We start from the raw sequence: 55913 nt of genomic DNA, 5'->3' as shown, positions 1-55913 counted from the left end.
TACTATGACGACGTCTCCGACAGTTACCTGCTCCAGTCCTGGAAGGTGGTCGACGCAGCCAGGCTGGCGTCCATCACAGTCCCCGACCACGAGACCGTCGTCGAGTTCCCCAAGAGGCTCCTGCCACTCTTCCCCAAGCCGGGGACGGAGTCGCACGTCCACGCAATCCCAAGAGCCGACATACAGTCATAAACTGTTGCATATGGTGCGTTTGGTGCTGCGCGGGCTGTTCCACGGCTTCGTGCTCAGGACTGCACACTGGGCCGCATGCCTACCTCATCCAGCATCACCGAAGCCCGTCTAGCGCTTGGTCAGCGTCTACGCCGACTGCGCGAGGACAACGGGCTCACGGCAGCGGAGTTAGCACGCAGGTGTGGGTGGGACCGGGCGAAGTGCAGCCGGATTGAGAACGGCCGGGCTCCAGCGTCGCCCGAGACGATCCGGGCCTGGGCGCAGGCATGCAGAGCCGAGTCCGAGGCAGAGGACCTCATTGAAGCGGCCCGCAGCATCGAGGTCATGTACGTCGAGTGGCGGTCGATGGAAGGCAGAGGGCTGCGGCCGGCACAAGATCTGGTACGGCCGTTGTGGGCAAGGACGAAAGACTTCAAGTCCTACTCGCAGAACTTGATTCCCGGTCCGCTGCAGACCGAGGAATACACCCGGACCGTCCTCACAGCCATCCGTGAACGCCGTCGACTCACCGACGACGTCGAGGAGGCCGTGGCCTCTCGGGTGGAAAAGCAGAAGGTGCTGAACGACCCGGCCAAGAAGTTCGCCTTCGTCCTGGAGGAGACCGTCCTCTACAGACGGGTCGGGCAGCCGGGCGTGATGGCCGAGCAACTCGGCCATCTCGTCAAGGCCGCAGTCCTGCCCAACGTGCTCATCGGCATCATCCCGCGCACCACCGACCGCACTCTCATGCCGCCCGTCGAAGACTTCTGGATCTTCGATGAGCGGCAGGTCAACGTGGAACTCGTCTCCGCGTACCTGACGGTAAAGCAGAAGCATGAGGTCAATCTCTACCTCGATGACTTCAGACGCCTGACCGAACTGGCCGTGCACGGCGGCCCCGTCTTCAACCTCATCGCCGACGCTCTGCGCTTCTGAACGCCGAATCGGTGGGGCCCGACCGTGCCGGGCCCCGCCGGCTCCCGGCAGAAGGCAGAAGCCCCATGGAATCACAGCACCACCGCCCGAGGCCCACCATGCCAAGAGCCGAGGACGACACCCTTCATCCCTACGCCCGACGACGCACCGCCAACGTGCTCGCCGTCGTGGTAGCGGGCTTGGCCTCCATCGTCCTGGTGGCGTCTGGATCCCTCACCACAACCACACCACGGGTTCCCCGAGAAGACCCGGCGGCAGGCGCCTACCGACAGTTTCTGGACGACGTTCCCAACTCCCGCCCCAGCGGCGAAGTAGTGGTGGACTCCGGAACCTCGAAAGCAGGTCTCCCCGTTTCCTTACAGGTGCCACCTGGAACGGCCCCCCGGACCCGCCGCATCATCTACCGCTGCCACGCTCAGGGCTCGGCCGCCCCCACCGGATACACCGCCGAGGGAACCCGGCACCGCTTTCCTCATACCCCGTGCGGCCCCACCATCGCCTCCCTCGATCCCGCCGGGTACACGACCGTCATTCTCAGCATCAGCGACGACCAGGCCATCGTGCTATGGGCGATCGCAACGACCCAGGACAAGTCGTGAGCCTCCCTCAAGGTTGTCCGGCATCAGCTTGACTCTGACGGAGACTGCCCGGAGAACGGTGGACCTGGCGGACAGAGACAGCCATACGCTGCCGCTGACCAGCGGAGATCACTGTTCGGAGAGATTACTTCCACCGTTTTCCGGGCACTCTCGGCACTGTGACCGCCGCAGGTGCGCCGATGGCTGCGCTCGGCGAGCTCCTGGACGAGGTCGCCTCCCACGGCCACCAGGACCTGGATGCCGCAGTCGGGCGAGCTTGCCAGCCTGCCGGTGTCCGCCGAGGGCTTGGCCGCCCAGCTCCTTCATCCCGCTCCAGGACCGCGATCGTACGCCGTGTACCGGCCAGCGCGGCCAGGGTCACCACCACGGAGTCGGGGGTGGCGTCGAACGCGTCGTTCACGACCCTCAGGCCGTCGGGCCGGGCCGGCACCCGCATGCGGCACTTCGAGCCAGAAAGACAACACGTACAGAACTCCCTCTGGTGCAGCGTCCCCGGCAGCACGACTCAGCGCCACCGGCCAGGTCTCCTCAGAGCGGGGGATCCCCAGCGTGTCCCGCGCCGACCATGCCGAGGTCCTGCCTCCAGGGCTTCATCCGGCCGCACATTCGGCACGCCGCCCTCGTTGCCGGGACCAGCGCCAGACGCCGACGACCACATCGGCGGCGAACAGGACGATCGCGATGATCAGCAGGTAGCCCAGCCCGGCGACCGTGGCATCGATGATCCCCAGGACGAACGCGGCGATGATCAGAAGCAGGAAGACAACCATGCCGCGAACCTCCCATCGGGCCGAACCCTGGACTGCCGACGACGCGCGGCGCCGCTCCTCACCGGGCCTGCCAAACAGACCGGTGCTGTTGCGCACACCTTTGATTCTGCTTCGCAAGGCGCGGGTACGCCCCTGGGAGCCGCCAGGGCTCTCCCGACAGTTCGGGGCCTGCCCTCCTGCAACGGAGCCCGCAGCCCTCGGACGAGGAACAGCTCGGTCCGTCCGGCAGGATTCGGTAGCTGCCCGGCTACGGTGAGCGCCGCTCCATACCCGGGGCCGCTTTCACCCGTAGCGTGGTGGGCATGGTGCTGCGACTGGTTCTGGGAACGCTCTACGCGGCGATGGCGGCCGGGCAGCTCGCCTCTTTCGACGCCATGCCCGGCATTCTCGGCGCGTACGGGCTGGTGGACGGGCCTGCCGCGACCGCGCTCACCGTGCTACTGATCGCGGGAGAGCTGGCGTGTGCAGCGTGGTTCCTGGCCCGGCCGCGCTCGACGGCCATCGCCCCGGTGTGGGTGTTCACCAGCGTGTCCGTGATCTGGAGCGCGCTGGCGGTACAGGCGTTCGCCCGGGGCCTCACGGTCGTCAACTGCGGCTGCTTCGGCGTCTACCTGTCCCAGCGGCTCTCCTGGTTCGTACTGGCACAGGACGCCCTCCTCCTGCTGTACGCGGCCCTGCTGCTGCGCGGTGTCCGCCGCGCCCGGCCGGCACCAGCGATCACCGCTCACCACAGTGGCGACGCAGCACACCACGCAGGGAAGGGACACACCCGATGACGGCGGACGAGGGCACGCAGCCCGTGCAGGAAGAAGCGGTCCCGCAGGCGGGGCTCCGGGTCAAGCAGGACCGGGACGAGGTGTTCGTGGAGTTCACCAAGTCGATCTGCCCACTGTGCAAGACCCCGGTCGACGCACAGGTCAACATCCGCGACGACAAGGTGTACCTGCGTAAACGCTGCCGCGAGCACGGGGAGTTCGAGGCCCTCGTCTACGGGGACGCGGAGGAGTACCTGTCCTCGGCCCGGTTCAACAAGCCCGGCACGATCCCGCTGGTCTTCCAGACAGAGGTGAAGGACGGCTGCCCGTCGGACTGCGGGCTGTGCCCGGAGCACAAGCAGCACGCCTGCCTGGGAATCATCGAGGTCAACACCGGCTGCAACCTGGACTGCCCGATCTGCTTCGCCGACTCCGGACACCAGAGCGACGGCTACTCCATCACGCATGAGCAGTGCGAGCGGATGCTGGATGCCTTCGTCGCCTCGGAGGGGGAGGCGGAGGTGGTGATGTTCTCCGGCGGAGAGCCGACCATCCACAAGCACATCCTCGACTTCATCGACCTCGCCCAGGCCCGCCCCATCCGGAACGTCAACCTCAACACCAACGGCATCCGCCTCGCCACCGACAAGAAGTTCGTCGCCGAACTCGGCAAGCGCAACCAGACCCCGGGCAGGTCGGTGAACGTCTACCTCCAGTTCGACGGCTTCGACGAGCGCACGCACCTGGAGATCCGGGGCCGGGACCTGCGCACGTTCAAACAGAAGGCGCTGGACAACTGCGCCGAGGCCGGGCTGACCGTCACCCTGGTCGCCGCCGTCGAGCGCGGCCTGAACGAGCACGAGCTCGGCGACATCGTCGAGTACGGCATCGATCACCCGGCCGTTCGGTCGGTGGCCTTCCAGCCCGTCACCCACTCCGGCCGGCACGTGGCCTTCGACCCTCTGAACCGGCTCACCAACCCCGACGTCATCAAGCTCATCAACGCCCAACGCCCGCAGTGGTTCGCCAAGGGCGACTTCTTCCCCGTCCCCTGCTGCTTCCCCACCTGCCGCTCCATTACCTACCTCCTCGTGGACGGCGAACCGGGCAACCGCACGATCGTGCCGATCCCAAGGCTGCTGAACGTCGAGGACTACCTCGATTACGTCACCAACCGCGTCATGCCCGACGCCGGGATCCGCGAGGCCCTGGAGAAGCTGTGGTCCGCGTCCGCGTTCATGGGCACCGCCACAACGGAGGAGAAGCTGCGGGCCACCGCCGAGGCGCTGGACTGCGCGGACGCCTGCGGCATCGACCTGCCCGAGACCGTGAAGCAGCTGAACGACAAGGCGTTCATGATCGTCGTGCAGGACTTCCAGGACCCCTACACCCTCAACGTCAAACAGCTGATGAAGTGCTGTGTCGAGGAGATCACCCCCGACGGACGCCTCATCCCCTTCTGCGCCTACAACTCCGTCGGCTACCGCGAACAGGTCCGCGCCCAGATGTCCGGCGTCCCCGTCGCCCAGGTAGCCCCCAATGCCCTGCCCCTCGCCGACCGGCTCACCACCACCCCCTACGGCTCAAAGACGACCTGCACCGAGGACTGAGGAGGCCCGGCCGTGAACCGTGAGGAGATCAAAGCGTGCTGCGCGGACGCCTACGCGATGGACATCGTCGCGATGCTGCTCGGCGACTCCTACCATCCCGGCGGCACCGCACTGACCCGCCGCCTCGCCGACCGCCTCGCCCTCGCCCCCGGCGGGCGGGTCCTCGACGTGGCCTCAGGCCGCGGCACCACTGCGCTCCTGCTCGCCGACGCCTACCAGGTGCGAGCCGACGGTGTCGACTACGCGCCCGCCAACACCGCCCTCGCCCAGGGAGCCGCCGAAGCCGCAGGGCTCACCGACCGGGCCGCCTTCACCACCGGCGACGCAGAGCACCTGCCCTACGACGACGGCATCTTCGACGCGGTGGTGAGCGAGTGCGCCCTGTGCACCTTCCCCGACAAAGCCCGGGCCGCCGCCGAGTTCGCCCGCAACCTGCGGCCCGGAGGCCGGGTCGGCATCACCGACGTCACCGCCACACCCGGCCGCCTGCCGCCTGAGCTGTCCACGCTCGGCGCGCGCATCGCCTGCATCGCCGACGCCCGCCCTATTCAGGCGTACGCCGAGATCCTGGCCGCCGCCGGTCTGCGCATCCTGGTCACCGAGCGGCATGACGAGGCGATGCTCCGCATGATCGACCAGATCCAGGCCCGCCTCAGCCTGCTGCGCATCACCGCCCCCGACCACCTGGCCGACGCCGGCGTGGACCTGGACGCCGCCCCGGCCGTGCTGGAGGCGGCCCGCACAGCCGTCACCGACGGCGTCCTCGGCTACGCCCTGCTGACCGCCGTGAAACCATCCGGCGGTCTACCCACGGGTACGTAACCGCGCTCACATACCCGCGCTGTCCACGGCTTCTAGCATCAGCGACAAGTAGGACGTGTTGCCGATCGAGGAGGACGATCATCATGGCCACCACCATGCAGGCATCGTCGAGGATGGCCGCGATCCCCGTACACGCGATGTGGGGTGCCGCGGCCGGGCTGGTAGGCGGCGTCGGGATGGGCATCTGGATGTCGGTGTCCCGGCCGACGATGGACACCGCGATGATCACCATGGTCGCGGGTCTCCTCGGCTCCACGAACGCCTTCGCCGGCTGGCTGATCCACCTCTCGATCGCCACCTTCGCGGGCATCACCTTCGGCGTGGTGCTGGGCCAGTTCGCCCAGCGCCTGGCCCCCGCCGTCGTCCTGGGCCTGCTCTACGGCGCCGCGTGGTGGGTGCTGGGCGCGCTGTGGATCATGCCCGCCAACATGGGCATGCCGGTATTCCAGTGGAACGACGTCACCGCCTCCAGCCTCGGCGCCCACCTCGTCTTCGGCCTGCTCGCCGGAGCGACGTTCGCGGGCATCGCCCAGGCCATGGGCAAGCGCACCGGCCCGGCCCGATGAACCCCAAGGCTCCCACGCCGGCCTCCCCCGCCGCCGCCCCTGCGCCGGGCGCGGCGCCGCGCCGCATGCCCGGCGACAGTCGTGCGGTGCCCTACTGTCTGCTCAGCAGCGCCGAGGCGCTGGCCAGCCCGGTGTGGGGTGCCGCACCTCCGCCGTGGGCGCCGGGACGACGCGAGGAGACACGCCACATGGACCACACCGCGACCGGCGACGAGGGAGCGGAGCGGACCTGGTGCCTGGCCGAGGTCGACATCTTCTGCGACCTGTCCGAGTCGGATATGGAAGCCATCGCCGCCGCGGCACCGATGAAGACCTACCAGGCCGGCGAGATCCTGTACTCGCCCACCCAGCCGTCCGAGGTGTTGTTCATCCTCAAGAAGGGCCAGGTCCGCGTCTTCCGTCTCTCCGCCGACGGCCGCGCTCTGACGACCGCGATCATCTCCCCGGGCACCATCTTCGGCGAGATGGTCCTGCTCGGACAGCACATGTACGACAACTACGCCGAAGCCCTCGACGACACCATCGTGTGCGTGATGAGCCACGCGGACGTGCACCGGCTGCTGCTGACCGACGCCCGCATCGCCGCCCGCATCACCGCGATTCTCGGCCGGCGCCTCGCCGAACTGGAGCAACGGCTGTCCGACAGCGTGTTCAAGACCGTCGCCCAGCGCATCGCCACCACCCTGACCACCCTGACCAGTGCCCAGCCTCCCACCGGACCGCTGCGGCCGGTCGGACGCCACCCGCAGATCGCCCTCACCCACGAACAGCTCGCCGCCCTCGCCGGCACGTCCCGCGAAACCTGCACCAAGGTCCTGCGTGATTACGCCGACCGCGGCCTGCTGCGCCTCGCCCGCGGTCGCATCACCGTCCTCGACCTCAACCAGCTCAAGGACGCCGCGGGCTGACGTCACCGAACCGTAAGACCACCACCCCCCACAAGGCAGGCACGCTGGATCTACAGTCACACTCATCCCGAGCACACAGGAGCCCTCCATGCGCGCCCGCACCGTCCTCCCAGCAGCCCTCGCCGCCGCCCTCATCACCCTGACGGGATGCGGATCCGGCAGCGGCTCCGACGACGCGGCAGCAGGCACCTCCCCCTCGAACGCTTCGTCCCCGGCACAGCCGCCCGCCTCACCCGATGCGGGCGACAGCACAACCACCAAGCCCGCGGTGCCGCAGGCGCTGCAGTTCACCGCGACCACGGTGGATGGCAAGCCCTTCGACGCCGCAACGCTGGCGGGCAAGCCGACCGTGCTTTGGTTCTGGGCGCCCTGGTGCCCCAAGTGCAAGGCGCAGGCCGCCGAGACCGCGAAGGTGGCCGCCGACTACGAGGGCCGGGTCAACGTCGTCGGCGTCGCGGGGCTGGACAAGAACGCCGCCATGAAGGACTTCGTCGCCGACACCACGACCGGCGGATTCCCGCAGCTGTCGGACGAGAAGGGCGAGGCCTGGAAGCGGTTCGAGGTCACCGAGCAGAGCCGCTACGTCATCCTCGACAAGGACGGCAAGACCGTCTACGAGGGAGTCTTGCCCGGGGGCAAGGGGCTGGCCGAGAAGGTCGCCGGACTGACCGGCTGAACCACGATGTCCGACCTCCCCCTCGCGCTCGCGCTCACCGCGGGCATCCTCGCCGCCGTCAACCCGTGCGGCTTCGCCCTGCTTCCCGCTTATCTCTCCCTGCTCGTCCTCGGCGACGACAGCCCCACCCGCGCCGTCGCCGTCGGCCGGGCCCTGACCGCGACCGCCTCGATCACCGTCGGCTTCGCCACCCTGTTCGGGATATTCGGCCTGGCGATCCAGCCCATCGCCGGACAGGTCCAGGAACACCTGCCCTGGTTCACCATCACCTTCGGCATCTTCATCGCCCTGGCCGGAGCCTGGCTGCTGGCCGGACGCCAGCTGCCCGCCCTGATGCCGAAAGTCCGACGGGCACCCAAGGTGACCCGCACCGTCCCCTCGATGGCCCTGTTCGGCATGGCCTACGCCACCGCCTCACTCGGCTGCACCATCGCCCCGTTCCTCGCCATCGTCGTCTCCGCCTTCCGCAGCGGCTCCACGGGCGAGGGAATCATCCTGTTCGCCGCGTACGCGGCCGGCATGGGACTGATCGTCGGCGTCGCCTCCGTGACCGTCGCCCTCACCCGCAGCACCGCCGTCGGCCACCTGCGCCGCGCCGGCGCACTCGCGCCCAGGATCGGCGGCGGACTCCTCCTCCTCGTCGGCGCGTACGTCGCCTACTACGGCTGGTACGAAATCCGCGTCCAGCGCGGCCCCGCCACCACCGGCCCCGTCATCGACGGAGCCGGCGCCGTCCAGCGCGTCCTCGCCGACACCCTCGATTCCGCCGGACCCGCCGTCATCGCCGGACTCCTTGCCGCCCTGCTCCTGACGGCCTGGGCGATCCGCCGCAGGCGGACACGCCGGCCCTCCCGCCCCGAGCAGGGCTGATTCATTGCGCGGTCCTGGCCGGCGCCGCACCTACCGGGGCAGCGGGCCCGCCCCGCACACCGCACGCCGCAGGCGGCTGCCGTCAGGGATGCCGGTACCACGGGAGATGTCCGTGTAGGACAGTTCACGGCCCGCGTTGGGCCCGAGCCACAGCAGGACGTCGATGGCGTCCTGCTCCAGCTGGGAGGGAGTGTCTCTGTCGCGTTTGGGGCTCACCGGAGCTTCTTCTCGCTCTCGTCCAGGAACGCTTGCAGAGCGTCGTCGTTCAGCGCCGTGTAGGGGCCGGCGGCCAGGTCGCGGATGAAGGCGAGGGCAGCCTCCGACGCGGTGCACAGGTCAGTGATGGCCCGACTGCGGTCGCCGGTGAACTCCACCTGGTGACGCTGCAACAGCGACAAAGCCCGCAGCGTCGCGAGGCGGACCTCGGTCATCTCGGTGAAGACCTGGAGAGCCACGTCGGGTTCGGACTGTTCCCGCGACGTGATGCGGACCGCCCGCTCGGCTTCCTCGGCTTCCGCCTCCCGCACCTGATGACCTGGGGCCGCTTCTTCCACATCCTCCGCGCGGTCGCCTGCCTCGGTCGCCTGTCGGGCTGCTGCACGGTCTTCGAAGTCCGCCCGTGCTTCGCGCCGTTCGAACTCCGCCAACGCTTCCTGGGCGACGGCACGGGTATCCGCGTCGGCCAGGATCGCCGTCTTCAGAGCCTTCGGCCGCTGAGCCACATAGACAGGGGAGCCCGGCTTGATCCCGGCCCGCTCGGCTTCCTGCTCGATCGCCTGCCGTCGCTCGCCGTTCATGCGGGTCTCGTAGCTGCGGTAGTAGCCGTGCTCGCCGAAGAACGGGGCCTCCTCCTCGTCCGGCAGGTCGACATGGACGCCGGGCGTGAGGTCGCTCACCGGCGGGACGATGCCGTCTGCGGCCGCCCGCTTCCAGGCTTCGTGAAAGGCCATGACCCGTTTGTGGCTCGTGTGCGACCGGCGGGCGAACTCCCGCGCGCTGACGCGCCGGATAACGGTTCGGTCGAACCGTTTCGTGGACGCCTGATCGAATCCGACACCGTGACCTTCGTCGGGCTCGACGCGGCGGGCGATCAGGAGTGCCCGGGCCCAGCCGCCTTTGCGGTCGTGGGTGGCGAACTCCTCGATATCGGCGTTGAGGCGATCCTCGCCATCGTCTGCTGCGGACGGCTCCATCACACACCCACCAGATCGCGGGTCTCGGTCCGGTTGTCAGCGGCAGCCGACTGGTCGTCGAGGACCCTGACCCTGATCCACGTGGCGAGGACATCCAGGGTCCCCAGCGCTTCCTTGCAGGCGGCCCTCTGCTCGTTGGTGAAGGCCAGCGAGGCGGAAGGCGGGTAGCGGCTCATGAACGCGGCCCCCTGGTCACTGAGCCGCACCAGGTCCCGGGCCACGACCGCGGCCCTGTCGGGCTTCCCGCCACCGCACTCGGGACCGCGGGTCTCGCGGTCCCGGCGACGCTTTTGGTCCATGACCCGCTTCAGAGCGTTGTGCACCTCCGTCTTCTTCTCCACCAGGTCCCGGAGAGCCTGATCACGCTCCTGGGGTGCGAGGGAGGCGAGATAGTCCGCCAAGGATGTGTTGCTGGAGGGGTCCAACAAGTCCTGCAAGGCAGGACCGATGCCCAGCGCTCGGCGGTACCGGGGAGCGCTGATGCGGCCGGTCCCGGCCTCGCTCGTTTCGCGCAGCAGCCTGCGCAGGGTGCTGTAGTCCTCGTCGTACGGCTTGCCGGAGGGCGCCAGACGGGCCCCTTCGCGAAGCGCGCTGTAGCTGACATGGACGCCGCTGTCGGCCACGAGCCGCCGCACGGGCGGGGTGCACATGCGGGCGGTGTGCCGGTACTGCCGGGCCGTCTTGGGGCTCAGGCCGATCTCGTCGCAGTACCGGTCGAAAGCGCTGTCCTGGCCGCCCGGGGCCGTGACGGCCAGCAGCTTGTCGCCGATGACGAGGCGGTTCTCGCAGCCCTCGTTCATCAGCCGGCGGCCCTCGCGCACGTCCTGGTCTGTGTAGCTCATACGGATCTCATTGAACCGACAGAATGAGCGCACAGAGTAATCGGGTGAATGCGTACCGTTTGATCTTCCAAGATGCCTTGCGCTGTGCCGTGTTGACGCTCACCGGCTCTGATCAGCGTGATTGGAACGTCAAGTCGGGCCGGGCTGCACCGGCGTCAGCGACGGTGAGGAGGCCACGGGGATCAATGTCGAGGTCGACACCGAACCCGCAAGACCCGGCCCCGGGTACCGACTGCTGAGGGCGCGGTGTCCGCAGCGCACGTAAGCCGGTCTGCGGGCTCCGGCAGTGGACCACTTCCTCACTGGCCACCCCTGCTGGCCCGGCAAGGGAGGCGGCACCGGGCCGTGAGCAGACGAGCGCAGGCGAAATGCCCTTCCCGGCCTGCCAGTTGAGTCCGAAATGGTATTTGCCTTTTGTGGAGTTTGGGGCTGATGATGTCGTTATGTCACGAACTTTCGAGGAACTTGCAGACGAGGCAGGCGCTGTCTCGGTGGATGGCTGGGATTTCTCCTGGCTGGTGGGGCGGGCTACCGAGGAGCGCCCGTCGTGGGGCTATCAGCGGCTGATGAGTGGGCGGCTGGCGTCCGCATCATCAGCTCTCGACATCCAGACCGGTGGTGGGGAGGTGCTGGCAGGGGCGGCGAAGTTCCCGCCGGCCATGGCCGCCACGGAGTCCTGGCCACCGAACGTGGCCAAGGCCACAGAGCTGCTGCACCCGCGCGGCGTGGTGGTCGTCGCGGACCCGGACGAGCCGCCGCTGCCCTTCGCGGATGCGGCGTTCGACCTGGTCACCAGCCGCCACCCGGCGACGGTGTGGTGGGCGGAGATCGCCCGGGTGCTCAAGCCCGGTGGCACGTATTTCGCGCAGCATGTCGGACCGGAGACCGTCTTCGAGCTGACCGAGGTCTTCCTCGGCCCGCTCGGTGAGGAGGTGCGCCGCAAGCGCCACCCAGATGAGGAGACGGCGCAGGCGCGGGCGGCAGGGCTGGAGATCGCGGACCTTCGTACGGAGCGGCTGCGGATGGAGTTCTTCGACATCGGGGCGGTCATCTACTTTCTGCGCAAGGTGATCTGGACGGTCCCCGGGTTCACCGTCGAGGGGCACCGCGACCGGCTGCGTGAACTCCACGAAAAGATCGAGGCCGAGGGTCCGTTCGTCGCCCACTCCTGCCGCACGCTCATCGAGGCACGCAAGCCCCGGCACACCTGACGCGCGCACCGGCCCGCGGATCAGCTGCCTTGGCTGATGCCGCGGACCGATGCGTTGCGCTGCCGGCCGGTCCGCTCTCAGGCGAGGGCGACCAGGTCCCGGTATTCCTCGCTCCACAGGTCCTCTTCCGCGTCCGGGAGGAGCAGGACGCGGTCGGGGTGCAGGGCGTCGAGGGCGCCTTCGTCGTGGGTGACCATGACGATGGCGCCCGGGTAGGTGTCCACCGCGGCCAGGACCTCGTGGCGGGAGGCGGGGTCGAGGTTGTTGGTGGGCTCGTCCAGCAGGAGCACGTTCGCACCGCTGTGGACCAGACCCGCCAGGGCAAGGCGGGTCTTCTCCCCGCCGGAGAGCACTCCGGCGCGCTTGTCGGCGTCGTCCCCGGTGAACAGGAATGCCCCGAGCACCCGGCGTACCTCGCCGTCGGTGAGGTGGGGTGCGGCGGCGGCCAGGTTCTCCCGGACCGTGCGAGTGGCATCGAGGGTCTCGTGCTCCTGGGCGAAGTAGCCCAGGCGCAGGCCATGCCCGTGCACCACCCGCCCGCTGTCGGGCCTTTCCTGACCGGCCAGCAGGCGCAGCAGGGTGGTCTTGCCGGCGCCGTTCAGGCCGAGGATCACCAGCCGGCTGCCCCGGTCGACGGCCAGGTCCACGCTGGTCAGCACCCGGTGGTCGCCGTAGGTCTTGGTCAGGCTGACGGCTGCGAGGGGGGTCCGTCCGCACGGGGCGGGTTCCGGGAGCCGGATCCTGGCGACCTTGTCCGTACGCCGCGCGGGCTCCAGTTCCGAGAGCATGCGCTCGGCACGGCGGGCCATGTTCTTCGCGACGACGGCCGTGGCCACCCGGGCCCGCATCTTGTCCGCCTGGGCGTGCAGGCTCGCCGCCTTGCGCTCGGCGTTGGCCCGCTCGCGGGTGCGGCTCCGCTCGTCGGTCTCCCGCTGGGTGAGGTAGGCGTGCCAGCCGGTGTTGTGCACGTCGATCGTCGTGCGTTGCGCGTCGAGGTGCAGGACCCGGTTGACGGTGTCGGCCAGCAGCGCGGTGTCGTGGCTGATGACCACCAGGCCGCTCTGGTGGCCGGACAGGAAGGTGCGCAGCCACGCTACGGAGTCGGCGTCGAGATGGTTGGTCGGCTCGTCCAGCAGCAGTGTGCCGTGGTGGCCGGCGAAGAGGATACGGGCCAGCTCGACGCGACGCCGCTGACCGCCGGACAGGTCGCCGACCGGCTGGTCCATGACCCGTGCCGGCAGGCCGAGCCCTGCGGCCACCCGGGCCGCCTCGGCCTCGGCCGCGTAACCGCCGCGGGTCTGGAACTCCGTCTCGGCGCGGACGTAGGAGCCCATGGCCCGTTCCTGCGCGGCCGCGTCCGTCGTGCAGGCCATCGCCGCCTCGGCCCTGCGCAGGGCACGGACGGCCAGATCAAGGTCCCGGGCGGACAGGATCCGGTCGGTGACGGTGGCACCGGGGTCGGCCGCGCGGGAGTCCTGCGACAGGTACCCGACCGGCGAGGAGTGCGTGACGGTTCCCGCGGCAGGCTTCGCCCGGCCGGCCAGGACGTTCATCAGGGTGGTCTTGCCCGCACCGTTACGCCCGACCAGACCGATGCGGTCGCCGGGGGCGACGGTGAAGGAGATGTCGGACAGCAGCAGACGGGCGCCTGCGCGCACATCGACACCACGAATGGTGATCAAAAGGTAACGCTCCGAGACAGCAGAAGGACACACGAGTGACGTGGAAGCGGGTCCTTGAGCTAAGAAACTCGGGGCGTAGACATGCCCTCAGAATACCTAAACCCCTCACCAGGCGCATTTCCGTTACGCACCTGCCGCCACGGCAGGGCTTCGTCTGCGGACACCACTCCGGAGCGCGCTGACCCGCCACTGTCGCGCACACGCCCGTAGCCGGTGACATCGGGGGCCTCATCAGCCCAGCACCTCGGCCACGCATGCCGGCACCACGGAACCGCTCCTCGAGATGCCGGTCGGGGGCAGGGCGACGGCAGCCGTTGAGAGACCTGGGCGCTCTGGGCGTTGAGGACCCAGGCTCGCTCGCCCATACCTCCACTGCGGACCGCGCTGCTTGACTCATCCGCCGGCCGGCTCGCGCCCGCTACAGCAGGGTCTGCAGCCGCTCGCCGTCCCCGACCGCGCCAAGCGCTCCGCCCGGTGACGGCTGGAGGTCACCGATCAAGGCTCCTTCACAAGGCCGAGAACCGGCTGGTCCTACTCTCCTGCCCTCACTGCCCCTTGTTGCCGCTCCCATTCTCCGGGTGCTCATCGGGCCGGATCGTGTCGGGCTGAGGCCGCAGCCGGTCGCCGAGTCACCATGTGGACATCGCGTCACCAGGGGCGTTCCCTGGAAGCAGAAGCCCGTGTCGGCACATGAGAGAGGGCACCGTGCTCGAGTCGTTCCGCGTGGAAGTCCGGCCCCGGACTCCCGGTTGCTGTGACGTGTCCGTGGCCGGGGACCTGGACGTGGTCGCGGTCGAGGAACTGCGCCACGTCCTCCAGCAGGCCGTGATGACCTACCCGTGCACGGTCGTCGACCTGGGCGGTGTCCGGTTCTGCGACTGCACCGGCCTCAGTGCCCTGCTGTCCGCCCGTCACCGCGCGAAGGAACACGGCACCGAGTTGCGGCTGCGGGCGGTGCCACCTGCCGTGGCCCGGCTGCTGCGGCTGACCCACACCAGCGACGCGTTCACCATCGAGCCCGCCGGCCGTCCCGGCAGCCCGCCATCGCAGCGGACAGCGACCGGGTACACCGCAGCGGCCGCTGGGCCGGGGCAGATCAGATCATGGTCACGGCGCTCGCCTGGGGGCCCTTCGGGCCCTGCGTGACCTCGTACTCGACGCGCTGATTGTCGTCCAGGCTGCGGTAGCCGCTGCCCTGGATCTCGGAGTAGTGAACGAAGAGGTCCGGCCCGGAGTCCTGCTGGATGAAGCCGAACCCTTTCTCCCCGTTGAACCACTTCACGGTGCCCTGCGCCACGTCTCGCTCCTGTCCCGAACCGGTGTCAGCGACGCCATTGTCACCGCACGGATGGCCGCGTACGGCGGGCGACACGCGTGGCATCGTCGGTACAACAGCCTGGACCACCGAGAGCGGGACGATGCCCGGCCAGCCCAGCAGACGCGTGCCACCACTGCCGGAGATCCGGACCTGCAGCCCGCGAACGCTGGTCTCCCGCCACTCCTGCCCCTCATACACCATCGCCTCAGGATGTGCCGCACACGGCCATGACAGCCGAGGGACACACCGAGACACCGGCGTCTGGTCAAGTCGCCCTCGCGCCAGCATTGCGCGATCGAGGACCTGCCGTCGAGGCTGGCTGCCTGGCCCGATCTACGCATCCCTGTGATTGGCTCAGCCAGCAGCCCGCCACCCGCTCGCGGTTCACCCGGCACGCCGCTGCGTCCTCGCCCTCAATGGGCAGGGCGTCGCGGCAATCCCTACTGATCGGCTATGCGCGCTGCACGTTGACCACCGAGGACGTCAGCGGGTGAGGGTACTCGGTCATCGGCAGGGCTGGTGAGGTGTGCTTCCTCGCAGAGTCGGGCAGGTACGGCAGCACGGTGTGCCACCGCAACGCGAAGCAGCCGATGGCATCGACCACCCGCAAAGGCGACATGCCCTTGTGTGGGGGGGCGCGGTCTCTGCGGAACGAAACCTTGTCCCCACACTCGTGCTGTTCCTCGCCCCGGGCGGCTTCACGCGTATGGCGGGACGGCAGACGCTGAAGGCAGTGAACGAGAAGGCCGAATTATCTGGTTGACCTTCGGCACCGCCTTGCCGGCCGTCGCTCTCGTACCCGTGTTCGGCGGCGGACTCCTTCTTCTCGGGGCGTCCGTCGCCTACGACGGGTGGTACGAATTCCGTCTCCGGCACGACCCGATCGCCATCGTTTTCGTCATGGAGGGAGCCGGTGGTGTCCAGTTATGTTCTCGTCGGCGTCCTGGACAGCGCCGGACCTGCCGTCCTTCGCCGGGTTCCTGGACGCTCTGGTTGTGATAGTCCGGGATATCCACCGTTGGCGAGCACGGATCCAGAACCGACAGGTGCCCGTACTCGGCTTCCACGACCGTGGTGCTTCGACCGTGACCACCGAGGCGCACATGGAGGTCTGGGTGCAGGCAGCGCCCTCGCCGGGCCTGTGCGGCCCCATGCCGATGGTGGCCTGCTGCCCCGCTGCCGTTGTCGGCGCGGAGCCGCGGTGGAGACAGCGGCAGTGGCGGTCAGCCGGTCCGGATCATGAGGGCGTAGGAGCCCACCGCGATCAGCCGGTCTCCGGGGATGTCGTCCGCGGTCAGGTGGATCCTGGTGATCAGGCCGGTCTCCGGGTCGAAGGCGATGTCCTTGACCGTGCCCGCCGGTTCGCCTCGGTCGGTGAGCACGCGCCTGCCGGGCAGGTCGTGCGAGAGGGCTGCCAGCTGGGTCATCCTCTCGTCGCCGGGGTGCGGGGTCTTCGCTCCGTGGGCGATCACGGCGTCGTGGCCGACCGCCTGGACAGCGTCCCAGTCGAGGTACGGGCCCAGTGAGCTGCTCTTGGTCAGGCAGATGGCCGCGACGCGGGCGGCGGGCGCCGAGTCGATGACGATTCCCGTCACGGTGGCGAGGCTGACGGCGTCGGTGGCACTGACCACCTTCATACCGCGGATCTGTGACAGCAGCATCACGCCTCCTGGAGCCGGGCGCGGAACCCCTGCAGGGCCGTGGCGAATCCGGGGAGTTCTTCGGTGATGAACTCCGAGGCCGCGGCCGGAACGAGGAGCAGTTCGTCCGATACGGCCATGGTTGCAGGCAGAGGAACGAAGACGGGGCGCTGGTGGTGGCCCAGCGCTTCGGTGGAGGTGATGCGGCAGCCGACGACCCGCGCGGAAGGCTGGGTGGACATGGTCACCCCGATCACGACGTCGATGACTTTGCCCAGGTCCGTGCCCACGTCGGTCAGCAGCCGGGCTCCCAGGACGTCTCCGCCGCCGGCCCGGTCGCGGTCCGTCACGACAGACGCCTGCTCGAACACCGTCTCGTCACGGATCACCACGGCATGGCTGCCCAGCGCGGTGACGCCCGACCAGGGCAGCGCGTGCCCGAGCGGCCCGGAGAACAGCCCGCACCCGTTGAGCGTGAACCCCGTCAGACACCCTTCTGCGCCGTCGAACACGATGTCCTTGACCTGTGCCACGACTTCTCCTGCCAGCGTCACGACGGGCCGCTTGACTATCTCGCTCGCCAGCATCAGGGAGGTCATTTCACACTCCCGCTCCCGGGCTTCCCGCGGCGCAGGGCGATCACCGCGCCGCGCCGTCGCCGCGCCTGCACCCCCAGAACCGAGCCTGTGCACGCCACCGCCGCCAGTCCTGCCCCTGCCAGCCACACCCACCACTGCACTGTGCACCCCTCTCCATCGAACAACGCGCACAGCCGGCAAGCGCCGCCACACCCACCCTCTACCCGCCCAACCAGCCTTCCAAGCAGGAGACTTCAGCATGTTGCCGAAGCTGAAGACGTGGCCCCTGCGGGCCGCCCGTCCACCGATTCTTCCGGCGTCGCCGGACCCGGGACCGCCTATCCTGGGTGCCGTGTCACGAGCCCGGCTCGTGGGCTGTTCTGAGGCCGCCCCCTGAACCCGATCGCTCCTGCCGCTCCATCAGTCATCCGTCCAGCGGCGCAGGGCGTCGCGGAAAGTGCGTGCCGTGTTCCGTACGTATCTCCTGCCCGTCGAGGCGGCGGTGACCTGGTTCCCTCTGCTGGCCGCGGTCATCATGGTGCCGGTCGCGGTCCATGGATACCGCCGACGCGGCCGGGCCGGCGGCTGGCCCGTTCTCGTCCTCTACAGCTTCGTCTTCTACCTGCTCGCCGCGCTGCTGCAGACCGTGATGCCCCTGCCAGCCGACACCGACGCGCACTGCGCCACCATCCGCTACGCCGAGACTCCGCAGCTCGAACCTTTCACCTTCCAGACCAGGATCTCCACCGCGGCGGCCGGCGACTGGTCCCCGGCCGCCCTGGCCACCGTGCGGCCGGCCTGGACCACGCTCCTCAACTTCATGCTCCTCCTTCCCCTCGGCGTCTACCTGCGCTACTACCTGCGCCGCGGCATCGTCTCCACCACCGCACTCGCCTTCGCGACCTCCCTGTTCTTCGAGACCACCCAGTACACCGGACTCTGGTTCGTCTACGCCTGCCCCTACCGCCAGTTCAACGTGGACGACCTCACCCTCAACACCACCGGAGCCCTGTGCGGCTGGCTGCTCGCCGGGCCCCTCACCCACCTGCTCCCCGTCAACGACCCCGACCGCGAACGCACCCGCTACGGCACCCGCGTCACCCTCACCCGCCGCGCCCTGGCCTTCCTTGCCGACCTCACCGGCTGGCTCATCACCTGGACCCTGACCACCGGCCTGCTCGCACTCACCACCGACTGGCCCACCGGCCGCCACTACGCCCTGCCCGCCGGCGCCGCACTCGGCCTCCTCTGGTTCTGGCTGCTGCCCGCACTCCTCGCGACCACCCCCGGCAAACACCTCCTGCTGCTCCGCCTCACCCGCCCGGCCGGGGGTGCCCCCGGCCCGCTGCGCCTGACGGTGCGCTCCTTCCTCCTGTACTCGCCCCTCGCGCTGGCCTGGCTCGCCCTGGCCCACCACACCACCACCCTGACCCTGCCGCCGCCGATCGGCCCCGTACTCCCGCTCCTGGCCGCCTCCGCCGCCCTCGTCATGTGGGGCTCTCCTCCCCTCGCACGCCTGCTACGGCGTGACAGGCACGCACCCCACGAACGCTGGTCCGGAGCCGTCAACCTCGCACTACCCGGAAGAGGAGACGACGTCCTCAAACCGGCCCCCCATCTCAGCGAGAAGCAGCCCGCTCCTCGGGTAGGTACGGGCAGCGCTCCGGGTGACTGATCCCCGGCCTCTCCGGGGTGAGTTCTGCTCCTGTCTGACCAGGCGTGCGGGTGCGCTGTTAGAACTCGCGGACGCGGTGTTGTGCGCTGGCGGTCCGGTCGCTGGTGGAACTGTCGCTGTTGGCTGAACACCGTCGCGGGCACGGCGGCCTCTATGACGCCCTGGCCGCGGGCCGGGTCGATGTGGCCCGGCTGCGGCGGGCCCCTGGCGGCGGTGCCGTGTCCGGACAGTGGCGCGAGGTGTGGCTTCGGTGGGTATCCGGCGTGCCGTACCCAGGCCCGGCCGGATTCAGGTTCCGCCGTTTGTCCTGCATGATCTTTCCTCGGGCACGGTGGGTGGCCGTCGGCTCCTTCCGTCCGGGGCCGGGGTCAGTGCTCGTTCCCGGGCGGGTTCCCGGTCGTGGTTGTCTCCTTGCCCGTGCAGGGCATGATCTGTACGGGGCAGTGGGCGTGGTGCAGCAGGGCGTGGACGACGTGTCCGAGGCCGAGCCGCGGAACGGTCAGCCTTTTGTGGTTCCCGACGATCAGCAGGTCCGTGCCCCGGCTGGCCTCGACGAGCCCGGCTGCTACCGACCGGGCAGTGATCACCTCGGTGCTCACGGTCAGACCGGCTCCCTCCTCCCGGAGCCTGGCGGCAAGCCCGGCCAGCAGTTGTTGGCCCGGTCCTTCGAATCGTCCGGCCTCCTCCGGCGGAGCGTGACGGATACCGGATCGCGTCAGCGTGCTCCGCACATGCAGCAACTGCAGGGCGCCTGCGCGTGCCCGCGCTTCCCGCGCGGCCTGGGCAACCCATTGCGCGTCTCGTTCATCCGCGACCGCGGCCACGACCGGCATTCCGTCCTCACGCGTGGTTCTGCCCCGCACCACGACCACGGGCAGGTTGCTGCCGGCGGCAGCACCGAGACCCACCGATCCAAGGAGGAGAGGACCGAATCCGCCGCTGCCCCTGCTGCCGACCACGACGGTGTCGCCCGGCCGGGCAACCGTGTGGAGCGCGTGAACCGGCCTTTCACGTCTCAGTGCGAGCGCGACGTCCAGTCCGGGAAAGCGGTGCTCTATCTGCCCTGCGAGCTCCTGCAGCAGCTCGCGACCGTGCTGCAGGATGTGCTGCGACGTCTCGAACGAGGCAAATCGATCCAAGCGGTCCAGGTCAGCGGCGTGGACGAGGCAGAGCCCCTGCTGATGGCGGAGGGCGTCGGCGGCCCCCCAGAGCGCGGCGGTCCTGGCGTGCTCCGAACCGTCCACGCCCACGACCGTCCTCGGCGCTTCACCGCCACCCGGCGTGTCGTTACGCATCGTGGCTCCTCGTGCAGTGCCTCCGTGTACATTCTCGGCCTGTTCCCCGTCGGAAGCGACGGGGAACAGGCCCGCCGCGGCGCCGGTATCCGGGACTGGGCGAGGCCAGGGCCGTTCACCGCGGTTCCGGCGTGCGGATCGAACGGCGCCGCGCGAACGGCGTCACGGCCACCGGACAGCCGTGGTCGTGCTTCCACCCGGCGGTGGTGCGGGGCCACGGCACGCGGCGTTCACCCGGAGATCGCCCTGCGCTCCACCCCACCGCCCGCTCCGGCGCTCGCCCAGCAGCACCGGCCTGCGGCTCAGCGGGTGCGGCGTGTGCGACCCCAGCCGAGGAAGAACGGAACAAGGAACAGCCCGAAAACCAAGGGATGGGCAAGGAGCTCCAGGACCTGGTTGGGGCCCTTGGAGTCGGTGAAGAAGGGGAAGGCCGTGCGGCCCAGGACCTGGAAGTTCACCAGGTACAGCACCACTCCGTAGACCAGCGCCGTCATGGTCAGCAAGAGCGGGCCGCGCAGCATCGGCACGAGCCACAACAGGAGAGCGAATCCGATACCGAAGCTCATCGACAGGGCCAGATGGGTGACCAGCCCGATCACCAGATTCTCCGGCGACGGCACGGGCAGGTCGGAGCCGTGGAAGATGGTGGAGATCGCCCAGAACGGTCCGACCGCCGGGTTTCCCTGACTGACGGCGTACCACATGTTCGCCAGGATGAAGGCCGCCCCGGCGAACAACCCGCCCGCCACTCCCCGGGTCAGGGCCCCGGACAGGTCACCAGAAGCAAGTGGTGCGACAGACCTCGCCGACGACGAGCTGTCGCTCTGATTGCGCTGCATGACAGGTTGCCCCATTCCGGCCGGAGACACGGTCACCCCTCACGATGAACCCCCACCGGTCAGCCCGCACCTGAAGTACAGGGCCCGCCGGCCGGCGAGGCGTATGTGAAGCTGCTCTCGCCCCCTCGGACCTGACGGGCTCGAAAGGTGGCCCGCAACCGGGACCGCGGTCGGTCGTTGAACCCGGCGTCAGTGAAGTGCACAGAAGTCCCGGGACCCTGTCATGGCTCCGGGGCTTCTTTGCGCTCTTTGACGTCAGGCCCGATGTGCGTAGGCGCGCTCCTCGCGCTTGCCCCGCCACGTAGAGCGTTCCCAGCACCATGCCCGACACGCTGCGGGCGAGGGCGGCCCCAGTTGTGTAACGGCACTCACCGCGAGGAGCCGTGCCGGTCCGGGCGGCGTACTCGCGCCGTGCGAGGCAGAATCAAACATGTGCGCAACAGTGTCGGACTGCCCGGAAGCGGCGGATGATGGGTGGCACGCGTGATCGAGGGTCCGGCTCAGCCCGATGGGAGGTTCGCGGCATGGTCGCTTTCCTGCTTCTGATCATCATCGCGTTCGTCCTGGGGATCATCGGCGCCACGGTCGCCGGGCTGGGCTACCTGCTGATCATCGCGATCGTGCTGTTCGCCGCCGATGTGGTCGTCGGCGCCTGGCGCTGGTCCCGGCAACGAGGGCGGCGCTCCCTGCACTGACCGTGTTCCGAAGCGGGCCGGCCCTCAGGGCCGGGGCCCTGAGGTAAGGAGGTGGCTCCTGGTGACGGAGTCGACCGGCAGCACATCCAAGACCACGCCCGACGCCTCCCGCCCGTCCAAGGCATCCCGGCTCCCGGAGCCGGAATTGGGGCCGGACGCGGCACCGGCTGCCCGCGGCAGGACCACGATCGCCGACGGTGTCGTGGCGAAGATCGCCGGAATGGCCGCCCGCGAAGTCCCCGGCATCCACGCCTTGGGCGGCGGAATGGCCCGCACCATGGGCGCGGTACGTGACATGGTCCCCGGCGGCGGTACCAGCGTCACCCGCGGGGTGAAGGTCGAGGTCGGTGAGCGGCAGAGCGCCATCGACCTCTCCCTGGTCGTGGAATACGGGTATGCCATCACCGATGTTGCCGCCGAGGTCCGCGAGAACGTCATCGCCGCCGTGGAGCGGATGACCGGACTCGAAGTCGTGGAGGTCAACATCGCTGTCAACGATGTCCACCTGCCGGACGAAGACGACCACGAGGAACCCGAAGGACGGGTGCAGTAGGCCGGCGGCCCAGTATTCCCGGCGCCTCCCGGCGGGTGGGCGCCATGCCTGCCCGAGGGCGTGGGCTACCGGTGGGCGGCCCTGCGTTCGGCTTCCGTTTTGACCGCGGCGAGTGATGCGGCGACCGTCGTCTCCCAGCGGGCGGCCACCTTCGCGCCCCACCAGGTTCCGGCCCGCCACAGGTCCGTGCCGAGTTCTCCCTCGTACACCAGTTGGGTGCCGCCCGCCCGCTCGGTCAGGACGAAGGCTTCGACCACGTGTGGGACCGGGCCGCGCACTAGACGGAAGTCGATACGGCCGTGCGGGGTGAACCGGACGGTCTCCACCGTCGTCGCCATCAGCCGGCCGCCCGCCAGCGGGGTGAAGTGGGCGGCCAAGACCATGTCGCTGCCCCGCTCCAGCACCCGCACCTTCTCCCGCATCGCCCGGGTGGTACGCCCCAGATACGGCTGGGCGATCACCTCGAAGACCACGTCCTGGGGCGCCTCGATGTCCACGGTCTGCGGCCCCAGTGGGCGTGTGCGCCGGCCTACGCCCAGATCCACCGGCAGCGCCCCGCTCACCAGCCCCAGATATCCGGCCGCCACACCACCGCCTGCCGCTGCCACGAGGGCCAGCCGCCCCAGCCATGCCATACGCACGTCCCTTCCTCGCCGTCCCTGGCGCTGTGTCCGAAGCGACACTACGGCCCGGTGAGCCCCCACGATCGGTGAGCGCGCCCACGTACCCGCCGAGGACTACGGTGGCGGCACATCGCCTGTGCGATCCAGGAAAGGGTTGGGGATAGGTGCCCGTATCCGATCTCGCCGACAGCCGTGCCGCCACCGACGCTCTCCTGCACGCGCTGAAGGCCGGCCGCTGGCGGCCCCGGGCCATCGCCGCTTTTCTGGCCGTGGCAGCCGACCGGTCGCTCACCCAGGCGGCGCTGCGTCCCCGGGCACTCGGACAGCTCACCGCACTGCACAGTGTCCTGTTCGCCGCGGCCTGCGGCCGTGGCGGCAGGAACTGGGTGGCGGCCAGCTGGACCCTCAGCATCCTCCACCTCGGGCTGTTGGAAGACCGCGACCGCCTTGCGCTCGCCGACGCGCTCACCCTCATCCGCGGCAACCTCCCCGCGCTGCCCGCGGGCAGCGGGCGCCGAGCCGGACTGACGGCTCTCGCCCTGGACGTGGCCGACGGACGCATCGCCCGCAGACAGGGCACGGTGACCCCGTTCGGGGACTACGCCGACACCTTCGCCGACGCCGCGTTCTGGACCTGGTTCACCCTGCGCCACGAACCCCACCGCACCATCCGGGCGGCTGCCGTCGCCGCCTGGGTCCTGCCCGTCGTCGCCGTCACCGCCACCGGCGTACGACGCGGCCGGATGCCCCAACGGCCCCGCCCCGCCCTGCTACGGCCGGCCGCAGCAATGCAGATCCTCCTCGCCGCCCGCCACCTCAAGCGCCACCTGTCTGCGCCATCGACAGCCACACCGGCGCACCTCATACTGAAAACAGGGCTTGGCGCGGCCAGGCCCTGAGCCGGGAGGTCGCTCATGGACTGGTGGCTGTGGGTTGTGATCGTCCTGGCGGTGTTGGCGCTGGGCGCCGTGTCACTGCTCGGGGTACAGGCGCGTCGTCGTAGCGGCGGGGTCATCGCGGGCGGCAGACACCACCCGCGCGGCGGAAAGAAGCCGGGACCGTGAGCGGCTACGTGCGGGCCGGCGAGATTGCGAAACTGCCCGTGGTCACCCTCGGGGGAGACGACATCGCCCAGGTCAAGGACATCGTCTTCGACGCTGTCGGCGGCAGTGTTCGCTGCTTCACCCTCAGCGGGCGCGGCTTGTTCTCCGGTCCGCTCAAGCGGGACCTGCTGTGGAACAAGGTGCACGCCCTGGGGCCGGACGCGGTGATGATCCGCGACGAGAACGCCCTCGCCGACGACGATCAGGCGGCCAAGGACGCCAAGGCCACCGGCGGCGGCAACGTCATCGGCTCCCGCGTGATGACCGAGGGCGGCACCGACCTCGGCAAGATCATCGACGTCATCATCGCGACGGGCCGCAATCCGGCCGTGGCCGGCTACGAAGTCGAATCCCCCGCACAGGGCCGTGAGCACCTTCTGCTGCCGGTGATCAAACCTGTGGCCATCTCCGGCGAGAGGGTCCTCGTGCCGGACGCGACGGGCGAGTTCACCGCCGGTGACCTGGCCGGGTTCGCCGAAGCCGCCCACGGCCTGCGTACCCGCCTCGAACAGGAGAACTGATGCTGTTCAGCCAGGCCAAAGGACGCAACGTCGTCGCCGTGAGCACCGCAGAGACCCTGGCCACTGTCACCGGTCTCAGCATCGCTCCCGCACCCGCCCGCATTGCCGCGCTGCGGGTCAAGACCCGCGGCCCCGGCACCCAGGTGACCTGGAACAACGTGCACTCCTTCGGCCCCGACGCGGTCACCGTCCGCACACCCGACACCGTCCAGGGCGACCAGGACACCACCGCCCCCGCCGACAAGCACCACGACCCGATCGGCAAACGCGTCCTGACCGAAACCGGACAGGACCTCGGCGCCCTCGGCGACATCGACTTCGACGAAACCACCGGCCACATCCAACGCCTGATCACGGCCGGCCAGGACATCCCCGGCGAACGCCTCCTGGGCGCCGGTACCTACGCCATCGTCATCGCCGTCCCTTAGTGCCCGGGGGCGTGGCCGGGCCCCCGGGCCGCCCAGGGGGCGTGATGTGAGTCGCTTGACCAGCGGAGATGGCGCTTGGTCTACCGCCCACACGCACTGGCGCCACCGAGCCGTGCTGGACGGGCTCCCGAGACGGGGGCATTGCGTTGGTCGCCCGGTCGGTCTGCTGTGATGTGTGGGCGGTGCGCGAGATGGCGGGGCGACACCGAGGGCGCGCCGCCTGCGAGCGGTCGGCGCGCCGCGCTGGAGAGCGCGCCTGCCACAGGTGCTGGCGTCACTCATTCCATGGGGTCCCCGTGCCGCTCCATGAGGCGGCGCTCCGCGGCTTCCCGTTCGATCCTGCGGGCCTTGTCCTTGAGGCGCTGGCACTCGTCAGGGTCGGTGCAGTGCTCGGCCGCCAGCCGGAGATCGTCGGCCATGGTCTGAGGCGGCCCGGAACGGCTGCCCGGCTGGTCGGAAGCGTTCACCACTGTCCGCCCTTCTTCAGTACCCGCAGCATGCCCATCAGCCGACGCATCTGCACGCTCCGTACTTGGTTGTCGCTCGCAGTGCCCTGGATGGGGCTCCGCTATGGGTGGGAGACGGTGAACAGGGCCCCGCCGGGGTCCCGGATGCCGCAGGTAGTACCTCTGTACCTGTACCGCATTCCGGCAGCAGGGGCGAGGGCTGGCCTCCGGCTGCGATGGCTGCCTCGACGGCCCGGCCAGTGTCCTGGACGTGGAAGTCGGTGATCCACCGGGCTTGGTCCTGCGGGTCAGGGACGGTGGCGCGTAGGGTGGCAACGTTGCGGCCGGAAGCCTGGACGACGATGGATGTTTCTGCGTAGTCGAGTGTGCAGCCGCCGGGTGGTCGGGCCCAGCCGAACACTTCGGAGTAGAAGGTCGCCGATGCGAATACGTCGCGGGTGTGCAGGTCCAGGCGGGCTGGGGCACTGTCGTGGCCGACCGACCAGGCCGGTGCGTTGCCCTCCCAGAACCCGAAGGTCGCTCCGTCGCGGTCGGCGGCGAGCACGGCGCGTCCTTGCCCGAGGGCGAGCGGTCCGACGGCGATGGTGGCGCCGCGCTCCCGTACCCGGTCCGCGGTCGCATCCGCGTCATCCACGGCGAACCGACGATGAGGCCCATCCCCGCGGCGTATGCGGCGAAGAGGAGTACTCCCTCACCTGTTGATCCGCTGCGGAAGGCGGAGACGACGATGGCGAGGAAGGGGGCGATCGTGCAGCCGAGCGAGGCGGTGGCGTAGGCCATGCCGAACAGGGCCATGGACGGGAGGGAGCGCGTCACGGCCGGGGCTCTACGGACCTTCGGTGTGAGGGAGGGAAGCTGGCGGCCCATCAGCAGCCACCCTCCGGCAAGGGCCATGAGCAGTCCGAAGCCGATGGTGAACCAGGGGAGGTGTTCCTGGACCTGTCCGGCGACCAGCTGGACGGCGAGGCCGAATATGCCGAAGAGGGTGGCGAACCCGATGGTGATGGCCGCCGTGGCGGTGAGTGCTCTGCCGATGGCGAGCCTTCGGCTGGGGTTGTCGTCGCCGAGGACGAGGAGGGAGAGGTAGGCGGGCAGGAGCGCGAAGCCGCACGGGTTGACGGCGGCGAGGATGCCCGCGCTGAGCGCGAGGGCGAGCGGCAGGTCGGACACCGGGGATCAGCCGGTGAGCCCGGCTACCTTGTCGGCCAGGCCCTTTCCGCCGGGCAGGACGCCTTCGTAGGTAGTCCTGCCGTTCTTGTCGAGGATGACGTATCGGCTCTGTTCGGTGACCTCGAAGCGCTTCCACGCCTCGCCGTTCTCGTCGGAGAGGTGAGGGAAGCCGCCGCTGCCGGTTTCGGTGACGAAGGCTTTCATCGCGGCGTTCTCGTCGAGTCCGGCGATGCCTACGACGTTGGCCCGGCCCGCGTACTCCGCGGCTACTTTCGCTGTTTCGGCGGCCTGTGCACGGCACTTGGGGCACCACGGTGCCCAGAACCACAGCACGGTGGGCTTGCCCGCGAGGGACCGGGCGTCGAACGCTTTCCCGTCGACCGTGGTGCCGGTGAACTTCAGTGCCGCGGGAACGGAGGCGCTGCTGTCTTCCTCGCCGTCGCCGGAGGGTGTCGAGGGCTGCGCCGAGGCGGCCGGTTCCTTTGGCAGCGACTGTGTGGTGTCCGTGCCCCCGGTGTCCGTGCCGCAGCCGGTGAGGGTGAGCAGGGCGACAGCCAGGGAGCCGGGGAGCAGGGTGCGGGCGCGCATCGAGAATTCCTGAGGATTCGGGGGAACGGATGTGAGCTTAGGCGGGGGCGGTCTGCTGTTCAGCGGTGTGGGTCTTACAAGTTGGTGACGTCCCGGCAGGCGCCCTCCGGGCGACGGCTGCGGGGTGTGCCGGGTGATCAGGCGGACGGGATGTTGAGCTGGTCGAGTGCCGCGATGATGTCGGCGGGCTCGGCGCGGGTGGTGTAGTCCGTGGCCACGAAGGCCCAGCGGATGGTGCCGTCGCGGCCGATGACGTACGTCGCCGGGAGCGGCAAGGTCCGTGCGTGCCCGCCGTTGACGCGCTGGAGGTCCATGCCGAAGCCGTCGTACACGGAAGCGAGTTCGTCCGTCAGGTCGAAGGCGAGACCGTACTGCCTGGCGGTGGCGGAGCCGACATCGCTCAGTACGTCGAAGGTGAGGTCGTGTTTCTGTACGACGGAGAGGGACTCGTCGGCGATCTGGGGCGAGACGGCGACAAGGCGGGCTCCACGCTCGGTCATGGTGCCGACGTGCTGCTGGAGGGCTCGCAGGGCGAGGTTGCAGTAGGGGCACCATGCGCCGCGGTAGAAGGTCAGCACCACCGGTCCCGACGCCAGAAGGGAGCTGAGGCGGACCGTTCCTCCGTCTGCCGCGGGCAGGGCGAAGTCGGGTGCCGTGTCACCGGTGTTCAGCGCTTTGTCGGCCTGTCCGGATTCGGCGAGTTCACGGCCGGCCCTGTCCATGATCTCCCGTACGTGCTCGGGGATGTCCGACTGCCGGCTGGCGTAGAAGGCGCGCAGGTCCGTGTTGAGGCCCATCGTGGTTCCCTCCGATGCGTATCTTGGAATGATCGGTTCAAGATGCCGTCGATCCGGTGGGCGGGGCGAGTACCTTGGAGTCGTTGATTACGTCGACGGCGAGGTGAGCATGCCGGATGTCAGGCACTTCGATCCGGACACGGTCCTCGAAGCGGTGGTACGGCTCTTCTGGGAGAAGGGTGTTGCCGCCACGGGCATTCAGGATGTGGTCGGCGCGACCGGACTCAGCCGCTCCAGCCTGTACGCCACCTTCGGCGGCAAGCACCAGCTCTACCTGGCGGCGCTGGAGCGGTACACCCAGCAGAGTTCAACGCCCTTTCTCCGGCGGCTCGCCGAGGACGGACGCGGGCTGCCGGCCGTGTTCGACTTCTTCTGTGCTCTGATCGACGTCCGTTGCGCGGGTGAGTACGCGCGGTGGGGCTGCATGATCTCCAACGCGTACGTCGGCGCCGAGAACACCGACGCTGACGTACGTGCCGTTCTGGAGTACCAGCACGGCACCCTGCGGAACGCCATGCGCTCGGCACTGGCCACGGCCCGGTCGAAGGGGCAGCTGCACCCGGGTGCCGACGTGGAGGCGTCGGCCGACCTCCTGGCGTTGGTCGCCCACGGTGTCAACCTGCGGTCCCGGGCAGGGGTGAACGCTCCGGAACTTCGCAGAGTCGTGACCGCTGCGATGGAGGGGATCAGTTCCTCTCGGAGGAGTCCTGCCGGCTTCGGCGATACGTGAACGCGGAGCGAGGTTCGCCGCACCGGTAGGACGAACCCGGCAGCACGGGAGGGCCTTGTGCCAAAGCCCGCCCCAGGCAGGTCAGGGTGATGCCGGGCCGGAAGGGGGCCCAGTACGACTCGCCGGTCCGGCAGCCTCGGTGGCTGGGCGGGGTTCGCGGCTGCCGGCCGGTGCAGCGGGTGCGGGCCGCGGGGCGAGTATCGCGCCGGCCGGCCTAATGCCGGGGCCAGGGGGTGTCTGACGGCAGGGCCCACCCCTGGCCCCTCTGACCGGGCATGACACGCTCCAGTGCCATCCAGTGCGCGACCAGCGCCGCGTAGATCGGCTCACTGACCGTAGGCGGGGCCAGTTCATTCGGCCGGTGCCCGGGATAGGCCGCGGCGTCACTGTGGTCACGCCGCTTCAACGCGCGAACACCGGCGAGGTCACCCGCGGCGGGTGCGGCGTTCGCGCAGCACGGTGTGGACCTGGGCGCTACTGGCGAGGTGCCTTGGGCTGAAGGCCCGGACGCGGGTCGCCCGCCTTCCCGTCGGCAAGGTGGCGGATCGCCACTTCGCCCTCGGAGGGGAAAAGTGAATAGCACCGTCGTCCGGCTCTCGGGTGCTGAGCGGGCCCGGCCTCGTGGGGCGCGCTGTGAGGCCGGTGGCATCTTCCGTGACCGTGGCCTCCCGGTCGACGCGACCGCTCACTGCCAGGCCTGTGTCACGGGCGGACGAGTTTGAACGTGACGCAGATCACGGATGCGTACGAAGGTTGCGCACAACTGTTCGTCATTCTGGCTTGTCATGTTTATGGCCTCACTCGTGTCCCCCCATGTCGTACTCGGGCGGCCTCCCAGCCTTCGTGCCGTCCCCGACCGGCACCCAGACTCCGTAAAGGTCTCCATGAAGCTCCGCCGTGCCATGGCGGTCGCCGCAGCGACCGCCGTCCTCACCCCGCTCACCCTGCTGTCCGCGACCGCAGCGGTCGCGACACCCAGCCCCACCCCGACGACCTCCGAGACCTCCCCGGCTCCTGAGGAGTCGGAAACGTCCCCGGCTCCTGAGGAGTCGGAGACCTCGCCCGCCCCGCAGGAGTCGGAAACGTCCCCGGCTCCTGAGGAGGCCGCGACCTCGCCCGCACCGGAGAAGTCCGAGACCTCCCCGGCTCCCCAGGAGAGCGCGACGACGCCTGCTCCCTCCGCGACCCCGACGTCCCCGGCGGATATATGCAACGGTGAGGAGGAGCCCACGCTCGACAAGAACCTGCGTACCACCTTGTCGGGACTGCCCTCCAAGGTCGTCGCGGGAAGCGGGTTCCACGGCTTCGAGCTGAAGGTGGCCAACAAGGGTGACAGCGCCTACAAGCGTGTCGACCTCGGCGTGTTCGCGGCACAGGTCGACACCGACACGTGGGAGGAGACCACCGGTCACCTCACGCTGCAGTTCAAGAACCCCGACACGGGGCAGTGGACGGACATCTCCCTGGACGAGAACGACGAAGGAGCCGGCTACCTCGGCTACACCGACGTGCGCGCCCAGGAGTCCTTCTCCATCGACATGCGCCTGAGCGTCGGCAGGAACGCCCCCGAAGGCTTCGGCTTCGCCATCAGTATCGGCGTCTACGCCGATGACAAGGGCAACTGCGTCTTCGCCGGTACCGATTCCTTCTACGAGTTCGACATCCTCGCCGCCGGCGCCGAGCCCGGCAATGTCAACGACGCCGAGCCCCAGGAAGGCGGCAAGAAGCCCCTCCCGGTCAAGCCGGCAGGCGCCACTGAGATCAACCCCGAAGGCACCCTCGCCCAGACGGGATCCGACTCCAACCTCCCCGTCATCGCCACCATCGGCGGCCTCGCGATCCTCGCCGGTGCCGGCGTCGTCTTCGGCCTCAAGCGCCGCCGCCCCAACGCCACCCCGACAGCCTGACGCCTCGGCGGACGCTCCTCACACTGCCGCGATCGTAAGGAGGGTGCGATTCGGCGTCGCGGAGAGACGGCAAACCACCACTCCGCTACCCTGCCCATGCCCCGGCAAGAGAGCCGCCAGGCCCAGCGCGGGCTAGCACTCTTCGTGGGGGCTTGCGGGCCGACAGGAGCCGACGAACGGTGACCTGGCGCAGGTCACTTGTCTGCCCCTTCTCGACTGCTGTCTCACCGAACGGCAGGTCAGCCCTCCTGGTCGCAGCCAGAAGGCTCTGACCTGCCGTTGCGTCGGCGGAGTCGCTGGCCTTACCCTCTCGCCGTGCGGCCCGCGATCAGCGCCACACCGGTGGCCTCGAACGCGTAGTCGATCATCCGGTGCGGAACGAAGCTCGACCCCTCACCGACGGGCAACGACTCCCTCGCGAAGCAGCCCGAATGTGCCAAGGGGCATGGGCAGGGCCGCCCGGCGGTGACGTGGCGAGCCGCCTTCACTCGGCCGTAGAAGCGCCATGCGGGCTGGCCCGGGAGGCGCGGCAGTCGGATGCGCGTCCGAGGCCGCATCTCGGCGCACAGATCTCGGCCCGTCCCAGATCCGCCTTCCAGCATCACGCCCGCCGGCGCTTGCTCCGGTCGGCGGAGCGCCCGTCCGGACAGTGCTCGGGCCAGGTGCCCGGTTCACGGAGTTTTCCGTGTCCTGCGGGCGCGTATCAGGACTGACCCGGTCCGGTTGCCGGTTGGGCGCTGACGACGAGGTTGGCTGTGTAGGTGCGGGTGGTGGTGTCCCAGTCGGCGCAGGTGATCAGGGTGAGGAGGGGGTGGGTGGTGGTTGCGTAGACGGATTCGGCAGGGAAGGTGTCCTGGTCGTAGACGTTGAGTGCGGTGACGCTGAAGTGGGCGATGGACTTGTCGCGGCGGTGGACGGTGATGCGGTCGCCCTTGCGCAGGGCGCCCAGCGAGTAGAAGGCGGCGGGCCCGCGGGTGGTGTCGAGGTGCCCGACGAGGAGGGCGTTGCCGCGTTGGCCGGGGGTGACGGATCCGGAGTACCAGCCGGCGTGGTCTCCCTGGCCGGGAAGGGCGATGGTTCCGTCCTCGGCGGTGCCGACCGTGTCCACAGCTGCGTCAAGTCCGACGGCAGGCGCGGTGATCCGTACGGGCCGGGACGGGCCGAGGACCGGCAGGTTCCGGTCCGCAGCGGGCTGGGCGGGTGCTTGGTGGGTGCGGGCTGCTGCGGGCGGCGCCGGAGGAGGCTGAGGAGGGTACGTGAAGGCTGCGCCGGCCAGGAGTGCGAGTCCGGTCGCCGTGCAGGCGGTGGCCGCCGCGGTGCAGAGACCGCGGCGGCCACAGATGCGGCTCGGTGCCATGGCTGAACGGGTCAGTTCTGGCGGTTCGCGCGGCGGCGCAGGACAAGGGCTCCGCCGGCCGCGGCAAGGAGCACCGCTCCGCCCGCCGCGGTGGCTGCCGTGCTGACGGGGGTGTCCGAGGCGGCGAGCTGGGTTCCGCCCTGGCCGCCGTGGACGGGTCCGTCGGCGGACTTCTTCAGCGCCCCGCACAGTGCGGGGTTGGTGGCCTCGGCGGGCAGCTTGGGGTCGAGGTCGCTGGGGCCGAGGTTGTCGTCGTACTTGCCGTTGTTGTTGAAGTCGATGCCGTGGACGACGACGACACCGGTGCCCTCGCGCAGACTCTTGGCGGCTTCGTCGCTGAGCTTGATGGTCCGCTCGTAGTGGTAGTCGGAGCCGACCGGGAACCGGTCCACGGCCAGACCGGACCCCGGCCCGGTGTCACCCTTCGTGGTCAGCGACGTGCCGATGCCGCCGTAGAAGGGCACCCCGTCGGTGGTGTTGAGGAACCGCTTGCCGTTGCGGACCTTGGCCGCCGACTCCGGAGGGCAGACGCCCTTCGCCGCGATGTGGAAGTGCTGCGCGTGCGGCGCGCCGGCCAGCAGGCCGCTGACCTTCATCTTCACGTGCGCCTCGTTGCCCTTGAGGCGGACCTGGGCGGTCCCGTAGCCGGTGACCTTGTTGACCTTGAACGGATCCAGCTGCGCGTGCAGCGTGATCGCACGGTCACCGTGCTCCTTGGACGAGTCGTCCGCCAGCGCCGGCGAGGCCAGCGCCACAGCAGGGGCAAGGACGGTCAGCGCCGCCAGTATGCGGACAGCAGACTTCGACATACAGCTCTCTCCTCTGAGTCAGTGGGGCAGGCGCACATCGACGCCCGACGTGTGTTGTGTGTACCTGCCGTTTCCGACACCGACTCTCTGCCGCCTCCGGCGCACCGACCACCGGAGCCACCTCGCCCCGATCTCCACCACGGGCCGCACCAACCACCCGCCCACCTGGCCTGTTGCGTCAGCGACAGCATCAGAGCGCTATGAACGCGTGCACGCGAACGGGTGCACCTATTCAGGCGCTCGGGCACAGGCGGAGGGGTATCGGGATCGCTCGCTCCCTGCAGGCCCCAGGACCACCGGCAGCGGCCGGGGAGGAAGCGGGGATGCCCGCCCTTGCGCCTGCCGGTCAGCGGGCTCGGGCTCTTCGGATGGTTCCAAGGACAGCCAGGAGGCTGCGGCCGGTGCCGCAAGTCGTTGCCCGGCGTCTTCACGCCTCCGCGGCCGCACCGGACCGCGAGTCGTCCTCGGGCGTTCGCCGGGAGGAGGTGGTGCGGGAGCGGAACAGGCGGATCAGGAGGGTGAGGGCGGAGAGGGCGAACAGTACGGCGGTGATGAGCAGCCAGCGGCCGAGGAAGACGTCGTCGGGGAGCGTGGTGTAGGCGGTGAACCGGTTTCCCCTTTGGAGGATGAGCGGGAAGTACGTCAGGAACAGCAGACCGGAGAGGAAGACCGGGACCCGGACGTGGTTGACCCAGCTCCGCCCCGGGGCGGAACTCGCGCCGGCCGGGGGGCCGGGCGGCCGGTGGAGGCCGCCGAGGACGATCTGGGCGGCGCGGTCGGTGAAGGTGTACAGGGGCAGCAGGACCAGATCGTGCAACAGGGCCGCCCCGGCGAACCACAGGACGACCATCCAGGGTTCCTGACCGGACAGCAGCCTGATTCCGGCGTAGCCGGTCAGGGCGAACGAACCGAGGACGAGGAGCAGGTGCAGGGGCGAGGCGCCGTAGCGCTCCTTGAACGCCATCACGCGCGGTCTCCGAACGTGAGCGTGGTGACCCACTTGGTGTTGTGCACGCCGGGGTTGGCCGGGACGATGACCCGCGCCGGATAGCCGTGATCGGCGGAAAGGTCGGCGCCGTTCACCTTGAGGGCGAGCAGGGACCGGGCGTCGCGGACCTGGTTGTCGCGCAGGGTGGTGGAGCGGAACGAGCCGCTGCGCTGCGCGGACTGTACGAAGACACCGGGCGCGAGCTCCGCGAAGCCGACCAGGGCGGCCAGGTCCCGCAGACGAACGCCGCTCCACAACTGGTCCTGTGTGGACCAGCCCTCCACACAGGCGATCGGCAGGGCCGCGCTGTGCTGGGGCAGCGCCAGCACCTGCGCACGGGTGAGAACCCGCTCCTGCCCCTGTCCCCGTACGACCAGGCGCCAGGCGGGCCCCACATCACGCGGCCGGATGCCCACGCCGGCCGCGGTCTTGTTGACCTGGAAACCGTTCGGTCCCGGGCCGGGGTCCTGACCGCGCGGGGCCAGGAGTGCAGTGCCGCGCCAGGCCCCGCCGATGCTCTGACCTGCCGTCATCGCGAACAGCAGCAGCGATCCCGCGCCGACCATACCGAGAGCGCCGCGCCGGGAGATGGTCGGCGCGGCAGGCTCCGGCGTGGTCAGTCCGGTCGGGTCGGTCATGCTGGTCGGGCCGGTCGTGGCGAGGGCCGCTCCGGCTCCGGCCTTCGTCGCGGCTGGGCGGCGCAGTTCCTCGCGCAGGCCGCCGTCGCGGAGCATGCGGACCATGAGGGGGATGCGGAGCGCGACGTGGAGGACGAACGCTCCGATGAAGACCCAGGCCCCGTAGAAGTGCAGGGGGTAGAAGGAGCCGGGGAAGATGTAGTCGAGCTGGATGTTGAGCAGCCCGGTCGCGAACTCGAAGAGCACTCCGCCCACCAGCAGGAGCAGGGAGAGGCGCTCCAGGGCATGGCTGAGCGACTTCACCGGCGGCCAGCTGAAGAGCCGGGGGACCACCGACCAGAGCTTCGCCAGCAGCACCGGGATCAGGACGATGCCGAGCGTGACGTGCACCCCCTGGTTCAGGCGGTACAGCCAGTGCGGATCGGTCGGCCAGGAGAACAGGTAGAAACCCAGCCACCCCCGGTCCGGAGTCTTGTCGTTCCCGCCCAGGTCGGGGTTGTAGGCGGCGTAGGAGAGCAGCCCCGTGACGAACATCAGAGGGATGCCGACGAGGAGAACGGCACCGAACACCGACGTCAGCCAGGGGCCGCGCAGCGGGCTGCGCCAGAACCCCGGCCGGGTCGGCCCGACCGGAGGACCCTCGCGCAACAGACCAGCGACGCCGCGCCGGGGGCGCCCGGGCGGGCGGAGAGTCGAGCCTGTCCGTGAGGGCTCAGGGGCCGTAGGTTTGCCGCGTGGGCCGACGGGGCTCCGGTCCTGCCCATGTGGCTCGCTCATCGATCCCCTCACGCCGACCCGAACTGACGGAGAACCACCAGAACACGCCCTTCCGTGCTTCTCGGGATCGGAGCGCGTGTCTGCTGCTCGCGTCACCCGCTGGTGCGGCAATACGCCCGCCTGCCGGAGTACGGCCGCGCGCCGGGACTTCCCCTGCTCAGCGGCGTGACTGAGTGAGGCAGCGGACGTTGCACACGGGGACACGTGCAACAGTCCGGCGCCCCACGTCGGACTCCGTGTGACGGCCCTGACCCCTGCCCGGCGTCAGGGCCGTCGTCACGTGAAGTCATTCGTCCGGTGGCAAAAGCCCAGCGGGCGGTGACGGGCCCGCTCCCGGCCTTTGGGCGACACCGCTTTCCAGGAGTCCCGCTGCGCCGCACGAGTGAATTCCCCCCGTCAACCTTATTGCGAGAGTGTTGCAATAGCAGAGGGTGTGACCCTTTCGGCCCAGTAGACGGCAACTGTGTCGCCGTTGATTTTCGCGGCACGCCCTTCTCGTGGATCTGCCGGTCCCACCAGCCCTTTTCATCCTTCGAAGACCCCACGGATCGGGCCAAGGCGTAGTCGAGGTGTGCAAAAGGCGGGATTTCAGCGTGCTTGTCTACGGATGCGAGGTTGTTGCGTGCCGGAATGAGCGCTTCTCTGCCTATCCGCCCATGCGCCCCGATTCGTGTCGGCCCGGTCCAATGCGAGATGTCTTGCCGCCGCGCCGAACGCTATCCCCCATCAGCCACCTCCTGCCTTCCGTACGCCTTCACAGCGCATGTCTGGCAGGGGAGTCAGCAGACAGAAGGAATGCCGTGAAGGTTTCACAGGCCAGGCCCCGTTCGCGACGTGTCCTGGACCGGTCCCTGCTCGTGCTCGGTGCCACCACGCTGGCCGCGGGACTCGGAGCGATGACGCTCGCCCCGGGTCTGAGCGCGGCCTCCAGCCACCGCGAGGCGCCCTTGATCGCGGGTGACCCGCGGGCGGACAACACCGACGTGTACGCGTTCACCAGCCCCGACAAGTCCGACACCGTCACGATGGTGGCGAACTGGATCCCGATGGAGGAGCCCAACGGCGGACCGAACTTCTACGCGTTCGGCGACGACCTGCGCTACAACATCAAGATCGACAACACCGGTGACGGCGTCGCCGACGTCACCTACAGCTGGCGCTTCCGCAGCAGCTACCGCGACGACGCGAACCAGTTCCTCTACAACACCGGCCAGGTCACCTCGCTGAACGACCCGGACCTCAACTTCCGCCAGGTCTACGACCTCGTCGTCACCACCGGAGGAAAGAGCCGCACCGTCCTGCGGGGCGTCCCGGCCGCGCCGTCCCGTACGGGCCAGGGGTCGATGCCCGACTACGCGGCCCTGCGGAAGCAGGCGACGTTCGGTCTGCCGGGCGGCGGCAAGACGTACGCGGGCCAGGCCGAGGACCCGTTCTTCGCCGACCTGCGTGTCTTCGACCTCCTGTACGGCGGCGATCTGAGCGAGCGAGGGCAGGACACCCTGGCCGGCTACAACGTCAACACCATCGCCATCCAGGTCCCGAAGAAGCAGCTCGCCCTGAGGGGCAACTCCTCCCGCAACCCGGTCATCGGCGTGTGGTCGACCACCGACCGCAAGGGCGTCACGGTCAGCGACTCCCGCGACAAGGGCACCGGCCAGCAGTGGAAGCAGGTCTCGCGCCTGGGGAACCCGCTGGTCAACGAGGTCGTCGTCCCGCTGAAGTTCAAGGACGCGTTCAACACCCTCAACCCCAGCCAGGACCGCACCGTCCAGCCCGTCGTCGACAAGGTACTCGACCCGATCCTGCCCAAGCTGATCCAGCAGGTCTACGGCATCCCCGCCCCGCCGGCCCCCCGCAAAGACCTCTTCGAGATCTACCTGACCGGCATCTGCAAGGCCTGCGGTCCGATCAAGGCAGACCTCAACGCCCACCGCCTCAACAAGGACGCGGTGCTCAGGAAGATCGTCCCGGCCGAGGAGCTGCGCCTGAACATGGCGGTGCCCCCCACCGCCAAGCCGCAGCGGCTCGGAGTCCTCGCGGGCGACCTGGCCGGCTTCCCGAACGGGCGCCGCCTCGCCGACGACGTCATCGACATCTCGCTCCAGGCCGTCGAAGGCGCCGCCCAGACCGGCGAACTCGTCCCCGCGCTCGCGGACGGCGACAAGGTCAACGCCAACGAGGTCGCCTTCGGCACCTCGTTCCCGTACGTCGCGCTGCCGCACACCAAGAACGTGAACCGGGGCCCGGGCGCGGCCGGGCGCAACGCGGAGCAGTCCTCGACGGAGAACACCGCGGCGAGCCCCGTCACACAGACCACCCAGGCCGCGGCCTTCGCCGGGGCCGGCGCGCTCCTCCTCGGTGTCGGCGGCTTCCGCCTCCGCCGCCGCGGAAAGGACAGCTGAACCTGGCGCAGCAGAACACGGATCGAGGCTATGAAGGTGTCCGGGCCGGGAAGCACCACCCCGGCCCGGTGCCACCGAACCATGGGGATGACCTTTCGTGCACCCGGACCACACCGAACCCCCCGCACCCACGTCCACGCCACCGCCCGCCCCCTCCCGAGGCCACCGGCGGCTGCGGAACACCGCGGTCACCCTGGCCCTGGGCACGGCGATGTTCGCCGTCGGCGCGGTCATGCTGACACCCGACGGCACCACCGCTCCCCGCCCGGCGAGCCACGGCCAGTCGGCCGGTGCGCCCCGCGGGTCGATCGAAGCACTCCAGGCCCGGGCGGCCCGGCTGCCGAAGGACCCGGGCGGCTGGGCCGCCCTGGGAATGGCCTACGTCCAGCAGGCCCGCTCCACCGCCGACCCGGCGACCTACAACCGGGCCGAAAAGGCGCTGAGGACCTCCCTCACGGTGCAGAGCGCAGAGAACACGGACGCCGAGATCGGCATGGGTGCCTTGGCCGCGGCACGCCACGACTTCCCCACCGCGCTGCGCTGGGCCCGCAAAGCCACCACCAGTGGCCCCCACAGCTCCTCCGCGTACGGCGTTCTGGCCGACGCCTACACCCAGTTGGGCCGCTACGAGGAAGCCGACGAGGCCGTGCAGAAGATGGTGGACCTGCGCCCGGATGCCGCGTCTCTCGCCCGTGCCTCCTACGCCTTCGAGCTCAAGGGGGACACCGAACGGGCCCGCGCCCTCATGCGCCGGTCCCTGGCCGCGGCGGCGACCCGGGCCGACACCTCGTTCGCGCACAACGTCCTGGCAACCCTGGACCTCCAGGACGCCGATCCCCGTGCAGCCCTCGCCCGTACGAACACCGGGCTGAGGGCCGCCCCGGGCGATTCGGCTCTTCTGGAGACCCGGGCCCGCGCCCACATGGCCCTGGGCAACACCGCCAAGGCCATCGCCGACTACCGGGCAGCCATCGCGATCGCGCCCCTGCCGCACTACCTGCTGGGCCTGGGCGAACTCGAACAGTCCCTGGGCCACCGGGAACAAGCCGAAGCGCAGTACACCCTCCTGCGCGCCCAGGACCGCATCCGGGAAGCCGCGGGCGACCCCGCCGACACGGACGCGATCCTCTTCGAAACCGATCACGGCGATCCGCGACGCGCCGTCACCATGGCCGAGCAGACCCTGCGCACCCGCCCCTTCGTCGCCGTCCACGACGCATACGCCTGGGCCCTGCACAAGGCCGGCCGGCACAAGGCGGCCCTCGTCCAGGCCGACAAAGCACTGGCCACGGGGACACGCAGCGCACTCTTCCACTACCACCGCGCCGCCATCCACCACGCCCTCGGCGACGACGAAGCGGCCCGCCGTGATCTGAACGAAGCGCTGCGCGAGCCAGAATTCCACCCCCTGCACGCCGACGCCGCCCGCGACCTGCTCCAGCGAATCGACACCACACCATGAACCACACCCTGCGCCGAGCCCTCACCACCCTGGCCGTCACCACCCTCGCCGCCGTCGCGAGTGTGGCGTCAGCGCCCACCGCTGCAGCCCACCCATTGGGCAATTTCAGCGTCAACTACCACACGGGCCTCGTCCTTCGGCCCGACCGGATCGACGCTCGGATCGTTGTCGACCGCGCGGAGATCGCGGCGCTTCAAGAGCGCCCCACCATCGACTCCGACAGCAACGACACCGTCAGCGACAGGGAGTCACGTGTCTATGCCGAGAGAGTCTGTTCGAATCTGAGCGAACAGCTGCACCTGAGCGTGGGCGGTACGCGAGCAGACTGGAAGCAGTCCTCGGCCACCCTGGTGTACGAGAACGGGGAGGCAGGACTGAAGACCAGCCGCCTCACCTGCCACCTGAACACTCCGGCCGACCTCACCGAGCGGGCCGACATCCGCGCCTCGACGGACTACGACACCACGCGCATCGGCTGGCACGAGATGACCGCCACCGGCCAGGACGTCAGGCTCACCAGGACCGACGTACCAGCGACCTCTCCGACCCGCGAGCTGCGCCAGTACCCGCAGGACCCCCTCGCCTCCCCGCTCGACCAGCGCACAGCATCGCTGCGCAGCGAACCCGGGCAGGGTGCGGCCTCCGTCCCTTCCGTGGTGGCGGATCTCCCCGGCGCGGGTGTGATCAGCGGGGTGCTCGCCAAGGTCACCGGGGTCTTCGACTCGTTGGTCGGGGCCCGTGAGATCACCCTGCCGGTAGGACTGCTGGCTCTGTTTTTGGCCTTGGTCCTCGGGGCGTCCCACGCGGCGATGCCCGGCCACGGCAAGACCATCATGGCCGCCTACCTCACGGGCCGCCGCGGCACCAGACGGGACGCCCTCACCGTCGGGGCCACCGTCACCCTGACGCACACCGCCGGCGTCCTCGTCCTCGGACTCGCCCTGCCCGTCTCCACCCACCTGGCAGGAGAAACCGTCCTGATGTGGCTCGGAGCCGCCAGCGGCCTCCTCGTCACCGGCATCGGCCTCTGGCTCCTCACGGGAGCCGTCCGAGGCAGGCCGCAACACAACCACCATCACCACGGCCCGAACCACAGCCACAGCCACGTCGACCACCACCACGACCACCATCATGATCACGACCACGGCCACCGTCACGGCCACGGCCACGGCCACCATCATGATCACAACCACGGGGCCGACAGCCCGCACCACCACGGGCACGTCACCCCAGCCTCCGCACACGACAGCGCGCCGGCCGGGGAACTCCAGGCGACCCCCGCGGTCGCGACACTCGCCCCGCCGGACCACGAACACCACCCGGCGGACACGTCCACGGCCCCCCGAAACGCCCGGCGGACGAGCCGCTCCGGCCTCATCGGCATGGGCATCGCCGGCGGCCTCGTCCCCAGCCCCTCCGCCCTCGTCGTGCTCCTCGGCGCCGTCGCCCTGGGACGCACCGCCTTCGGCGTGCTCCTCGTCATCGGCTACGGACTCGGCATGGCCGCCACGCTCACCCTCGCCGGACTCCTCCTCGTACGCCTGCGCGAACGGATCGAGAGCCACGACCGGGCGCGAACCCTCCGCCACCACCCCCTGCTCCGGAAGCTGGTGCGGACCGGACCCGTCGTCACCTCGCTCCTCGTCGTCGCCGTCGGCCTCGGCCTGACCCTGCGGGCAGCGACAGGGAGCGGCTAGTGCCGTGACCGCATAGGTTCGCCGGGTTGGCGGTTGGGCCGGTTGGATGTGCGGTGACGTCCGTTCCGACCGTGGAGGTGCGGTGGCTGAGCCTGTCCGTGTGCGCAGACTGACCGACCAGGAGGGGCAGCGGCTGCAGAAGATCGTGCGCCGGGGCAGTACCAGTTCAGTGCGATACCGGCGCGCGATGATGCTGCTGGCCTCGGCGGGCGGGAATCGCGCGCCGGTGATTGCCCAGCTGGTGCAGGCCGACGAGGACACAGTCCGGGATGTGATCCACCGGTTCAACGAGATCGGCCTGGCCTGTCTGGACCCTCAGTGGGCGGGAGGCCGTCCCCGCCTGCTCAATCCTGACGACGAGGACTTCGTCGTCCAGACGGCCACCACCCGCCCCACCAAGCTCGGCCAGCCCTTCACCCGCTGGTCGCTGCGCAAGCTGGTCGCCTACCTGCGGAGAGTGCACGGCCGGATCATCCGCATCGGCCGCGAGGCATTACGCTTCCTGCTCGCCCGCCACGGCGTGACCTTCCAGCGCACCAAGACCTGGAAGGAGTCCCCGGACTCCGAACGCGAAGCGAAACTGGACCGGATCAAGGACGTTCTGGGCCGTTTTCCGGACCGGGTCTTCGCCTTCGACGAGTTCGGGCCGCTGGGGATCCGGCCCACCCAAGGCTCCTGCTGGGCCGAACAGAACAGACCCAACCGCCTGCCGGCGACCTACCGCCGCACCCACGGCGTCACCTACTTCCACGGCTGCTACTCCGTCGGCGACGACACACTCTGGGGCGTCAATCGCCGTCGCAAGGGCACTGCCAACAGCCTCGCCGCGCTGAAGTCGATCCGCGCTGCCCGACCCGACGGCGCCCCGATCTACATCATCTTGGACAACCTCTCCGCCCACACCGGCGCGCACATCCGCCGCTGGGCGAAGAAGAACAAGGTCGAGCTGTGCTTCACCCCGACCTACGCCTCCTGGGCCAACCCGATCGAGGCACACTTCGGCCCTCTGCGGCAGTTCACCCTGGCCAACTCCAACCACCCCAACCACCCGGTGCAGACACAGGCCCTGCACCGTTACCTGCGCTGGCGCAACGCCAACGCCCGCCACCCCGACGTGCTCGCCGCACAGCGCAAGGAACGCGCCCGCATCCGCAGCGAGAAGGGCATCCGCTGGGGCGGACGACCCCTCAGTGCAGCCGCCTGACGGACCCCCTCAGTTGGAACATTAAGCCGAACGCAGTGGCGGGACGTTCCTCGCGAGCGCGGCGGCGTGCAGCAGGATGCTCGGCTCGGTGCCGGGATCCTCGACCATGACGACGCCAGACGCCTGGATGTCGAAGCCTGTCGGCCAGATGGTGACGTCGCTTGCCAGTGCGCCCTCCAGCTTCGCCCGTGTTAGGTCGGCACGGGTGAGGTCGATTCCTCGGAAGTCAGCCAGTCTCAGATCCGCGCCGGTAAACTTGGCGCCATGGGCTCGCGCCTTGCGCAGATTCGCCTCCCGCAGGTCGGCCCCCGAGAAGTCAGCGTCGCTGAGGTCGGCCCTGACCATGCGAGCGCCGCGCAGGTCGGCTTCGATGCAGCGGCTCTGGTGGAGAATCGATGTCCCGAGCTCCACGTGCCGCATGTTGGCCCCGATCAGCGATGCCTTGGTCAGGTTGACCTGGTAAATACTCGCCGCTTCCAGGCAGGCGCCGTCGAAGTTGATGTGGTGCAGCCACAGTCCGTCGCAGTCGGCCCGACGCAGGTCGGTGTAGCTGACATTGAGCCAGTCGGGCTTGCCTTCCTGACACAGGACCCCGAGGCCGGTGAGCGCCACCTGGGCATCCGGGGCACGGGTTTCCAGCGGAGGCACGGAGTTGATGGAGGCTTCCGACGCCGGGGAGTCCTGCCCCTGCGGAGGCCATGGCAGGTGAGTCCGGAGGAACGCGGCCTTGATCGAGATGACCGCCTCCCGGTCGTGAGCCGAATGGTCCGCGATCCGCCACAGTGCGTAGAGGCCGCCAATCCGCACGTCCGTCTTCTCGCTGCCGAGCTGGTCGACCGCCCGGCTGAAGCGGTCGGTGATGTGTCCCTCCCGGGTGGCGTTCAGCCCCTCCTGGTTGACCCTCAACTGCCGCCAGGTGGCGTACGCGCCGAAGAGAACGACAGCGCCACCGACCGCCTGCACGAGCGTCGTGCGTACGTTGTTCACAGCTGTGAGCCGTTCAGCGGCCGAGATTCTGGACCCGCCGAGATCGCGCTCGACCACCAGCCCTGGCAGCACCACGACTACCACGACCAGCGCGGCTAGCACGGCCAGCCCCGACGCCACCGCGAAAAGAGTGGAATTGACCCGACACCGCCGAGAGTCGCCCGGTATGCGCCGCCTATGAGTAGATCCCCCCGCATCCATGCACACATGATCGCAGGACGGCCCGGAAGCCGGTGTACCTATCCGGTCAGAGCACTAGCTCCAGCGAACGTCCCTGCGGGGATACAACCACGCACCGAGGGGGTCGGCCTCCTGTACGGGCGCGAGGAGTGCCCGCACGACGCATCTGCAGCAAGTCCAGGAGGCTCACTCCTCGGGCACAGCGATCACCGACCTTCGGTGAACCGGGCGGCGGCATGCGGCGGATGAGCCCCGGGTACGCATAGGAGGTCCGCTCACCCTGAGCGGAGGCGGCGGGGTGGGTATGAACGCTGGACACGGACTTCTGGTACTGATGGGCTCCGGCGAGACCAGCCCGACCATGGTCACACTGCACCGGGAGCTCGTTGCCCACGTGGGCGGTGACGCCGATGCGGTGATCCTGGAGACACCGTACGGATTTCAGGTCAACCGCGACGACATCTCCACCCGAGCCCGGGAGTACTTCCGACGCTCGGTGGGCCTCACGACGGTGGTCGCTCCGGACACGCACACCGACGGGCGCTCGGGCGATGCGCCGGGCGATGGCGACGCGGACAGGTTGCGTGACCTGGTGCGCAGGGCGGACTGGGTGTTCTCCGGCCCCGGCAGCCCGTCGTACGCACTGAACCGCTGGCGCACCCTTCGCCTGGGCGAGATCCTGCGCGAGCGGGTGGCACGCGGGTACGGCGTGACGGTGATGGCCTCCGCTGCGGCGTGCACCGTGGGGTTCGCGGCGCTGCCGGTCTACGAGGTGTACAAGGCCGGACATACTCCCGCGTGGCTCACTGGACTGGATCTCCTCGGGGCACTGGGCCTTCCGGTCGCGGTGATCCCGCACTACGACAACGCCGAGGGCGGCACACACGACACCCGATTCTGCTACCTGGGCGAACCCCGCCTCCACGGCTTGGAGCACGAACTCCCCGACGAGAGCGCCGTCCTCGGCATCGACGAGCACACCGCGGTCATCCTCGATCTCGGCACATCGTCAGTACGTGTGTGGGGGCGGGGCGTGATGACGGTCCGGCGCCGGGGATCCAGCACTCTGGTGCCCGGAGGTACCACGCTGCCCCTGGAGCGACTGCGCCGCCTGGTGACAGGAGCGGAGCCCGCGGCGGTCCCGTTGCCCCACCGTTTGGCCGATGACGCCGCCGATACCGCGCCCGACGCTGCCGCGACCGGAAGTGGCGATGCGGCGACACTCCAGGAGGCTGTCGCGGCAGCGGAGCTGCGGTTCGACTCCGCCCAGGAGGCGCGGGATGCCGCGACCATGGCCGGGGCGGTGGTGGAGCTTGAGTCGGTGATCGCGGCGTGGAGCGCCGACATGGAGGAGGACCAGGGCGGAGAGTGGGCCCGCACGGTCCTGCACGGCATGATCCGCCGTCTCGCACAGGCCGCCGGCCGCGGTCTGAGCGAGCCGGAGCACACCCTCGGGCGGATCCTGGTTCCGCTGCTCGGCCTGCGCACGAGGCTGCGTTCGGACGGCGCCTACGACCTGGCGGACGAGGTACGCGAAGCCCTGGCAGCAGGCGGCGTCCAGCTGTACGACACCGCAGAGGGCAGCGCGTGGCGGTGGGAAGGAAAGAGCGGCGACCAGCAGACCGACTCTCGCTCCGAGGCGTAAAGGAAAGACTGGACCCTTTTACCTGACTTGTGCACTTGCATCCCCTTTGCAATAAGATCGGCGGTGGGGTTCCTGCCCTCGGGGTCCTCCCGCCGACGTTGGAGCTGTGCACCATGCCGCTCACCTCGCACGAAGCTGCTGATGCGCCACCCGTCACCGTCGAAGTGGTGCTGCTGCGGCACGACCCGATCGAGGGCTTCGCCTATCGCCGACTGATCACGGCGCTGGGCAGGGGGGTGAGCCCGGACCGTGCCGCGAGGGGGCTCGCGCTGCTTCGCGAACACGACGAGAGGCATGTGGTGCACTCGACCAGCTGGCGCACCACACGCGAGGGTGGCATCGCCCTCACCTACCTGGTCCACCCGGACCCCGCCCCGGGCCGGCCCGGCCTCCCGCTCCCGGAGCCGCACAAGATCGCCCGCTCCTCCAAGGCGGGCTATCCGTCGCCACCGGACCTGGAACTCGACCACGTCGTAGCACACGCCGTCCGCCATCTCGCGTTCCTCGAAGGCACCGATCCTGCCGTCGCCGCGCACATCTCCGCCTGGCCCGACCTCGCGCACGCTTTGCACTCCCTGCCCCTCGCAACCGCGGGAGAGATGGTGCACGCCTAGTTCCGGCACGCCGCGACTCCATCCGGCGGGGCCGGGCCCTGGCCGGGGCCCGGCCACGTTCGGCTCAGCCGTCGTTGCGGGCGTGGCGCACGCATGGTGGTCTGAGAGGGCGGTTCGCAAGTTGATGCCCTGTTTCGGATGAGGGCGAGGGTCGTGTTGGCTGGGGTCAGGGGCCGAGTTCTGCGGTGATGGCGCCGCGTAGGAGGTGGCGGGCGCGTTCGAGGGTGAGGGTGCCGCTGAGCCAGCGTTTGCTGAGTCCTTCGACGAGGGCGGTGAGCCGGTCGGCGGCGTCGTCCGGTGAGATGTCGGGGGTGGCGCGGCCGGTCTGCTGGGCGCGGTGGATGAGGTCGCTGGTGTAGGCGTTCCAGCTGTCGGTGGTGGTGCGGAGCTGGTCGCGCAGTTCGGGTTGGAAGACGGCGGTGGAGCGCAGTTCGCCCCAGGCGGTGCTGTTCTCGACGACGGCGGGGGTGTCCTGGAGTTCGAGGAGCAGCATCTCTTCCAGGTGGCCGCGGGGGTCGGTGTCGGGGTCGGTGGTGGGCTGGGTGTAGTGCTCGGCTCGGGTGTTGATGAAGTCAAGGGTGCGGGCGAGGAGACCGGCCCGGTCGCGGAAGTGGTAGTAGATCAGCGAGGTCGACACGCCGGCCTCCTCGGCCAGCTCCTCGACTCGCAGGCCCCTGATGCCGCGCTGCGCGATGACACGGGCGGCGGCCTCCAGGATGGCGGTGCGGCGGGCGGACACGGTTCGGCTCCCTCGAAAGGTTCCAGGCGGCGACGGAAGCAATGCTACCGTCTCGCCCTGACTGAAATTTCAGTCAGGAATTGTTTCCGTCGAGGATGGGAGCCGTGTCATGAGGAGACCGAACCGCCGAAGCGTGCTGAGGGGCGGTGTGGCTGCCGCGCTGGCCGCCGCGGGGATGACAGCCTGCGCCCGGGACCAGGAGAAGAAGTCAGGCCGACCGTCGGCCGGGGCGGAGGAGAGCGCGGTGCCCGTTCGGAATCAGGCCGAGCTGTTCATGCCGGCGGAGACCCGCGAGCACGTCCGCACGTTCATGTCCTGGCCGCCGATGGACTCGGTCTGGGAGGACATGGCCGGGGACGTCCAACGCGACATCGCGGGCATCGCCCGGGCGCTGGCCGAGTTCGAGCCCGTGGTCATGCTGGCCGCCCCGGAGGAGGTCAAGGCCGCCCGCCGGGCCTGCGGCTCCGGAGTCGAGGTGATCGCCGTACCCACCGACGACCTGTGGATGCGCGACAGCGGCCCGACCTTCGTCCAGGGCCCGAAAGGCATCGAGGGTATCGATCTGCACTTCAACGGCTGGGGCGGCAAACAGGAACACGAGCACGACGCGAAGGTCGCCCGCGCCGTCCTGGAGTACGCCGGCGTTCCCCGCATCGACGCGCCCCTGGTGGGAGAGGGCGGCTCACTGGAAGTGGACGGCCACGGCACCCTCATGGTCACCGAGAGCTCCCTGGTCAACCCCAACCGCAACCCCGACCTGAGCCGCGACGAGATCGAGAACTCCCTCAAGAACCTGGTCGGCGCCGACCAGGTGATCTGGTTCAAGGGCGTCAAGGGCCAGGACATCACCGACTACCACATCGACTCCCTGGCCCGCTTCGCAGAGAACGGTGTCGTCCTGCTCAGCCGCGCCTGGGACGGCGACGGACCCGACGTGTGGACCCGTGCCTACGACCAGGCACGCGGCGTCCTGGAGAACACGACCGACGCCCGTGGAAGGAAGTTCGAGATCATCGACCTCCCCGAACCCGACCCCGCCAGGCTCGGCCGCCGCGGGGAGGACTTCCTCGGCTCCTACGCCAACTACTACATCGCCAACGACGCCGTCCTCATCCCCCGCTTCGGCGACCGCAAAGCCGACCAGCAGGCCGCCGCCGTCATCGGCGACCTCCACCCCGACCGCGAGGTCGTCCAGCTGGAGATCCACACCGTCGCCGAAGGCGGCGGCGGCATCCACTGCGCCACCCAACAGCAGCCCAAGGCCGCAGAGAGCAGCAGTTCTTGAGGTGTTGTGCGATTCCCGGCGAGGTTGAGGCAAGGCCGCGGACCGCGGTGCTTGGTCGGCTACTGCCTCTTGGTGAAGCTGCCGGTGTCGGCCTCGGCGAGGATATCGAGCTTCACCAGGCGCTTCAGCTTGGCGCGGGTACCCTCGATGTTCTTCGGCAGTAGTTCGCAGTCGAGGGCTTCGCAGACGTCGCGGGCCCGGAGGGGGCCAGTGGCCTCGTTGAGGACGGCGAGGATACGGGGATAGTCCGGATGCTCGGGCAGATGCGACGGAACAGCCGGGAGCCGATCGGCGAGAGCGGTGACGGTCTTCCGGGTGATCGCGAGGTGTTCGAGGTGGGTCTCTGCCTCCCGCAGCCGAGCCTGCAGCTCTTCGATCTGGGTGCGGAGGTCGCCTGCCATGGCCCGGGCGGCTTCCTCCTGGAGGCCGAGCGCGTCGAGGAGAGGCTGGACGTTCACGCTGCCACCGCCTGCGCATCGCGCCAGGTGGGGGCGTTCGTGCCGGTGAGCCGACGAGCCATGACGTGCGTCATCGCCCAGTAGACACGGGAAGCGGAGGAGGCGGGGCGGTGCTCGTAGTCGCGGACCAGACGCCGGTGCAGCATCAGGACCCCGTAGGTCTGCTCGACCCTCCACCGCTTCGGCTGCGGAACGAATCCCGTCTCCTGCGGGTTGCGTTCGACGATCTCCACATCGATACCGAGCGCGGTGCCGTGGGCGACCACGGCCGTCTTGAAGCCCTGGTCGACCAGGGCCTTCTCGACAGTGCCGCCGGCGTGCTCGGCGACCTGGTCCAGCAGGGCGATGCCCGCGGCGTTGTCGTGCGTGTTCGCAGCCAGGACGATGACAGCGATGACCATGCCCAGCACGTCCACGGCCAGTCCCCGCTTGCGGCCCGGTACCCTCTTCGCCGGGTCCCGGCCGGTCGTGGAGGCGGGGACCCCGGCGGCCGCGTGGACACTCTGGGTGTCCAGCACCACCAGGGTCGGGTCCTCTAACCGGCGGGCTCGTTCACGGACCTGGCAGCGCAGGAGTTCGTGGATGACATGGTCGGTCCCGTCGTCGCGCCAGGCGGCGAAGTAGTAGTACGTCGCGCTCTTCGGCGGCAGGTCGTGCGGGAGATAGGCCCACTGACAGCCAGTGCGGCCCTGGTAGAGGATCGCGTTCACGATCTCCCGCATCTCGTAGGCTCCCTGGTGTCCGCTCACCGAGCGGTGCCGGTCCTTCCACACGGTGATTACCGGCTCGATCAGAGCCCACTGCTCATCCGATAAGTCGCTCGGGTACGGCTTGCGTTCGCTCACCCCGCCACCCCAACAGACCACCGGCCGTGGACCAACAGATTCCGCCCCCGCCCACACCATCAGGCGATGGCAGAACCGCTCAAAAACTCACGAACCGCCCTCTGAGGGTAGCCCAACGTCACATTATGCGACTTCTGCCGTGCGATCCTCGTCGATCAGGGCGAGTCCCCGCCGGCCTGTGTGGCGTTTGTCAGCTTCAGCTGCCAGCCGCCCTGCCCGGCCTTCTTCGAGGGCGAGCGGCTCTCACCGGAAATGGACCCCCCGTGCATTCTCCCCGCATGCTCCGACGCCGCCCCGCTTCCCGCCGGGCCGAGCGCACCCTCGCCGCCACCGGCGCGCTGGCCCTGCTGACCGCCGCGGCGGTCACCGGCCTCACCCCCGCCTCCAGTTCCGCCTCCAGTCACCGTGAGGCACCGCTGATCGCGGGAGACCCGAGGGCCGACAACACCGACGTCTACGCCTTCACCAGCCCGGACAAGCCCGACACCGTCACCCTGGTGGCGAACTGGCTCCCGTTCCAGGAACCCAACGGCGGACCGAACTTCTACCCGTTCGCCCAGGACGCCCGCTACAACATCAAGATCGACGCCGACGGTAACGGCAAGCCGGACACGACCTACACGTGGGAGTTCACCGACCACATCCGCGACGACGCCGACCAGTTCCTCTACAACACCGGGGTCGTGAAGTCGGTGAACGACGAGACCCTGAACTTCCGGCAGACCTACAGCCTGAAGGTCACCGACAGCAACGGGAACACCAAGACGCTCCTGAAGGACTCCCCGGTCGCACCGTCGAACGTCGGCAAGGCGTCGATGCCCGACTACGCCTCCCTACGCAAGGAAGCCGTACTTCCGCTGCCGGGCGGCGGAACGGCCTTCGCCGGCCAGGCGTCCGACCCGTTCTTCCTGGACCTGCGGATCTTCGACCTCCTGTACGGGGGCGACCTCTCGGAGACCGGCCACAACACGCTGGCCGGCTACAACATCAACACCCTCGCCATCCAGGTCCCCAAGTCGACGCTGGCACTCAAGGGCGACGCCAAACGCAACCCCGTCATCGGCGTGTGGTCCACCACCGACCGCCGAGGAGCCGACATCACGGGCGCCGGCAGCAAGGGCAGCGAGGACACCTCCGCTCAGGCTGCCAACGACGGCAAGGCAACCGCCAAGGACGGAAACGCCGACGAGTGGCGGCAGGTCTCCCGTCTCGGCAACCCGCTCGTCAACGAAGTCGTCGTGCCGCTGAAGTTCAAGGACGCCTTCAACGCGCTCAGCCCGGTCAAGGACGCCACGATCACTCCGGTCGTCGACAAGGTCAAGGACCCCATCGTCCCCAAGCTCGTCGAGAGCATCTACAAGATCCCCGCCCCCGCCACGCCGCGCAACGACCTCGTCGAGATCTTCCTCACCGGGATCTGCAAGGAGTGCGGCCCCATCAAGGCGGACCTCAACTCGCAGCGCCTCAACCAGGACGTCGACAAGGCCGCGGTCGTCCCCGCAGAGATGCTGCGCCTGAACATGGCCGTCCCGCCCGCCGCCAAGCCCAACCGCCTCGGCGTCCTGGGCAAGGACCTGGCCGGCTTCCCCAACGGCCGCCGCCTCAACGACGACGTCGTCGACATCGAACTCCAGGCACTCGAAGGCGCCGCGCAGACCGGGAAGATCGTGCCCGCCCTGGCAGCCGGCGACGCCGTCGACACCCCCTACCGCGAGCCCGGCGACACCTTCCCCTATGTCGCCCTCCCCAACACCGCGGCCGTCAACCAGGCCGACTCGCTCCACCCCGACGGTGGCGTCGGTGCCGGCCTCGGCGGCCTCGTCTCCGGCGACGGCTTCCCCGTCGTGCCTGTCACCGCTCTGGGCGGTGGAGCGCTCCTGGCGGTTGCGGGAGTGCTGGCCCTGCGCCGACGACATGGTGTCGGTCAGGCATGAACAGCCCGTTCCTCCCTGGTCGTCCGACCCGCCGCCGGCGGGTCGGACGACCAGGCCATGCCACAGTTCCCCGCTGCCCGCGACTACGGCGAATACCGGGCAGGCGGCGAGCCCCGGGAGTGATCGCCCTCGCCGTCGGGGCCGCCCTGGCCTGCATCGGCTTCTCCACGCTGGGAACCGGAAACGGCCCCGGGCACGTGTCGGAACGGATAGACAGGGGCAGCGTCCCGGTTCACCCCGGATCGGACCAGGCCCCGGCCATCGATGCTCGGACGCCCGCGCCACCGATCCGCATCCGCATCCCAGCTATCGGAATCGACCAGCCGCTGATCAGCCTGCGCGTCCAGCAGGACGGCCGACTCGGCGTTCCCGACGAGCCCGGAAACATAGGCTGGTGGAGCGACGGCCCCCGCCCCGGCGCCCCCGGCGCGACGGTCATCGTCGGCCACGTCGACTCCGCCACCGGCCCCGGAGCCTTCCACGGACTCTCCACGCTCAACCCGGGCGACAGCGTCACCTTGGTGAGCGACGACCGGTCCACCATGACCTTCACCATTCGGGCCCTGCGCCAGTACGGGAAGGACGCCTTCCCCGACAACCAGGTGTATACGACCAGCGGACCACCCGCACTGCACCTGATCACCTGCTCCGGCACCTACGACCGCAGCCGCGGCGAGTACCGCGACAACCTCGTCGTCTACGCCACCCTCGACAACGCGGGCCCACACAAAGGGTGAACACGACTCCGAACACCGTCCCCAGCAGGGGCAGATGGGGTTCAAGCCCCCTGACCAGCCCCCGTCATGGATCGGTGTCGGGGCCTGGGCACCTAGCCTGCCATCAGGGCAGGGCCAGAGGTCAACCAGCGGGCGCGAAGAGCTCCAGAGCGATACCGTCCGGGTCGCGGAACTCCAGGATGTATCCAGCTCCGATGTCCTTGATCCCCTCATGAGCCACCCCGAGATGGTCGAGGTGGCGCGCTGCCCGCTCCAGATCCGCCCGGCCGTCCACGGCGAAACTGACGTGGTCCAGGCCCACCCGGTCCTCGTCGAAGCGGTCCGAGGCGACGGGCCGCAGACCGAGGAGGGAGCCCCCAAGCTGATAGATCACCCCACCGAAAAGGAATGAAAGCCGCTCGCGGGTTTCCTCGTCGGCGTCGGGAGGGAGATCGAAGGCCACCGGCAGCCCGAAGACTGCGTCGTAGAAGGCGCGGGAACGCTCGATATCGGTGACGGTGAGACGCACATGGGCGAAAGCACGAGGTTGAATCGTCATGACCTGATGCTCCCCCCTTCCACCGCGTCCCCGAGGTCTCCACTCGCCGACTGATCAGGCGAATCCTCGCCGGGCCTCGCCCGCGAGCGGGAGGTTAGGCCAACCGGTGAGCAACCCTCTCGGGAACCAATCCACCGCCCGCCCAGCGACGAATGCACAGTGCTCGGTTGCCTTGGAAGGAGCGCCGCGCACTGAGCCCCCGCCAACTTGAAGTCGCAGGTCAAAGGGCTGGTGTGACCGGCCCTCGGAGAGCTCATGCTGGTCGTGGGCGGAAGTCCTCGGCAGAGATCGTTTACAAGGGGCGTACCGCAGGCTCAAGGTTGCTACTAACGCGACGGCCCCGGCAGCATCTTCGGAGTTCGTGTCCGTTGCGGTCCGGCGGCCCTCTAACATCCACGGCATGCTGGATTCCGAGCTGCTGGAACGGATCGCCGCCCGTCGCGCGGAACTGGACCACCTCGAAGCACAGCTGACCGAGCAGCTGGCCACGGTGCGATCCGAGCGAGACGAACTCGCTGTCGCGAAGAGAGTCCTCGAGCGAGTAAGCGAAGAAATCGCAGGCGAACGCGCCTCGGCCTCCCCGCCGCCTGGCCAGGTGGCCGGGCGGGCCGTGATGCTCCCCGTCCGGCGGCAGCCAGCCCTCTCCCGTGCAGTCGGAGGCTGCCGCTGCCCCGGGCTTGAGGTTCAGTGCTGGGAGGCGCGTGGCGCGGACGAGCCTAGGAATCGCGGCGGCGGTGTCGTTTCAGCCGGCTGCGGACTCGTGCAGTACGTGCCAGCGGAATCGGGGCTGGGCCCGCTGGACGGTCAGAACGGCGGTCGTCCAGCGATCGCTGCGCTCCTCGTTTAAGTGGTGGCGCTCCCTACAGCGGATCACCCTGACGTCGCCCTGGCTGAACAGCACCTCGAACTCGGTGATCTCGATGCGGAGGCCGGGCTGGGAACTGCGTTTTTGCCGTAGTCCATCCAGCAGCTGGGACTTGGTGACGGGGACGCGGTCGATGCTCAGCATCGTGAACGTCTCGGACTGTGTCGCGGCGACGCGCTCCAGGATCTCCGGGTCTGCGTCGTCGGTACCGAACCAGGTCGCCAGGAGCTGGTTCGCAGCGACGACCTCGGCTTCCAGTTCTGATGCGTGGGTGTCGTTCATGCCCGGCAGGCTACGCGGAGCGCAGTGTCCTCGCAGCCCAGGGTGGGTGGGATACCGGCCGGGTGTCAGTGGTGCGTGGCAGACTCACGACCATGATGTCCAGGTCGAGATTCACCCCGCTCCCGAACGTCCGGCAGGAGTACACCGAGCCCCTTCTCCCGCCTGCCGAGGGCCGTACGCGGCGAGGAGCCGGGGGCCTCAACGTGACCGTGGGCGGGCGTTGAGATGGCCGATTTCAAGGAGGAACTGTCCCCGGAGCTCATCGGGCGTCTCGCGGATGACCTCGCCGGTGCCTCGGCCTCATTCGACCGGACGGCCTTCGAGCAGCTCGCGTGCACCGGTATCGGTGACCTGGAGCTGAAGGCCCGGATCGACTGGATCGCCCGTGCCCTCGCCGCGACGATGCCGGCGTCCCCCGAAGAGGCTGACCAGGTGATCCGCGCCGCCCTCGGCAGCGAGGGCCTGACGGGGTGGGCGTCCATGCCCGTCAACACCTACGTCGCCTCGGCACTGATAGAGCGGCCCGACATCGCGCTGCCGCTGCTGGCCGCGCTCACTCCCCGCTACACCGCCGAATTCGCGATCCGCCCGTTCATCGACGCCCACTACGAGGGCACGATGAACCAGCTCAGGGCATGGACCACCGACCCGGACGAACATGTGCGGCGGCTCGTCTCGGAGGGCACGCGCCCGCGGCTGCCCTGGGCGGCACAGATCTCGCAGTTCATTGCCGATCCCTCTCCCGCGCTGGCGCTCCTGGAGCCCCTCGTCAACGACGAGTCCCTCTACGTGCGCCGCTCCGTGGCGAACCACCTCAACGACATCAGCAAGGACCACCCCGACCTCGTAATCGACACCGCCACGCGATGGGCCCGCAGCAGCACGCAGGGCGATTTCGTCGTACGCCACGGCCTGCGCACACTCGTCAAACGAGGACACCCGGAGGCTCTCGCGGTTCTCGGATTCGATCACCATGCCCCGATCGAGATCACGAACCTCGCCTGCTCGCCCTCCACCATCTCCATCGGGGAGGCGACCACTGTCACCTTCACCCTGCACGCCACCGAGGCGACGAGAGCCGCGATCGACTACCTGGTCCACTACCAGGGGATCCGTGGTCCCAAGGCGGGCAAGGTGTTCAAGCTGGCCGTCCGGGACCTCCCCGCGGGCCAGGCGGTCCACTTCTCACGCCGCCACCGGTTCGAGAACCTCTCGGTCCGCACGATCCACCCCGGCCCGCACCGGATCGAGGTCCAGGCCAACGGACGCGTCCTCGGAGCAACCGAGGTCCACATCACCGCCGCCGAAACATCGTAGGGCCCAGTCCGAGCTACTGAAGCTGAACGCCCAGCAGCCCGGGACGGACCCACGCAACCACCTGCCCCCGGTCTCGACAGCTTCCAGAGGGACACCACCGTCATTGGCGCCCCCGTCGGCAGCCGCGCGAACTCACCTGCCCCGGCCGCTCACTGCTCCGTCTCGTCCCCGTCGAGGCGGAGCGGATCGCGGAGAACCCGGTGCCGGGGGTGCTGGTAGCCCGCCAGCCACCGGACCTCGAACCCGGTCGGCGGCGGCCCGCCATCGCCGCAAGGAACTCTTCAACCCGCAAGATCCCCCGCAGCGTATTGCTTCAATCTGCAACCTCCGAAGGCACAGGACAAGCCCGTAACCGCCTTGCCCCCGAAGGCCGTTGGAATTATGTGACGCAAACCAAAGAGCACGCCGAGGACACCTGCCCGCTTGTCTACCAGTGCCTCCTGCCGCTATCCACGCGCACCGTCAACCACCTCGCCGAGCTGCTGCGCCGCCACCTGAAGGCGATACGCTCCCGCTGGCGGATCCTGCCGCCCGGGAAGATCGCGGTGATCGTCCTGGCTCTACTGCGCCACGACCAGCGCCTCGCCGACATGGCCGGCGGCAACCACGTCTCCGAGTCCACCGTCCGCCGCTGGCGCGACGAACTGATCGGACTCCTCGCGGCCCAGGCGCCGCGCCTGGACCGCGCCCTGGAGAAGATCGCCAAACAGGGTGGAGAGGTGGTCCTGATCGACGGCACCCTCATCCCCACCCAGCGCCGCACCGGAAGAGCCGACCGCCGCAACTACTCCGGCAAGCACCGGCGTCACGGCCTGCACTTCCTCGCCCTGACCGACGAGAAGGGCCGCCTGATCTGGATATCCGCCGCCCGGCCCGGCCGCACCCACGACAACACCGCAGCCCGCCACGACCACATCCTGGCCCACCTGCGCGCCGCCGACCTCGGGGCACTGGCTGACCTCGGCTTCCGTGGGCTGGACAACGACCTACTCGCCCCCGTGATCGTCACCGGGTACGCGGCCAGCCGCACCCACAAGCTCACCCCCGGGCAGAAGGAAGCCAACCGCGTCCTCGCTGTCGGACGCGCACCGGTCGAACACGGCTTCGCCCACCTGAAGAACTGGCGGACCCTCACCAAACTCCGCACCGGGCCGGCCCGTGCCACCCAGCTCCTGCGAGCCCTGCTCGTCCTGACCGACCTCGAAATCGACCGCTGACGGATGATCTTCACCGAAGGCTTCCGCCCACGACCACCACGAGCACGCTGGGGCCCGGTCACACCAGCCCTTTGACCAGCAACTTCAAGTTGGCGAAGGCTCACTGCGGCACCATCGACGATGGACGCCGCACAGGTCCTCGCGGTGGCGGCCTGTGAGGAACCACTGCCGCGGGGTGCCACTCCTGGGATGCCCCGCGGCAGCCCTCCAGGAACCCGGTCTCGAGATTTCACGCGCACACGAACCGTTCTCAGCCCAGTACGACAGGTTGCGGGCAGGTGAAGCTTCCCCTTGATCGTGGACACCTGGAGACTGGGACCTGAGGTTCCAGAGGAAGTAGCACCAGGTGGGAAGCAAGTACACGAAGCGGTACACCGAGGAGTTCAAGCGGGACGCGA

The 55913-nt window shown here is 69.3% G+C and carries 57 protein-coding genes and 2 pseudogenes; 32 read left to right on the top strand and 27 right to left on the bottom strand.

Going from position 1 to position 55913, the window contains the following annotated elements:
- Positions 1-267 precede the first annotated feature (267 nt).
- Both CIB93_RS05485 and CIB93_RS37395 read left to right on the top strand, forming a co-directional pair.
- Positions 268-1107, top strand: a complete 840-nt coding sequence (locus tag CIB93_RS05485; protein WP_096624651.1) for a helix-turn-helix transcriptional regulator — start codon at positions 268-270, stop codon at positions 1105-1107.
- Positions 1108-1469: 362 nt separating this feature from the next.
- Entirely contained in the window at positions 1470-1706 is a 237-nt protein-coding gene (locus tag CIB93_RS37395; protein ID WP_143659996.1) for a hypothetical protein, read from the top strand.
- A gap of 590 nt (positions 1707-2296) precedes the next feature.
- Here CIB93_RS37395 and CIB93_RS05480 read toward each other — a convergent pair.
- Positions 2297-2572 carry a hypothetical protein gene (locus tag CIB93_RS05480; protein WP_306454803.1) on the bottom strand — a complete coding sequence of 92 codons (276 nt, stop codon included), beginning with the start codon at positions 2570-2572 and terminating at the stop codon, positions 2297-2299.
- 206 nt (positions 2573-2778) lie between these two features.
- On the opposite strand from CIB93_RS05480, the gene CIB93_RS05475 reads away from it, so the two are divergent.
- The 7 genes from CIB93_RS05475 to CIB93_RS05445 all read left to right on the top strand — a co-directional run bounded on the left by CIB93_RS05475 (position 2779) and on the right by CIB93_RS05445 (position 8683).
- Entirely contained in the window at positions 2779-3252 is a 474-nt protein-coding gene (locus tag CIB93_RS05475; protein ID WP_096624647.1) for a MauE/DoxX family redox-associated membrane protein, read from the top strand.
- A complete protein-coding gene (locus CIB93_RS05470; RefSeq protein WP_257002037.1) occupies positions 3249-4841 on the top strand; it encodes a radical SAM protein in 1593 nt (530 codons plus the stop codon). Before CIB93_RS05475 ends, CIB93_RS05470 begins: the two co-directional genes overlap by 4 nt.
- Positions 4842-4853: 12 nt before the next feature.
- Positions 4854-5663 (top strand): class I SAM-dependent methyltransferase, encoded by an 810-nt coding sequence (locus CIB93_RS05465; protein ID WP_096624645.1) that lies wholly within the window; start codon positions 4854-4856, stop codon positions 5661-5663.
- 83 nt (positions 5664-5746) lie between these two features.
- Positions 5747-6229: a hypothetical protein gene (locus CIB93_RS05460; protein WP_096624643.1), complete on the top strand. Its 483-nt coding sequence runs from the start codon at positions 5747-5749 to the stop codon at positions 6227-6229.
- A gap of 86 nt (positions 6230-6315) precedes the next feature.
- Positions 6316-7137 carry a Crp/Fnr family transcriptional regulator gene (locus CIB93_RS05455; RefSeq protein WP_096624641.1) on the top strand — a complete coding sequence of 274 codons (822 nt, stop codon included), beginning with the start codon at positions 6316-6318 and terminating at the stop codon, positions 7135-7137.
- Between the two features lie 88 nt (positions 7138-7225).
- Positions 7226-7813: a redoxin domain-containing protein gene (locus tag CIB93_RS05450; protein ID WP_096624639.1), complete on the top strand. Its 588-nt coding sequence runs from the start codon at positions 7226-7228 to the stop codon at positions 7811-7813.
- 6 nt (positions 7814-7819) lie between these two features.
- Complete coding sequence (locus CIB93_RS05445; RefSeq protein ID WP_096624637.1) at positions 7820-8683, top strand: cytochrome c biogenesis CcdA family protein; 864 nt, start codon at positions 7820-7822, stop codon at positions 8681-8683.
- A gap of 30 nt (positions 8684-8713) precedes the next feature.
- Here CIB93_RS05445 and CIB93_RS05440 read toward each other — a convergent pair whose 3' ends face one another.
- Genes CIB93_RS05440 through CIB93_RS05430 form a run of 3 tightly spaced genes read right to left on the bottom strand, consistent with a single transcriptional unit; the run spans position 8714 to position 10718 of the window.
- Complete coding sequence (locus CIB93_RS05440) at positions 8714-8899, bottom strand: hypothetical protein (protein ID WP_096624635.1); 186 nt, start codon at positions 8897-8899, stop codon at positions 8714-8716.
- Positions 8896-9876, bottom strand: coding sequence for a hypothetical protein (locus CIB93_RS05435; protein WP_096624633.1), 981 nt, complete (start codon positions 9874-9876; stop codon positions 8896-8898). The genes CIB93_RS05440 and CIB93_RS05435 overlap by 4 nt, the downstream gene beginning before the upstream one ends.
- Entirely contained in the window at positions 9876-10718 is an 843-nt protein-coding gene (locus tag CIB93_RS05430; RefSeq protein WP_096624631.1) for a hypothetical protein, read from the bottom strand. The genes CIB93_RS05435 and CIB93_RS05430 overlap by 1 nt, the downstream gene beginning before the upstream one ends.
- Before the next feature lie 443 nt (positions 10719-11161).
- Between CIB93_RS05430 and CIB93_RS05425 the strand changes: the two genes are divergently transcribed.
- Entirely contained in the window at positions 11162-11929 is a 768-nt protein-coding gene (locus CIB93_RS05425) for a class I SAM-dependent methyltransferase (protein WP_096624629.1), read from the top strand.
- Between the two features lie 77 nt (positions 11930-12006).
- On the opposite strand, the gene CIB93_RS05420 is transcribed toward CIB93_RS05425, so the two are convergent.
- The gene (locus CIB93_RS05420; protein ID WP_179499983.1) at positions 12007-13611 is read right to left on the bottom strand and encodes an ABC-F family ATP-binding cassette domain-containing protein; all 1605 of its coding nucleotides are present in this window, start codon (positions 13609-13611) and stop codon (positions 12007-12009) included.
- A gap of 690 nt (positions 13612-14301) precedes the next feature.
- Between CIB93_RS05420 and CIB93_RS05415 the strand changes: the two genes are divergently transcribed.
- Positions 14302-14757 carry an STAS domain-containing protein gene (locus tag CIB93_RS05415; protein ID WP_096624625.1) on the top strand — a complete coding sequence of 152 codons (456 nt, stop codon included), beginning with the start codon at positions 14302-14304 and terminating at the stop codon, positions 14755-14757.
- Here the strand turns inward: CIB93_RS05415 and CIB93_RS05410 are convergent.
- The 4 genes from CIB93_RS05410 to CIB93_RS05400 all read right to left on the bottom strand — a co-directional run bounded on the left by CIB93_RS05410 (position 14708) and on the right by CIB93_RS05400 (position 17168).
- Positions 14708-14908 carry a cold-shock protein gene (locus CIB93_RS05410; RefSeq protein WP_096624826.1) on the bottom strand — a complete coding sequence of 67 codons (201 nt, stop codon included), beginning with the start codon at positions 14906-14908 and terminating at the stop codon, positions 14708-14710. The genes CIB93_RS05415 and CIB93_RS05410 overlap by 50 nt on opposite strands.
- Positions 14909-15380: 472 nt before the next feature.
- A complete protein-coding gene (locus CIB93_RS37730; RefSeq protein WP_179499981.1) occupies positions 15381-15548 on the bottom strand; it encodes a hypothetical protein in 168 nt (55 codons plus the stop codon).
- A gap of 604 nt (positions 15549-16152) precedes the next feature.
- Positions 16153-16590 carry a PRC-barrel domain-containing protein gene (locus tag CIB93_RS05405; protein ID WP_096624623.1) on the bottom strand — a complete coding sequence of 146 codons (438 nt, stop codon included), beginning with the start codon at positions 16588-16590 and terminating at the stop codon, positions 16153-16155.
- Positions 16590-17168: a PRC-barrel domain-containing protein gene (locus CIB93_RS05400; RefSeq protein WP_096624621.1), complete on the bottom strand. Its 579-nt coding sequence runs from the start codon at positions 17166-17168 to the stop codon at positions 16590-16592. The genes CIB93_RS05405 and CIB93_RS05400 overlap by 1 nt, the downstream gene beginning before the upstream one ends.
- Before the next feature lie 445 nt (positions 17169-17613).
- Here CIB93_RS05400 and CIB93_RS05395 point away from each other — a divergent pair, with 445 nt between their 5' ends.
- On the top strand, positions 17614-18822 hold the full coding sequence (locus CIB93_RS05395) for a VanZ family protein (RefSeq protein ID WP_096624619.1): 1209 nt from the start codon (positions 17614-17616) through the stop codon (positions 18820-18822).
- Positions 18815-19047, top strand: a pseudogene (locus CIB93_RS38655) (transposase); the annotation flags it as partial. The gene CIB93_RS05395 and the pseudogene CIB93_RS38655, both read left to right, overlap by 8 nt.
- Before the next feature lie 143 nt (positions 19048-19190).
- On the opposite strand, the gene CIB93_RS05385 reads toward CIB93_RS38655, so the two are convergent.
- Complete coding sequence (locus tag CIB93_RS05385; protein WP_096624617.1) at positions 19191-20117, bottom strand: universal stress protein; 927 nt, start codon at positions 20115-20117, stop codon at positions 19191-19193.
- 302 nt (positions 20118-20419) lie between these two features.
- The gene (locus CIB93_RS05380) at positions 20420-20956 is read right to left on the bottom strand and encodes a hypothetical protein (protein ID WP_143659995.1); all 537 of its coding nucleotides are present in this window, start codon (positions 20954-20956) and stop codon (positions 20420-20422) included.
- Between the two features lie 524 nt (positions 20957-21480).
- On the opposite strand from CIB93_RS05380, the gene CIB93_RS37725 reads away from it, so the two are divergent.
- Together CIB93_RS37725 and CIB93_RS05375 are read left to right on the top strand one after the other, a co-directional pair.
- The gene (locus CIB93_RS37725) at positions 21481-21651 is read left to right on the top strand and encodes a hypothetical protein (RefSeq protein WP_179499980.1); all 171 of its coding nucleotides are present in this window, start codon (positions 21481-21483) and stop codon (positions 21649-21651) included.
- Positions 21652-21712: 61 nt separating this feature from the next.
- Positions 21713-22204: an Asp23/Gls24 family envelope stress response protein gene (locus CIB93_RS05375; protein WP_373558713.1), complete on the top strand. Its 492-nt coding sequence runs from the start codon at positions 21713-21715 to the stop codon at positions 22202-22204.
- A gap of 65 nt (positions 22205-22269) precedes the next feature.
- On the opposite strand, the gene CIB93_RS05370 is transcribed toward CIB93_RS05375, so the two are convergent.
- The gene (locus tag CIB93_RS05370) at positions 22270-22839 is read right to left on the bottom strand and encodes an SRPBCC family protein (protein ID WP_096624611.1); all 570 of its coding nucleotides are present in this window, start codon (positions 22837-22839) and stop codon (positions 22270-22272) included.
- Positions 22840-22991: 152 nt separating this feature from the next.
- Between CIB93_RS05370 and CIB93_RS05365 the strand changes: the two genes are divergently transcribed.
- From CIB93_RS05365 to CIB93_RS05355, 4 genes are read left to right on the top strand one after another with little or no spacing between them, the layout of a single operon-like run.
- On the top strand, positions 22992-23726 hold the full coding sequence (locus CIB93_RS05365; RefSeq protein WP_096624609.1) for a CDP-alcohol phosphatidyltransferase family protein: 735 nt from the start codon (positions 22992-22994) through the stop codon (positions 23724-23726).
- A 15-nt stretch (positions 23727-23741) separates the two neighbouring features.
- Entirely contained in the window at positions 23742-23891 is a 150-nt protein-coding gene (locus tag CIB93_RS37720) for a hypothetical protein (RefSeq protein ID WP_179499979.1), read from the top strand.
- Positions 23888-24451 (top strand): PRC-barrel domain-containing protein, encoded by a 564-nt coding sequence (locus CIB93_RS05360; RefSeq protein ID WP_096624607.1) that lies wholly within the window; start codon positions 23888-23890, stop codon positions 24449-24451. Before CIB93_RS37720 ends, CIB93_RS05360 begins: the two co-directional genes overlap by 4 nt.
- Complete coding sequence (locus tag CIB93_RS05355) at positions 24451-24879, top strand: PRC-barrel domain-containing protein (protein WP_096624605.1); 429 nt, start codon at positions 24451-24453, stop codon at positions 24877-24879. Before CIB93_RS05360 ends, CIB93_RS05355 begins: the two co-directional genes overlap by 1 nt.
- Positions 24880-25157: 278 nt before the next feature.
- Here the strand turns inward: CIB93_RS05355 and CIB93_RS39565 are convergent, their stop codons facing one another.
- The 5 genes and pseudogenes from CIB93_RS39565 to CIB93_RS05340 all read right to left on the bottom strand — a co-directional run bounded on the left by CIB93_RS39565 (position 25158) and on the right by CIB93_RS05340 (position 27901).
- A complete protein-coding gene (locus CIB93_RS39565) occupies positions 25158-25298 on the bottom strand; it encodes a DUF6381 family protein (RefSeq protein ID WP_179499976.1) in 141 nt (46 codons plus the stop codon).
- 85 nt (positions 25299-25383) lie between these two features.
- Positions 25384-25746, bottom strand: coding sequence for a hypothetical protein (locus CIB93_RS39560; protein WP_373558714.1), 363 nt, complete (start codon positions 25744-25746; stop codon positions 25384-25386).
- 260 nt (positions 25747-26006) lie between these two features.
- Positions 26007-26516: pseudogene (locus CIB93_RS39555) on the bottom strand (cytochrome c biogenesis CcdA family protein); the annotation flags it as partial.
- 6 nt (positions 26517-26522) lie between these two features.
- Positions 26523-27104 (bottom strand): redoxin family protein, encoded by a 582-nt coding sequence (locus tag CIB93_RS05345; RefSeq protein WP_096624603.1) that lies wholly within the window; start codon positions 27102-27104, stop codon positions 26523-26525.
- A 137-nt stretch (positions 27105-27241) separates the two neighbouring features.
- A complete protein-coding gene (locus CIB93_RS05340; protein WP_096624601.1) occupies positions 27242-27901 on the bottom strand; it encodes a peroxiredoxin-like family protein in 660 nt (219 codons plus the stop codon).
- A gap of 109 nt (positions 27902-28010) precedes the next feature.
- Between CIB93_RS05340 and CIB93_RS05335 the strand changes: the two genes are divergently transcribed.
- Positions 28011-28631: a TetR/AcrR family transcriptional regulator gene (locus tag CIB93_RS05335; RefSeq protein WP_096624599.1), complete on the top strand. Its 621-nt coding sequence runs from the start codon at positions 28011-28013 to the stop codon at positions 28629-28631.
- An 884-nt stretch (positions 28632-29515) separates the two neighbouring features.
- On the top strand, positions 29516-30538 hold the full coding sequence (locus tag CIB93_RS05330) for an LPXTG cell wall anchor domain-containing protein (protein ID WP_096624597.1): 1023 nt from the start codon (positions 29516-29518) through the stop codon (positions 30536-30538).
- 703 nt (positions 30539-31241) lie between these two features.
- Here CIB93_RS05330 and CIB93_RS05325 read toward each other — a convergent pair.
- From CIB93_RS05325 to CIB93_RS05310, 4 genes are all read right to left on the bottom strand, one after another.
- Complete coding sequence (locus tag CIB93_RS05325; protein ID WP_096624595.1) at positions 31242-31895, bottom strand: sortase domain-bontaining protein; 654 nt, start codon at positions 31893-31895, stop codon at positions 31242-31244.
- 11 nt (positions 31896-31906) lie between these two features.
- A complete protein-coding gene (locus CIB93_RS05320) occupies positions 31907-32704 on the bottom strand; it encodes a hypothetical protein (RefSeq protein WP_096624593.1) in 798 nt (265 codons plus the stop codon).
- Between the two features lie 427 nt (positions 32705-33131).
- Positions 33132-33668, bottom strand: a complete 537-nt coding sequence (locus CIB93_RS05315; RefSeq protein ID WP_096624591.1) for a hypothetical protein — start codon at positions 33666-33668, stop codon at positions 33132-33134.
- Entirely contained in the window at positions 33668-35107 is a 1440-nt protein-coding gene (locus tag CIB93_RS05310) for a molybdopterin-dependent oxidoreductase (protein ID WP_096624589.1), read from the bottom strand. Before CIB93_RS05310 ends, CIB93_RS05315 begins: the two co-directional genes overlap by 1 nt.
- 800 nt (positions 35108-35907) lie before the next feature.
- Here CIB93_RS05310 and CIB93_RS05305 point away from each other — a divergent pair.
- The 4 genes from CIB93_RS05305 (at position 35908) to CIB93_RS05290 (ending at position 41872) form a co-directional block, all read left to right on the top strand.
- Complete coding sequence (locus tag CIB93_RS05305; RefSeq protein WP_096624587.1) at positions 35908-37509, top strand: DUF4331 domain-containing protein; 1602 nt, start codon at positions 35908-35910, stop codon at positions 37507-37509.
- A 97-nt stretch (positions 37510-37606) separates the two neighbouring features.
- On the top strand, positions 37607-38971 hold the full coding sequence (locus CIB93_RS05300) for a tetratricopeptide repeat protein (protein WP_096624585.1): 1365 nt from the start codon (positions 37607-37609) through the stop codon (positions 38969-38971).
- A complete protein-coding gene (locus CIB93_RS05295; RefSeq protein ID WP_096624583.1) occupies positions 38968-40668 on the top strand; it encodes a nickel/cobalt transporter in 1701 nt (566 codons plus the stop codon). The genes CIB93_RS05300 and CIB93_RS05295 overlap by 4 nt, the downstream gene beginning before the upstream one ends.
- A gap of 82 nt (positions 40669-40750) precedes the next feature.
- Positions 40751-41872, top strand: coding sequence for an IS630 family transposase (locus CIB93_RS05290; protein WP_096624581.1), 1122 nt, complete (start codon positions 40751-40753; stop codon positions 41870-41872).
- Positions 41873-41893: 21 nt separating this feature from the next.
- On the opposite strand, the gene CIB93_RS05285 is transcribed toward CIB93_RS05290, so the two are convergent.
- A complete protein-coding gene (locus CIB93_RS05285; protein ID WP_096624579.1) occupies positions 41894-42979 on the bottom strand; it encodes a pentapeptide repeat-containing protein in 1086 nt (361 codons plus the stop codon).
- 364 nt (positions 42980-43343) lie between these two features.
- Between CIB93_RS05285 and CIB93_RS05280 the strand changes: the two genes are divergently transcribed.
- The gene (locus CIB93_RS05280) at positions 43344-44684 is read left to right on the top strand and encodes a hypothetical protein (protein WP_096624577.1); all 1341 of its coding nucleotides are present in this window, start codon (positions 43344-43346) and stop codon (positions 44682-44684) included.
- A gap of 113 nt (positions 44685-44797) precedes the next feature.
- Positions 44798-45298 (top strand): hypothetical protein, encoded by a 501-nt coding sequence (locus CIB93_RS05275; protein WP_096624575.1) that lies wholly within the window; start codon positions 44798-44800, stop codon positions 45296-45298.
- 166 nt (positions 45299-45464) lie between these two features.
- Here CIB93_RS05275 and CIB93_RS05270 read toward each other — a convergent pair whose 3' ends face one another.
- Complete coding sequence (locus CIB93_RS05270; protein WP_096624573.1) at positions 45465-46037, bottom strand: TetR/AcrR family transcriptional regulator; 573 nt, start codon at positions 46035-46037, stop codon at positions 45465-45467.
- 109 nt (positions 46038-46146) lie between these two features.
- Here CIB93_RS05270 and CIB93_RS05265 point away from each other — a divergent pair, with 109 nt between their 5' ends.
- Positions 46147-47322, top strand: a complete 1176-nt coding sequence (locus tag CIB93_RS05265) for an agmatine deiminase family protein (RefSeq protein ID WP_096624571.1) — start codon at positions 46147-46149, stop codon at positions 47320-47322.
- Positions 47323-47381: 59 nt separating this feature from the next.
- Here the strand turns inward: CIB93_RS05265 and CIB93_RS05260 are convergent, their stop codons facing one another.
- Both CIB93_RS05260 and CIB93_RS05255 read right to left on the bottom strand, forming a co-directional pair.
- The gene (locus tag CIB93_RS05260; RefSeq protein WP_096624569.1) at positions 47382-47780 is read right to left on the bottom strand and encodes a hypothetical protein; all 399 of its coding nucleotides are present in this window, start codon (positions 47778-47780) and stop codon (positions 47382-47384) included.
- Positions 47777-48625, bottom strand: coding sequence for an IS5 family transposase (locus CIB93_RS05255; RefSeq protein WP_096624567.1), 849 nt, complete (start codon positions 48623-48625; stop codon positions 47777-47779). The genes CIB93_RS05260 and CIB93_RS05255 overlap by 4 nt, the downstream gene beginning before the upstream one ends.
- Positions 48626-48903: 278 nt before the next feature.
- Between CIB93_RS05255 and CIB93_RS05250 the strand changes: the two genes are divergently transcribed.
- Positions 48904-50559, top strand: coding sequence for a DUF4331 domain-containing protein (locus CIB93_RS05250; RefSeq protein WP_096624565.1), 1656 nt, complete (start codon positions 48904-48906; stop codon positions 50557-50559).
- 119 nt (positions 50560-50678) lie between these two features.
- Positions 50679-51296 carry a class F sortase gene (locus CIB93_RS05245; RefSeq protein WP_179499977.1) on the top strand — a complete coding sequence of 206 codons (618 nt, stop codon included), beginning with the start codon at positions 50679-50681 and terminating at the stop codon, positions 51294-51296.
- Positions 51297-51417: 121 nt separating this feature from the next.
- Here CIB93_RS05245 and CIB93_RS05240 read toward each other — a convergent pair whose 3' ends face one another.
- Both CIB93_RS05240 and CIB93_RS05230 read right to left on the bottom strand, forming a co-directional pair.
- On the bottom strand, positions 51418-51834 hold the full coding sequence (locus CIB93_RS05240; protein WP_096624561.1) for a VOC family protein: 417 nt from the start codon (positions 51832-51834) through the stop codon (positions 51418-51420).
- Between the two features lie 742 nt (positions 51835-52576).
- Positions 52577-52981: a hypothetical protein gene (locus CIB93_RS05230; protein WP_096624559.1), complete on the bottom strand. Its 405-nt coding sequence runs from the start codon at positions 52979-52981 to the stop codon at positions 52577-52579.
- A 225-nt stretch (positions 52982-53206) separates the two neighbouring features.
- On the opposite strand from CIB93_RS05230, the gene CIB93_RS05225 reads away from it, so the two are divergent.
- Complete coding sequence (locus CIB93_RS05225) at positions 53207-54298, top strand: DNA alkylation repair protein (protein WP_096624557.1); 1092 nt, start codon at positions 53207-53209, stop codon at positions 54296-54298.
- Between the two features lie 383 nt (positions 54299-54681).
- Positions 54682-55515: a transposase family protein gene (locus CIB93_RS05220; RefSeq protein WP_096624555.1), complete on the top strand. Its 834-nt coding sequence runs from the start codon at positions 54682-54684 to the stop codon at positions 55513-55515.
- Positions 55516-55913 lie beyond the last annotated feature (398 nt).

The sequence above is a fragment of the Streptomyces sp. WZ.A104 genome (assembly GCF_002382885.1).
Taxonomy (GTDB): Bacteria; Actinomycetota; Actinomycetes; order Streptomycetales; family Streptomycetaceae; genus Streptomyces.
Note: the sequence above shows the minus strand (reverse complement) of the source record. Positions and strands in the feature narration are given on the sequence as shown.

Coding starts and splice junctions, on each gene's coding strand:
- CIB93_RS05230 (WP_096624559.1), bottom strand. CDS start 52,981: ATGAACGACACCCACGCATCAGAACTGGAAGCCGAGGTCGTCGCTGCG.
- CIB93_RS05250 (WP_096624565.1), top strand. CDS start 48,904: ATGCTCCGACGCCGCCCCGCTTCCCGCCGGGCCGAGCGCACCCTCGCC.
- CIB93_RS05460 (WP_096624643.1), top strand. CDS start 5,747: ATGGCCACCACCATGCAGGCATCGTCGAGGATGGCCGCGATCCCCGTA.
- CIB93_RS05380 (WP_143659995.1), bottom strand. CDS start 20,956: ATGCAGCGCAATCAGAGCGACAGCTCGTCGTCGGCGAGGTCTGTCGCA.
- CIB93_RS05370 (WP_096624611.1), bottom strand. CDS start 22,839: ATGGCATGGCTGGGGCGGCTGGCCCTCGTGGCAGCGGCAGGCGGTGGT.
- CIB93_RS05240 (WP_096624561.1), bottom strand. CDS start 51,834: ATGACGATTCAACCTCGTGCTTTCGCCCATGTGCGTCTCACCGTCACC.
- CIB93_RS05425 (WP_096624629.1), top strand. CDS start 11,162: ATGTCACGAACTTTCGAGGAACTTGCAGACGAGGCAGGCGCTGTCTCG.
- CIB93_RS05345 (WP_096624603.1), bottom strand. CDS start 27,104: ATGCGCGCCCGCACCCTGCTCCCCGGCTCCCTGGCTGTCGCCCTGCTC.
- CIB93_RS05445 (WP_096624637.1), top strand. CDS start 7,820: ATGTCCGACCTCCCCCTCGCGCTCGCGCTCACCGCGGGCATCCTCGCC.
- CIB93_RS37720 (WP_179499979.1), top strand. CDS start 23,742: ATGGACTGGTGGCTGTGGGTTGTGATCGTCCTGGCGGTGTTGGCGCTG.
- CIB93_RS05315 (WP_096624591.1), bottom strand. CDS start 33,668: ATGGCGTTCAAGGAGCGCTACGGCGCCTCGCCCCTGCACCTGCTCCTC.
- CIB93_RS05430 (WP_096624631.1), bottom strand. CDS start 10,718: ATGAGCTACACAGACCAGGACGTGCGCGAGGGCCGCCGGCTGATGAAC.
- CIB93_RS05485 (WP_096624651.1), top strand. CDS start 268: ATGCCTACCTCATCCAGCATCACCGAAGCCCGTCTAGCGCTTGGTCAG.
- CIB93_RS05320 (WP_096624593.1), bottom strand. CDS start 32,704: ATGTCGAAGTCTGCTGTCCGCATACTGGCGGCGCTGACCGTCCTTGCC.
- CIB93_RS05400 (WP_096624621.1), bottom strand. CDS start 17,168: ATGACCTCCCTGATGCTGGCGAGCGAGATAGTCAAGCGGCCCGTCGTG.
- CIB93_RS05330 (WP_096624597.1), top strand. CDS start 29,516: ATGAAGCTCCGCCGTGCCATGGCGGTCGCCGCAGCGACCGCCGTCCTC.
- CIB93_RS05470 (WP_257002037.1), top strand. CDS start 3,249: ATGACGGCGGACGAGGGCACGCAGCCCGTGCAGGAAGAAGCGGTCCCG.
- CIB93_RS05385 (WP_096624617.1), bottom strand. CDS start 20,117: ATGCGTAACGACACGCCGGGTGGCGGTGAAGCGCCGAGGACGGTCGTG.
- CIB93_RS05310 (WP_096624589.1), bottom strand. CDS start 35,107: ATGAGCGAGCCACATGGGCAGGACCGGAGCCCCGTCGGCCCACGCGGC.
- CIB93_RS05435 (WP_096624633.1), bottom strand. CDS start 9,876: ATGGAGCCGTCCGCAGCAGACGATGGCGAGGATCGCCTCAACGCCGAT.
- CIB93_RS37725 (WP_179499980.1), top strand. CDS start 21,481: ATGGTCGCTTTCCTGCTTCTGATCATCATCGCGTTCGTCCTGGGGATC.
- CIB93_RS39565 (WP_179499976.1), bottom strand. CDS start 25,298: ATGGCCGACGATCTCCGGCTGGCGGCCGAGCACTGCACCGACCCTGAC.
- CIB93_RS05475 (WP_096624647.1), top strand. CDS start 2,779: ATGGTGCTGCGACTGGTTCTGGGAACGCTCTACGCGGCGATGGCGGCC.
- CIB93_RS05265 (WP_096624571.1), top strand. CDS start 46,147: ATGAGGAGACCGAACCGCCGAAGCGTGCTGAGGGGCGGTGTGGCTGCC.
- CIB93_RS05325 (WP_096624595.1), bottom strand. CDS start 31,895: ATGGCACCGAGCCGCATCTGTGGCCGCCGCGGTCTCTGCACCGCGGCG.
- CIB93_RS05405 (WP_096624623.1), bottom strand. CDS start 16,590: ATGCTGCTGTCACAGATCCGCGGTATGAAGGTGGTCAGTGCCACCGAC.
- CIB93_RS05295 (WP_096624583.1), top strand. CDS start 38,968: ATGAACCACACCCTGCGCCGAGCCCTCACCACCCTGGCCGTCACCACC.
- CIB93_RS05275 (WP_096624575.1), top strand. CDS start 44,798: ATGCCGCTCACCTCGCACGAAGCTGCTGATGCGCCACCCGTCACCGTC.
- CIB93_RS05225 (WP_096624557.1), top strand. CDS start 53,207: ATGGCCGATTTCAAGGAGGAACTGTCCCCGGAGCTCATCGGGCGTCTC.
- CIB93_RS37730 (WP_179499981.1), bottom strand. CDS start 15,548: ATGTCGCCTTTGCGGGTGGTCGATGCCATCGGCTGCTTCGCGTTGCGG.
- CIB93_RS05415 (WP_096624625.1), top strand. CDS start 14,302: ATGAGAGAGGGCACCGTGCTCGAGTCGTTCCGCGTGGAAGTCCGGCCC.
- CIB93_RS05450 (WP_096624639.1), top strand. CDS start 7,226: ATGCGCGCCCGCACCGTCCTCCCAGCAGCCCTCGCCGCCGCCCTCATC.
- CIB93_RS05340 (WP_096624601.1), bottom strand. CDS start 27,901: ATGGGCCTCAACACGGACCTGCGCGCCTTCTACGCCAGCCGGCAGTCG.
- CIB93_RS05355 (WP_096624605.1), top strand. CDS start 24,451: ATGCTGTTCAGCCAGGCCAAAGGACGCAACGTCGTCGCCGTGAGCACC.
- CIB93_RS05335 (WP_096624599.1), top strand. CDS start 28,011: ATGCCGGATGTCAGGCACTTCGATCCGGACACGGTCCTCGAAGCGGTG.
- CIB93_RS05280 (WP_096624577.1), top strand. CDS start 43,344: ATGAACGCTGGACACGGACTTCTGGTACTGATGGGCTCCGGCGAGACC.